Origin of the sequence: Herbidospora mongoliensis, from assembly GCF_001570545.1 — a bacterium.
In the GTDB taxonomy this organism is placed as follows: domain Bacteria; phylum Actinomycetota; class Actinomycetes; order Streptosporangiales; family Streptosporangiaceae; genus Herbidospora; species Herbidospora mongoliensis.
In genome coordinates, this window is record NZ_BBXD01000027.1 from 1 (window position 1) to 57,671 (window position 57,671).

The 57,671-nt window shown below is 69.1% G+C and carries 50 protein-coding genes and 4 pseudogenes (1 of these 54 running past the window's edge); 23 read left to right on the top strand and 31 right to left on the bottom strand.

From position 1 onward, the window contains the following. The 8 genes and pseudogenes from AW272_RS45420 to AW272_RS36875 all read right to left on the bottom strand — a co-directional run. Positions 1–530, bottom strand: a pseudogene (locus AW272_RS45420) (transposase); the annotation flags it as partial. Between the two features lie 431 nt (positions 531–961). Continuing rightward, entirely contained in the window at positions 962–1,180 is a 219-nt protein-coding gene (locus tag AW272_RS36850; RefSeq protein ID WP_066374956.1) for a hypothetical protein, read from the bottom strand. Between the two features lie 74 nt (positions 1,181–1,254). Continuing rightward, positions 1,255–1,506, bottom strand: coding sequence for a transposase (locus tag AW272_RS46195; RefSeq protein WP_369408825.1), 252 nt, complete (start codon positions 1,504–1,506; stop codon positions 1,255–1,257). 83 nt (positions 1,507–1,589) lie between these two features. Further along, on the bottom strand, positions 1,590–6,014 hold the full coding sequence (locus AW272_RS41440; RefSeq protein ID WP_157519192.1) for an nSTAND1 domain-containing NTPase: 4,425 nt from the start codon (positions 6,012–6,014) through the stop codon (positions 1,590–1,592). Between the two features lie 216 nt (positions 6,015–6,230). Then, positions 6,231–6,983, bottom strand: coding sequence for a DUF3375 family protein (locus AW272_RS36860; RefSeq protein ID WP_066374960.1), 753 nt, complete (start codon positions 6,981–6,983; stop codon positions 6,231–6,233). Further along, a pseudogene (locus tag AW272_RS36865) lies at positions 6,980–7,767 on the bottom strand (transposase family protein). Before AW272_RS36865 ends, AW272_RS36860 begins: the two are co-directional and overlap by 4 nt. 135 nt (positions 7,768–7,902) lie before the next feature. After that, on the bottom strand, positions 7,903–8,127 hold the full coding sequence (locus AW272_RS36870) for a hypothetical protein (protein WP_066374963.1): 225 nt from the start codon (positions 8,125–8,127) through the stop codon (positions 7,903–7,905). A 198-nt stretch (positions 8,128–8,325) separates the two neighbouring features. Next, positions 8,326–11,607 carry an AAA domain-containing protein gene (locus AW272_RS36875; protein ID WP_066374967.1) on the bottom strand — a complete coding sequence of 1,094 codons (3,282 nt, stop codon included), beginning with the start codon at positions 11,605–11,607 and terminating at the stop codon, positions 8,326–8,328. Positions 11,608–13,062: 1,455 nt separating this feature from the next. On the opposite strand from AW272_RS36875, the gene AW272_RS36880 reads away from it, so the two are divergent. Beyond that, positions 13,063–13,569 carry a hypothetical protein gene (locus tag AW272_RS36880; RefSeq protein WP_066374969.1) on the top strand — a complete coding sequence of 169 codons (507 nt, stop codon included), beginning with the start codon at positions 13,063–13,065 and terminating at the stop codon, positions 13,567–13,569. A 281-nt stretch (positions 13,570–13,850) separates the two neighbouring features. On the opposite strand, the gene AW272_RS36885 is transcribed toward AW272_RS36880, so the two are convergent. Together AW272_RS36885 and AW272_RS42850 are read right to left on the bottom strand one after the other, a co-directional pair. Next, positions 13,851–14,801: a quinone oxidoreductase family protein gene (locus tag AW272_RS36885; RefSeq protein ID WP_066374971.1), complete on the bottom strand. Its 951-nt coding sequence runs from the start codon at positions 14,799–14,801 to the stop codon at positions 13,851–13,853. After that, a complete protein-coding gene (locus AW272_RS42850) occupies positions 14,798–14,995 on the bottom strand; it encodes a hypothetical protein (RefSeq protein ID WP_157519194.1) in 198 nt (65 codons plus the stop codon). The genes AW272_RS36885 and AW272_RS42850 overlap by 4 nt, the downstream gene beginning before the upstream one ends. Before the next feature lie 78 nt (positions 14,996–15,073). On the opposite strand from AW272_RS42850, the gene AW272_RS36890 reads away from it, so the two are divergent. Next, entirely contained in the window at positions 15,074–15,712 is a 639-nt protein-coding gene (locus tag AW272_RS36890; RefSeq protein ID WP_066374973.1) for a TetR/AcrR family transcriptional regulator C-terminal domain-containing protein, read from the top strand. Here the strand turns inward: AW272_RS36890 and AW272_RS36895 are convergent. Both AW272_RS36895 and AW272_RS36900 read right to left on the bottom strand, forming a co-directional pair. Next, positions 15,687–16,367, bottom strand: a complete 681-nt coding sequence (locus tag AW272_RS36895) for a response regulator (protein WP_066374975.1) — start codon at positions 16,365–16,367, stop codon at positions 15,687–15,689. The two genes, AW272_RS36890 and AW272_RS36895, sit on opposite strands and share 26 nt — an antisense overlap. Continuing rightward, complete coding sequence (locus tag AW272_RS36900; protein ID WP_066374977.1) at positions 16,364–17,491, bottom strand: sensor histidine kinase; 1,128 nt, start codon at positions 17,489–17,491, stop codon at positions 16,364–16,366. Before AW272_RS36900 ends, AW272_RS36895 begins: the two co-directional genes overlap by 4 nt. Positions 17,492–17,923: 432 nt before the next feature. Here AW272_RS36900 and AW272_RS36905 point away from each other — a divergent pair, with 432 nt between their 5' ends. The 3 genes from AW272_RS36905 to AW272_RS36915 are packed head-to-tail and all read left to right on the top strand — an operon-like array spanning position 17,924 to position 21,142. Continuing rightward, complete coding sequence (locus AW272_RS36905) at positions 17,924–19,132, top strand: FAD-dependent oxidoreductase (RefSeq protein ID WP_066374979.1); 1,209 nt, start codon at positions 17,924–17,926, stop codon at positions 19,130–19,132. After that, positions 19,129–20,388, top strand: coding sequence for a cytochrome ubiquinol oxidase subunit I (locus AW272_RS36910; protein WP_275527345.1), 1,260 nt, complete (start codon positions 19,129–19,131; stop codon positions 20,386–20,388). The genes AW272_RS36905 and AW272_RS36910 overlap by 4 nt, the downstream gene beginning before the upstream one ends. Before the next feature lie 10 nt (positions 20,389–20,398). Next, a complete protein-coding gene (locus AW272_RS36915) occupies positions 20,399–21,142 on the top strand; it encodes a cytochrome d ubiquinol oxidase subunit II (RefSeq protein WP_066375180.1) in 744 nt (247 codons plus the stop codon). Positions 21,143–21,173: 31 nt separating this feature from the next. Here the strand turns inward: AW272_RS36915 and AW272_RS46200 are convergent. Beyond that, positions 21,174–21,263, bottom strand: a pseudogene (locus AW272_RS46200) (hypothetical protein); the annotation flags it as partial. A gap of 91 nt (positions 21,264–21,354) precedes the next feature. Beyond that, a pseudogene (locus AW272_RS46205) lies at positions 21,355–21,570 on the bottom strand (hypothetical protein); the annotation flags it as partial. A gap of 224 nt (positions 21,571–21,794) precedes the next feature. Here AW272_RS46205 and AW272_RS36925 point away from each other — a divergent pair. Both AW272_RS36925 and AW272_RS36930 read left to right on the top strand, forming a co-directional pair. Next, the gene (locus tag AW272_RS36925; RefSeq protein ID WP_169807709.1) at positions 21,795–22,616 is read left to right on the top strand and encodes an FHA domain-containing protein; all 822 of its coding nucleotides are present in this window, start codon (positions 21,795–21,797) and stop codon (positions 22,614–22,616) included. Next, entirely contained in the window at positions 22,613–22,984 is a 372-nt protein-coding gene (locus AW272_RS36930) for a hypothetical protein (protein WP_066374987.1), read from the top strand. The genes AW272_RS36925 and AW272_RS36930 overlap by 4 nt, the downstream gene beginning before the upstream one ends. Here AW272_RS36930 and AW272_RS36935 read toward each other — a convergent pair. Continuing rightward, a complete protein-coding gene (locus AW272_RS36935; RefSeq protein WP_066374988.1) occupies positions 22,962–23,870 on the bottom strand; it encodes a LysR family transcriptional regulator in 909 nt (302 codons plus the stop codon). The two genes, AW272_RS36930 and AW272_RS36935, sit on opposite strands and share 23 nt — an antisense overlap. A gap of 224 nt (positions 23,871–24,094) precedes the next feature. On the opposite strand from AW272_RS36935, the gene AW272_RS36940 reads away from it, so the two are divergent. After that, positions 24,095–25,528 (top strand): hypothetical protein, encoded by a 1,434-nt coding sequence (locus AW272_RS36940; protein WP_066374989.1) that lies wholly within the window; start codon positions 24,095–24,097, stop codon positions 25,526–25,528. Further along, entirely contained in the window at positions 25,434–26,696 is a 1,263-nt protein-coding gene (locus AW272_RS36945; protein ID WP_066374990.1) for a DEAD/DEAH box helicase, read from the top strand. The genes AW272_RS36940 and AW272_RS36945 overlap by 95 nt, the downstream gene beginning before the upstream one ends. A 1-nt stretch (position 26,697) precedes the next feature. On the opposite strand, the gene AW272_RS36950 is transcribed toward AW272_RS36945, so the two are convergent. Then, complete coding sequence (locus tag AW272_RS36950; RefSeq protein WP_066374994.1) at positions 26,698–27,381, bottom strand: TetR/AcrR family transcriptional regulator; 684 nt, start codon at positions 27,379–27,381, stop codon at positions 26,698–26,700. Between the two features lie 36 nt (positions 27,382–27,417). Here AW272_RS36950 and AW272_RS36955 point away from each other — a divergent pair, with 36 nt between their 5' ends. The 3 genes from AW272_RS36955 to AW272_RS36965 all read left to right on the top strand — a co-directional run bounded on the left by AW272_RS36955 (position 27,418) and on the right by AW272_RS36965 (position 30,963). Next, complete coding sequence (locus tag AW272_RS36955; RefSeq protein ID WP_066374997.1) at positions 27,418–28,521, top strand: FAD-dependent oxidoreductase; 1,104 nt, start codon at positions 27,418–27,420, stop codon at positions 28,519–28,521. Positions 28,522–28,694: 173 nt separating this feature from the next. Continuing rightward, positions 28,695–29,165 (top strand): hypothetical protein, encoded by a 471-nt coding sequence (locus tag AW272_RS36960; RefSeq protein WP_157519198.1) that lies wholly within the window; start codon positions 28,695–28,697, stop codon positions 29,163–29,165. A 13-nt stretch (positions 29,166–29,178) separates the two neighbouring features. Next, positions 29,179–30,963 carry a hypothetical protein gene (locus tag AW272_RS36965; RefSeq protein WP_066375001.1) on the top strand — a complete coding sequence of 595 codons (1,785 nt, stop codon included), beginning with the start codon at positions 29,179–29,181 and terminating at the stop codon, positions 30,961–30,963. Here the strand turns inward: AW272_RS36965 and AW272_RS36970 are convergent. The 3 genes from AW272_RS36970 to AW272_RS36980 are packed head-to-tail and all read right to left on the bottom strand — an operon-like array spanning position 30,960 to position 33,295. Then, positions 30,960–31,799, bottom strand: coding sequence for a PHP domain-containing protein (locus tag AW272_RS36970; protein ID WP_066375004.1), 840 nt, complete (start codon positions 31,797–31,799; stop codon positions 30,960–30,962). The genes AW272_RS36965 and AW272_RS36970 overlap by 4 nt on opposite strands. 4 nt (positions 31,800–31,803) lie before the next feature. Then, positions 31,804–32,160, bottom strand: a complete 357-nt coding sequence (locus AW272_RS36975) for an Lsr2 dimerization domain-containing protein (RefSeq protein WP_066375006.1) — start codon at positions 32,158–32,160, stop codon at positions 31,804–31,806. Positions 32,161–32,203: 43 nt separating this feature from the next. Further along, positions 32,204–33,295, bottom strand: a complete 1,092-nt coding sequence (locus AW272_RS36980; protein WP_066375009.1) for an MBL fold metallo-hydrolase — start codon at positions 33,293–33,295, stop codon at positions 32,204–32,206. Positions 33,296–33,375: 80 nt separating this feature from the next. Between AW272_RS36980 and AW272_RS36985 the strand changes: the two genes are divergently transcribed. Further along, complete coding sequence (locus AW272_RS36985) at positions 33,376–33,873, top strand: hypothetical protein (RefSeq protein ID WP_066375015.1); 498 nt, start codon at positions 33,376–33,378, stop codon at positions 33,871–33,873. A gap of 10 nt (positions 33,874–33,883) precedes the next feature. Next, the gene (locus AW272_RS36990) at positions 33,884–34,324 is read left to right on the top strand and encodes a type II toxin-antitoxin system PemK/MazF family toxin (RefSeq protein WP_066375186.1); all 441 of its coding nucleotides are present in this window, start codon (positions 33,884–33,886) and stop codon (positions 34,322–34,324) included. Here the strand turns inward: AW272_RS36990 and AW272_RS36995 are convergent, their stop codons facing one another. After that, positions 34,325–35,029: a CHAP domain-containing protein gene (locus AW272_RS36995; RefSeq protein WP_066375016.1), complete on the bottom strand. Its 705-nt coding sequence runs from the start codon at positions 35,027–35,029 to the stop codon at positions 34,325–34,327. Between the two features lie 157 nt (positions 35,030–35,186). Between AW272_RS36995 and AW272_RS44610 the strand changes: the two genes are divergently transcribed. Further along, entirely contained in the window at positions 35,187–35,897 is a 711-nt protein-coding gene (locus tag AW272_RS44610; protein WP_083959091.1) for a DUF3152 domain-containing protein, read from the top strand. Further along, positions 35,882–37,117: an SGNH/GDSL hydrolase family protein gene (locus AW272_RS37005; protein ID WP_245657908.1), complete on the top strand. Its 1,236-nt coding sequence runs from the start codon at positions 35,882–35,884 to the stop codon at positions 37,115–37,117. The genes AW272_RS44610 and AW272_RS37005 overlap by 16 nt, the downstream gene beginning before the upstream one ends. Here AW272_RS37005 and AW272_RS37010 read toward each other — a convergent pair. Further along, entirely contained in the window at positions 37,114–38,139 is a 1,026-nt protein-coding gene (locus tag AW272_RS37010) for a LacI family DNA-binding transcriptional regulator (protein WP_066375194.1), read from the bottom strand. The genes AW272_RS37005 and AW272_RS37010 overlap by 4 nt on opposite strands. A 30-nt stretch (positions 38,140–38,169) precedes the next feature. After that, entirely contained in the window at positions 38,170–39,369 is a 1,200-nt protein-coding gene (locus AW272_RS37015; protein WP_066375018.1) for a PucR family transcriptional regulator, read from the bottom strand. A gap of 188 nt (positions 39,370–39,557) precedes the next feature. Here AW272_RS37015 and AW272_RS37020 point away from each other — a divergent pair, with 188 nt between their 5' ends. From AW272_RS37020 to AW272_RS37040, 5 genes are read left to right on the top strand one after another with little or no spacing between them, the layout of a single operon-like run. Further along, the gene (locus AW272_RS37020) at positions 39,558–40,328 is read left to right on the top strand and encodes an ABC transporter ATP-binding protein (RefSeq protein WP_066375020.1); all 771 of its coding nucleotides are present in this window, start codon (positions 39,558–39,560) and stop codon (positions 40,326–40,328) included. Position 40,329: 1 nt separating this feature from the next. Next, positions 40,330–41,124, top strand: a complete 795-nt coding sequence (locus tag AW272_RS37025; protein WP_066375022.1) for an ABC transporter ATP-binding protein — start codon at positions 40,330–40,332, stop codon at positions 41,122–41,124. After that, positions 41,121–42,011: a branched-chain amino acid ABC transporter permease gene (locus AW272_RS37030; protein WP_066375028.1), complete on the top strand. Its 891-nt coding sequence runs from the start codon at positions 41,121–41,123 to the stop codon at positions 42,009–42,011. Before AW272_RS37025 ends, AW272_RS37030 begins: the two co-directional genes overlap by 4 nt. Beyond that, positions 42,004–43,101 (top strand): branched-chain amino acid ABC transporter permease, encoded by a 1,098-nt coding sequence (locus AW272_RS37035; protein ID WP_066375031.1) that lies wholly within the window; start codon positions 42,004–42,006, stop codon positions 43,099–43,101. Before AW272_RS37030 ends, AW272_RS37035 begins: the two co-directional genes overlap by 8 nt. After that, positions 43,091–44,362, top strand: a complete 1,272-nt coding sequence (locus AW272_RS37040; protein ID WP_066375032.1) for an ABC transporter substrate-binding protein — start codon at positions 43,091–43,093, stop codon at positions 44,360–44,362. The genes AW272_RS37035 and AW272_RS37040 overlap by 11 nt, the downstream gene beginning before the upstream one ends. A gap of 48 nt (positions 44,363–44,410) precedes the next feature. On the opposite strand, the gene AW272_RS37045 is transcribed toward AW272_RS37040, so the two are convergent. From AW272_RS37045 to AW272_RS37070, 6 genes are all read right to left on the bottom strand, one after another. Next, the gene (locus tag AW272_RS37045) at positions 44,411–47,320 is read right to left on the bottom strand and encodes a tetratricopeptide repeat protein (protein ID WP_157519200.1); all 2,910 of its coding nucleotides are present in this window, start codon (positions 47,318–47,320) and stop codon (positions 44,411–44,413) included. 91 nt (positions 47,321–47,411) lie between these two features. Further along, entirely contained in the window at positions 47,412–47,735 is a 324-nt protein-coding gene (locus AW272_RS37050; protein WP_066375035.1) for a hypothetical protein, read from the bottom strand. A 74-nt stretch (positions 47,736–47,809) separates the two neighbouring features. After that, on the bottom strand, positions 47,810–48,472 hold the full coding sequence (locus AW272_RS41445; protein ID WP_083959093.1) for an ABC transporter permease subunit: 663 nt from the start codon (positions 48,470–48,472) through the stop codon (positions 47,810–47,812). After that, complete coding sequence (locus AW272_RS37060) at positions 48,469–49,281, bottom strand: branched-chain amino acid ABC transporter permease (RefSeq protein ID WP_066375040.1); 813 nt, start codon at positions 49,279–49,281, stop codon at positions 48,469–48,471. The genes AW272_RS41445 and AW272_RS37060 overlap by 4 nt, the downstream gene beginning before the upstream one ends. After that, on the bottom strand, positions 49,278–49,931 hold the full coding sequence (locus AW272_RS37065; protein WP_066375043.1) for an ABC transporter ATP-binding protein: 654 nt from the start codon (positions 49,929–49,931) through the stop codon (positions 49,278–49,280). Before AW272_RS37065 ends, AW272_RS37060 begins: the two co-directional genes overlap by 4 nt. Continuing rightward, a complete protein-coding gene (locus tag AW272_RS37070; RefSeq protein ID WP_066375202.1) occupies positions 49,928–50,671 on the bottom strand; it encodes an ABC transporter ATP-binding protein in 744 nt (247 codons plus the stop codon). The genes AW272_RS37065 and AW272_RS37070 overlap by 4 nt, the downstream gene beginning before the upstream one ends. Positions 50,672–50,889: 218 nt before the next feature. On the opposite strand from AW272_RS37070, the gene AW272_RS37075 reads away from it, so the two are divergent. Next, the gene (locus AW272_RS37075) at positions 50,890–53,634 is read left to right on the top strand and encodes an AAA family ATPase (protein WP_066375205.1); all 2,745 of its coding nucleotides are present in this window, start codon (positions 50,890–50,892) and stop codon (positions 53,632–53,634) included. A 234-nt stretch (positions 53,635–53,868) separates the two neighbouring features. Here the strand turns inward: AW272_RS37075 and AW272_RS37080 are convergent, their stop codons facing one another. The 3 genes from AW272_RS37080 to AW272_RS37090 form a co-directional block, all read right to left on the bottom strand. Further along, on the bottom strand, positions 53,869–55,020 hold the full coding sequence (locus AW272_RS37080; RefSeq protein WP_157519202.1) for an acyl-CoA synthetase family protein: 1,152 nt from the start codon (positions 55,018–55,020) through the stop codon (positions 53,869–53,871). Positions 55,021–55,218: 198 nt separating this feature from the next. Further along, the gene (locus AW272_RS37085; RefSeq protein ID WP_066375048.1) at positions 55,219–55,965 is read right to left on the bottom strand and encodes an IclR family transcriptional regulator; all 747 of its coding nucleotides are present in this window, start codon (positions 55,963–55,965) and stop codon (positions 55,219–55,221) included. 107 nt (positions 55,966–56,072) lie between these two features. Continuing rightward, a complete protein-coding gene (locus tag AW272_RS37090) occupies positions 56,073–56,672 on the bottom strand; it encodes a ScbR family autoregulator-binding transcription factor (RefSeq protein WP_066375050.1) in 600 nt (199 codons plus the stop codon). A gap of 265 nt (positions 56,673–56,937) precedes the next feature. On the opposite strand from AW272_RS37090, the gene AW272_RS37095 reads away from it, so the two are divergent. Beyond that, positions 56,938–57,671, top strand: partial view of a family 2B encapsulin nanocompartment shell protein gene (locus AW272_RS37095; RefSeq protein WP_245657910.1) — the 5' portion only. The gene runs 643 nt beyond the window's last position; only the first 734 of its 1,377 coding nucleotides appear in the window; it begins with the start codon at positions 56,938–56,940; the stop codon falls past the right edge of the window.

Below are 57,671 nucleotides of genomic sequence, written 5' to 3' on the forward strand. Positions count from 1 at the left end.
CGGCGACCCGTAAGTGCCGTCCTCGGCCTTATGGATCTCACTGATCCGCGCTGCGAGCGCGTCGTCGGCCCGGCGGCGGGCCACCCGGGCCGGGGCGGCCTTCAGCCACCGGTAGAACGAGGAGCGGGCCACGTCCAGCACCCGGCACAGCCGCTTCACGCCGAAGGCGTGCTTGTGATCGTCGACGAACTCGAAGCGGCTCACCAGTTCGTCTCGCCCGCGAAAAACTTGGCCGCCTTGCGCAGGATGTCCCGTTCCAGCTCCAGCTCCTCGATCCGGGCTTTGAGCTGCCTGTTCTCCTCTTCCAACACGTCGGGTGAGGCTACCTGGCCGCCTGCGGCCGGCTTCCCGGTCCCGCGCCGCTTGGGACCCGCGGTGCCGTTGCGCTGGGCGGCCAGCACCCACTCCCGCAGCGTCGCCCGGTTGATCCCCAAGTCCTCAGCGACCTGCTTGTAGGTCTTGGACGGGTCAGACAGATACAAGGCCACAGCGTCGGCCTTGAACTCCTCCGGGTAGTTCTTCAGGGCCATCAGTGACATCTCTTCCCCTGGACCTCAAGATCCAGTCTCCAAGGTGTCCACACTCAGGGGTGAGGCCCCCCCTACTTGTCGCGGGACGGCCAGCGCGGCTGGGGTAGGTCCACGCACGTTTGATCAGACGGCGATGCCAGGCCAACAAGGTGCCGGGGGTGACCAGCCGATGAGCTCGCAGCACCGTGGGTAGGAAGCGGGCCAACGCCGACAGGAGCGCCCGATCGGCCCAGTCCGGCTTCGGCCGGGCGACCTGACGCATCAACACCGCCACCTCATGCCGGAGCAGCATGATCTCAACATCCTTGGACGCCTGAGCACGGCCGAGGAGCACCAGCCAGCCGGACACCCGAATCAGGATCAGATACAGCAGACGAACAGACACAAACCGCGATCTTGCACGCATCCCCTCCACCGGTCAAAGCCGCAGATCAAGCACCCCGCGATGAATTCTGAAGCGATACAGGCCAGAAAGGCTCGGTCCTCGGGGGCGAGCTCACCCTGGCGTCGGCACCGAGTTGCCGTTCCAGGACGGTGATCTGGTGGCGCAGGGCGAGAATCTCCACGTCCTTGTCCCGATCACCCATCGGCAACAACCGCAGCGCGGCGAAGGCATTCGTGACCGCAAGGTAGGCCAGGCGAAGGAGCACGGCAGCTCAGAATGCCACACTCGGCCCCTCCATGGTGGCCGAAGGTCCCGCCACGCCACGCGAAGCCTGAAGGGCTATGAACTGGACGGATGGCAGTATCGGCAGGCGCAAGGTCGTGCGGGAGATAGTCCCCATTGAACGCCGGTTCGTCCCTGGTAGCGGATGGCGTTCACGATCTCCCGCAACTCGTAGTTGCCCTGGTGGCCACTGACGGAGGGGTGCGCGGCCTTCCACGCCGTGACCACGGGCTCGATCAACGCCCACTGCGCGTCGGACAAGTCGCTGAGGTACGGCTTGCGCTCGGTCACCCGGCCATCCCAGCACATCCGAACCCACCGACCGGCGGTAACGCTACAAATCCATACGATCACACTGCGACATCACGGACACAGGCTCGCGGACCGCACTCTCAGCAGGTCGGCGGCGGATCCCGATTTTCGGGCACATATTCTTTCCACTGCGCCAGTGAAAGTGAATGACCAGCTATGGCACATGCCGTGGCCACCAGCTTGTCCGGCTCCGACACATCCCATCGTCGCACAGAGCTTTGATCGAGGCCTATCAGTGTGGAGTTGTCCAGGAAGGCAACCCCGTATGTGTTCCCCGAATGGTCGGACATGGGAAGTCCCAATTGTTGTCCGGTGGAAAAGTCCCACAAGCGGATAGTAGCATCGTTGCTTGCGCTGACGATACGCGTGCCATCAGGGCTGACACTGACCGAATTTATCCAGCTCGTGTGGCCCGACAAGGGAGAACCCAATTGGCGCCCAGTGATGACGTCCCAGAGCCGAATTTTTCCGTCTTCGCCCCCTGTCACCAGAGTCCGGCCGTCTGGACTGAACGCAACCGCTTCGACGTCGCCTGCGAAACCCGTCAATGGACCGGTGATTTCCCGTTGATTTCGCACGCTCCAGAGCCGAACGGTTCCATCGTCCGCGGCAGTGACTAGAACTTCACCATCCGGGCTGAAAACCACCGTGTGGACCTGCTCGGCCCGAGCATGTACAAGAGCGTTGCCGATCGGACGGCGAGTCCTCGGATCCCAGAGATGAGCAGCGTTGCTCTGGTCGCTGGCAGCGAGGACACTGCCGTCCGAACTGAAGGCAAGCGATGTGACCGCGCCGGCGCCATAATTTCCGGAACGTTCGAGAGGGCTGCCCAGGGGCCTCCGCGTGGCAATGTCCCAGAGCCGGATGTTGGTGGCGTCGTCTCCGGTCGCCAAGATGGTGTTGTCCGGACTGAAGGCCACGGCGCCGATGCCGTAGTTGTCCTTCGACCTTGGATCATCCGGATTCATAGGGACCACGAAAGATTTGCCGATCGTCTCGCCGGAATCAATGCCGTAGATTTGCGCGGTATTTTCGAGATAACCAATAACGAAACGGCGGCGATCGAGACTAAAATCAAGGGACCAGTTAGTGTGATTTTGAGTGCTAATAACGGGGGAGCTCATCTGGCGATGAACTCGCGTGTCCCAGGAGCGGACGCTGCCGTCGAAACCACTACTTGTGAGCATCCCTTCGGTCGCATCCCATCGAAGCGCGCCGACATTTGTGGTATGACCGATTAATGGCTCGCCGAGTTGTTCCTGACTATGCGTGTCCCAAAGGCGAATTTTTTCGCCGTACGTGGCCGCCAGAATTTCTCCATCAGGGCTGAAGGCCATCGGAGGGTAGGTTTTATCGATGGCTTCACCGATGGGAGTCCCCTTGTAGGCGTCATAGAGTTGCAGTCCTATACCGGCTTCACCGGCGATTGTGCCCCCGTCCGGACTGAACTCGATGGCGCCGGTCGCGCCGGGAAGCGGGCGGGTGACGGGTTTTTTCGTGACAACGTTCCAGATCCGGACCCCAGCACCGTCACCGATCGCCACATTCTCGCCCGCTGGACTGAAGGTAACGGTCTCAGAACCCGCGACGTCGTCGATATGTTCTTTACCTAGAGTCGCGATGTGCTCGTAGGTTCGGGTGTTCCAAAGTTGGACTATTGCGTTGTCGGCAATTGTCGCCAGGACACTGCCATCGGCATTGAAGGCGGCGTCAGTGACCATATGATCATCATCGAGGAGGCCAAGGGCGGATCCAATCGGGCGGTGACTCGCCACATCCCACAACTGAATGGAATCTTCGCCATCACTGATGGCGATGGTCCGGCCGTCATGGCTGAACTCGACCGTGCTGGCGCCGAAGCTCTCAGAGTTCAATCCTAGAATCGGCGGGTAGTCGAGGGTGCGTACACGACCGAAGAACGGGTCGCCCAGCCGATGCCGGGTCTTCAAGTCCCATACGATGACGGGATTACCGAAGGATTTGCTCGCGAAGCCGAAGCCGAAGCCGACGACGTGATCGTCCGTGCTCAAGGGGACAGTGGCAAGGTATCGGCCGTCCGGGCTGAAAGTGACCCCATTCGCGTCGCTGCCGTCGAGAACTATGCCGCGATCTGGCCGGGTAAGAAGGCCGCGCAGGTTCGCATTGGCTTCATTCGTGGGCGCTATACGCCATGCCGCGACCGCAAGGAGAGCGGACGTGGGGGGATCGGTGACCAATATTTGGCTCTTCGCGGCCAGTTGACGTGAAAGCACCAAATCACGTTGAATAGTGGCCGTCTGCTGGGCTCTCACGGCGATGACCGCAGTTGTGGTCACAAGAATCAGCGAGATGATCAGTACGGCGAGCGCGGATCGGCGACGTCGTGTCGCCCTGATTTCTGTGCGTTTACCGGCGTCGAGAAATTCGTCGACCGGTGCGGGTGGCGCCGAATATCTTGCCGCATCCGTCTTCCACGTGTGCCGATTCGATAATGCCGCGCGGAGACGATCGCCCCGATACAGAAACGAGGAGGCCCGAGCCTGCGTGATCCACTCCTCCGCATCGCGCATGATTTGACCCCTGGCGACGTGCTGACCGAGGTCTGCTTCGAGCCAATTGTTCAGCCGGGGCCATACGCTCAAGAGGATGTCGTGAGCAATCTGGACGTGATCGGCGTCGACGATGATGAGGCGTCTTTTCGCGAATTTGTCGATAATTCGGTCGACCGCTTCGCCTTCCCCTAGGGCGCGCAAGAAATCTCGAGTACTCGGTCGTCGCGTGAGCTGGCCACTGGATGTAACTGCGGACAGCTGCTGAAATACCCGGCGAGCAAGATCTTGATGGTCGGGCGGCAGATCCGCATATGCTCCTTCCGCGTTCGTGGCCAGGGCTCGAGTCACACCGCCGGTCTTGGCCAGGCCTCGACTCGTCAGGTGGATTCCTTCGCGGTGCTCCCAGATGGTCAGCATGGTCTGGGAAACCAGCGGCAGGCTCCCGGCGTCGAAAGCTCCTGACGAGCCGCGTAGCTCGGAAAGAATGGCGTCAACCAGACCAGGTTCGACCTGTAGACCGGCAGAGTCGGCCGGCCCGGTGATGGCGCGTCGAAGGTCGGTTGCGGAAATGGGGCCAACGACGAATGCGCCTTTTTGGAGCGCTTCGGCCAACGGGTTGTACTCCGCGCATCGGTCAATGTAGTCACCGCGTACGCACAGAACGATCAAGGCCGCCGGTAGATTGTCGACTCCTGACGGTTTGGTGGCCGCAGCGTGCAACGCTGAGATCATGCAGGCTCGCTGAAGGTCGTCTACGCCACTATCGAATATCTGTTCAAACTGATCGATTACTAGCAAGAGCCGGGCTGAAGATGAGGAAGCGAGGCCGTGTCGGCGCATGTGCTCGTCCACGGCCTGCCGCACCAACAAATGCGCGTCGTCCGGCCGGCGTGCGAGGACACCCAGGACCGAGGACGCGTCCAGTTGGGCAAGCCCGGCGAGCAGAGTCGCCAGCTGTTCCAGTGAGGTGGCGCTCGGCGCGTTGATAACGTGTCGCGGCCAGTGCCTGGCTGACTCGGACAACTCGCCACGCGCCACTGCGGCGAAGAGACCTGCTTGAATGAGTGATGACTTGCCCGACCCTGAGGGCCCGGTCACCAGTAAAATGCCGCTATTTGATGGCTGCTGCGCGATGGCGCTCAGGAGTTGTGCGGCAAGATTTTCTCGCCCATAGAAGATTTTGGAGTCGATCTCTCGGAAGGGTAGGAGTCCGCGATAGGGCGGCTCCTGCCAGCGGACATCGGCCGGACCGGCGGCCGTCGCGGATCGAGTACGCTGCTCGATCGTCGCCACGTGCTCAAGGATCAACCGAATGTCGGTGGCCTGTCGATATCCCAATCCCACGGCCACTTGCAGTTCCGCACTTTGCTGGCGGAGTTGACTGCTCTGCCCGTCAAGGCTCTCCTGCAGGCGCCCGAGCTGAACTCTCAGATCCGGGATGACGTAGCTGAACTCGTCATACTGTTCGCCCAGTATAGCCAAACCCGTGATCAGCCATCGTTGAATTTCATGGTCACCTGATCGCACGGCCGCTTCCGTGGCGACTGCGGTTGCTTCGATCGAGCGCAGGGTTGCGGCAAGGTCCGCACGAAGTTGATCGGACGTGGCTCCACCGGCTTCGAGCGCTTTCTTGATCTGGAACTCCAACTCCTGCCGAACGTCATCACGGTGGGGGTCGGGTTGCCGACGTAACTTATTGATCCCTGCCTTGAGGATGTCGGTCAATACATTGCCACCGACCGCCGTCATGGCACCAAGGCTGGTGACAAGTAATCCGCTATCGGTCATGAGCAGTGGAGTGAATGCCCCGGCCGCCAAAGCCGCAAGCAGGGCGGTTGGAGCGGCTTGATGCGCCAGTGCACCGCTGGTCCGTGCAAGGTGGCCGATATGGTCGCGTACGCCTCGACGCATGCGTCGGCGTTGTTCGTCTTCGGCGGGTCCGCTCACATTCCCAGTATCCCGCTTGAGTTCCACGACGGACAGATTCAAGTATGTCGATTCGGCATGTGATGTGGGCAACTTTTAATCCGTAGGTTCAGGGTTCGAATCCCTGGCGCCCCACCCATCTGACCTGCGACTTTACCTGTTCCGGTAGTCGCCAGATCACGGCGTGAGTCACTGTGGGACACATGTGAGTCACGTCCCCGTCTGATTCGTGACGGTACGGGCCGTTTTGCCGGGCGGCGGACATCACCAGCTGCGCAGTATTCCGGGCACCGTCGTGATACAGCTACGACAGGACCGAGGTGTAGATATTCTGTTCTGCACGTCGAGTTCGGCGGCGAGGAGCGTGGAGAGCATGCTGTCGAGTTCCTCGCGCTGCGCGGCGGTCATGTGCTCATGTGCGAACTCCTGGTCGAGGATCTGGTCGATGTCAGCGCGGATCTGGTCGGACTGCCGGGAGGACAACAATCGGGAGAATCCGAGGTAGGCCGCACCCTGGCTGGTCCGCGACAGCAGATCGTTCTCCCGGAGGTACTCCTCAACGAGATCCGCTTTGGGCGGCCCATTGACCATGGCCCGCCGCGCGATCTCCTGGTGGCGCCCCTCGACCATGGTGCGCAGCTGCTGGAAATCGGCGGGCAGCGACCGTGTCATACCGAGAATCTCGCGCAGCTGCTGCCTCATCTCCTCCAACGTTGCCAGCCGAACCCGGCCGGAGGCGATGTCGTCCCGCTTCTTGCGCAGTTCGATGATCCGCTGATCGATACGGCGAACCTGGACGCCTCGATCCGGATTGGTCATATCGGCCAGGAGCCGTACCGCATGGGAGATGGAGTCCAGGCGGGCACTGCTGACGTTCGTCTGCCCTTCGATGAGCTCGCGGACGAACCGTAGGGCACGCAGGGAGTGGGGTGACAGGCGATATCTCAGCCGTCCGTTAAGCGTTTCCGTCTCCAGCCAGCGTTTCTCGACCCAGTCGCGACAGTGAGCCTTTTTCATCCTCGGGCCACTCGGTGGTTTTGAAGGACCGCGATCGCCTTGACCAGGTGACCGGCTTTGGACGGACTGCACCGTAACCGTTGCAGGATCCGCCAGCTCTTGAGCTGGGCGTTCGCGCGTTCGCGCGTTCTCCGGGTCCGCGTAGCCGGGCGTGGGACCGGTTGGCCGCCTTCTGAGGTTCGGGCTTGTCCTTGCCCTTGTACGGGGTGATCACCACCGCCGCTTCCTTGTGAATGCCCTGGTAGGCCTTGTCTGCCAGGGTGAGGATCCCGGCTGCTCGCAGGTGGCGGGGGATGCCCCAGATCCGGGCGGCGGTCAGGTCGTGCGTCTTGCCCGGCAGCGCTCCCGACGTCCACACCACTCCGCCGTCGGGACCGGCGATGACCTGGATGTTCATCCCGTGCATGCGGTGTTTGGCCGAATAGTACGGCCGGTCGGCCCGCACGCGGTCGGTGCGGATGAGGGTGCCGTCCAGGACCAGGTGCCGTAGCCCGTCCTTGCCGGCCTTGCGTAGTGCCGCGGCCAGTGTCGGGGAGCGGGCCGACAGCAGTTTCACGGTCTCTTGCACATACCGCCAGGCGGTCGCCGCCGACACATCGAAACCGGCTCCGAGCTGGGCGAACGTCTCACCCTTACGCAGATGGACCAAAACCAGGAGCGCTTGGCGGCCGGGGTTGAGCGCCCGCCACACCGACCTGATCGCCTTACGGTGCCGGCGGATGATCCCGGCCACGTAGTTCAGCGTTGAACGCGACAAATCGACGGAAGCGCGATAGAACAACACTCGAAGCTCCTGGTAGTGACGGTTTTGGTTGTGGTGATCAACCCGTCTACCAGGGGCTTCACTACGTTATGAGGCAAACTTCGACACCGCGATCATGCCGTGACCAGCTCACCCGCCACAGGGGATGAAAAAGGCTCAGTGCACGGCCGGTGTCACCTCACCTTGCCACTCGGGAGTCTGTTCGCGGGCCTCTGCGACCCGCTCATGGAACCATTCGGCGGAAACCGACCCGTCAGCGTGTTCGAGGTGCTCGGCGAACAGCGGCAGCACCCAGTCTCGCGAGTACGCCTTGAGCAGCGTCAGGGTCGGATTCGATTCCAGTGCCGCTCGGATCCGTTCGCTTGTGATCTCCATGAACATCCCAATACGTTGCCCGATCATTCCGACATCGCCGAGTTTGCCAAACCCCACTGACAAAAAGCACTCGTCTACAGAGCAAGGGTGGAGAGTTCGCAAGTTAAGGCACGGGCAAACACAACAATCCCGACCATCCGGCAACGGGTACACAAATGAGTATTTATTACATTTCGCCCTATTTGCAAAGGCTGGGCCGCTCTGTCATACCTGATGGCGGCTGAACACGACGTCGCTCGTCCAGGCCTGATTGCCCCGGCGAGCTGGGCACTCCCTGTTGTGGCAGTGCCAGAACCATCGTCCGTCCCTCCGCCGCCTCAGGTCGACCTCATCTCGTTGACATCCGGCGCAGCGGGGCGGACGGCTGAAGTCTTCGGCGTGCTCGTGCTCGAGGATCTTGCGCGCGAAATGTCCCCCGCGAACGGTCAGCACGATTTCGCGCGTCCAGTTCTGCGAAAGCATATTGAGACTGCCCAGCAGCACCGTCTGCTCGTCGATCACGGCGATCTTCTGGTGCATGACGTTGACCCGGACGATCGCAGGAACGATCGCCTGGAGTTCGGCCAGGTAGGCGATGTAGTTCTCCTTCCCCTGGAGGTTGTCACCGGGATCCCGGACGAAAACCGTCACCCGTACCCCTCGACCGACCGCATCTCTCAGGGCGGGCAGCAGGGAGCGGACCCGGGTGGCGACCCACGGGGCCCACAGCCAGATCGATGACCTGGCCTCCGCCAGGCGGGCGGCGAACGTCTCGTAGAAGGAGAGTTCGTCGTGGACGTCGGTGATCTCCACATGGCGGGCGAGCGTCTCGGCCAGACGGGCGCCGAACGGGCCCAGCGCCTCGGTGACCGCCGTCGGCGGAGCGATCAGCGCGGTCGCCCTGACGAGCCGGACCTTCCCGTCGTGATGGAGCCGGGCCAGCTGACCGAACGCGGTCATGGACGGCGCTCCGAGGATGCGTTCACCGCTGCCCACGACGTACAGCCGAGTCTGGACGCGGGTGACCGCGACGTTGAACAGACGCCCACCTTTCCGCTGCCACCCGGTCGCACCGGACGCCAGGGAAGCCTCGGCCATCCACATGCGGTCGCCGTATTGTGCCTCCACGGTGTCGAAGATGACGATGGGGAACTCTCTGCCCTGGAAACGGTGGGCGGTGCCGACCTCCGCCAGCCGGCCGTCCGGCTGTTCGATGTCGCGAAGCGCTTCGAGGGTCGCCGCCGCCTGATCGCTGTAGGGAGTGACCACCCCGGCGATCTCGCCGTTGTCGTTGTGGAGGTCGAGCAGGGCCCGGGAGAGCAGGGTCCCGGCGGGCCACCATCCGCTGCTCCGCCCGGTGCGTTGCACGCGGGCGAGTTCGTGCAGCCCATCGGTGTCGATGATGACGATCTCCGGATCGTCGGTGGCACGCGGCCGGGCGGTGCCGCCCGCTTTGAGAACTCCCTTGTACGCGATCCGGTTCGCCAGCTCCATGATCTGTGGCCCGAACCGGTGTTGTGTGTCCATCACCAGGCAGCCCGGATGGCCCATGGCCTCTTCGGGGGTGGTGATGCCGCAGTGCCGGAAGACGTCGGGATGAAGCCAGCGCCGGATGTCCTGACGGCCGCTGTCCTCGATCACCTTGTTCTGCACCGCTTCAAGCTGCAGGAAGTCGCCCAGCAGCACGGCGCACGCCGACGCCTTGGACGTGGCCAGCAGCACCTCCGGCAGGGTCGCGGCGCCCGCCTCGTCGATCAGGACCACGTCGTAGGGCCCTTCGGCCACCGCTTTGGTTATGCGGAACCGGGCCAGCGTGGTGGCCACCAGCCGCGCGCCCTTGATGATCTCCCCTTGGGCGTCACGCTCCAGCGCCTCGTACTCGTTCTGCACCGCCTCGTAGCGCTTCTTTAACGGATCGAGGCGGGGCGCGTCTCGCTCGACCCTGCGGCGTACTTCTTCCGCCTCGTCATGCAGCTTGGGCCAGCGACGGCGGTCGCATTCGGCCACGAGCTTCGCCGCGGCCTCGGACGCCGCGAGCTCCCGGCGTGCTGCCGCCAGCCGCTCCGCCGTAGCCCGCTGAGCCGAGCGGAGCTCGTCGAGGCTCCTGCGCGCGTCATCGGCTTCGACGTCGCGGGCGCGGATCTCGTCGAGTTCGAACCCCGCTCGCGCGATCAGGTCCCTGGTCGACGCGTCGGCGTCGCGCCGGACCCGATCGGCCGTGGCCCGTGCCGCCACGGCCCGCGAACGGAGTCCGGCAGCCTCCGCCCTGGCTTCGGCGATCCGCCGCTCAAGCTCCCCGAACGCCCGGCGATCCCACAACCGAGGCCTGCCGGACGGCCCCACCAGCAGGGCGGCCTCGTCTTCCAGCCGCCCGCAACCGGCCTCGGACCGCAGCGCCCGCGCCTCCGCCTGGGTCGCGGCACTCGCGACCTCGCCCGCCCCGCGCTCCTTCTCCTCGATCCGCCGCCACAGCCGCCGGGCCTCCTCCGTCTCCGCCACACGCCTGCCAGCGGCATCGATCCGCCGCTGCGCCCCGATACGCGCGACGGCCCCCGCGTCAAAGGCCTGTTCGCACTCCGCCACCGTGGCGGCGAGCGGCGCGCAGGCGAATTCCGGCCGCCGCAGCCGCGACCGGGCGCCCGCATAGGCCGCCGGGTCGAAGCCGTCGAGCAGCCCCCGCAGCTGACTCGACCGCTCCTCGTCGCGGAGCACTTCTTTGAGCTGGACGGCCAGGTCACGACGCTTCTTCTCCACTTTCGCCAGCCGAGCGCGGACGATGAGGGGAAGGCAGACCTCAGGATCGTCGGCGACCTGCCGGAGCTGCGGCGGCCCCACCCTGACGATCCGCCCCGCAGCGGGACGATGCCGCTTGAGGACTCCCAGCAGCGCGTTGTCCACCGCGATGTTGGTGGCCGACACCAGGAGAACCCTCTTCCCCTGGGTGATCAGGTCGCCGATGGCCTCCTGGAGGAGCCGGGTCTTCCCCGTCCCGGGCGGACCCCAGACCAGCCACACCCCCGTGCCGAGACAGGCGCGATACGCCTGCGCCTGAGCGGGCAGCAGCCCGGCCGGTGCCGGTCCGCGCGCCGGCGTCCCCCCGATCTCGCGGAGGGCCAGCAGATTGGCGAGCCCGGCGTCGCCGATCCCGGCGACACCGTCACGCAGCGCCTTGACCAGGAATCCCGGTAGCCTGCGGAACGACCAGAGGTAGGGATCCGGCGGCGCCGCGAACTCCGCCACGCGAACCCGCAGAAGCTGCTCCTCGACGACCGCCTCCATGACCCGAAACCCGGCCTGCGCACTCGTCTCCTCCGGGCCGGCCAGACGTAACCCGTCGAGCTGCTCGGGCCCCACGTCCAGCCCTCGGACATCGACGACGAAGACGCCCGGCTCTGCGGTCGCCCGCGCCGCACCGATGCGCCGCCACCTGTCCGCCCGCCGGGCGCCGCCACCCTCGGCCCTGACCCACTCGTCCAGCGCGGTGATCATCTCGTCACGCCAGCCCAATAGCCCTCCAACATTGGTACTCGACGTGCACCCAATAGATGACCTTAAACTTTTTCGGGCTACTCGGCAGCCACCGTCCCCTTACTTCGAATAGTCCTCCCCTTAAGACTGGGGAACGGGTAGCAGCGGTCATCGTGGCTGCTCGGGGTTTGCCGTGAGGACAGAGAGCCGGACGGCCATGCGCCTACGAAAAGACCGAGTCAAAAGAAAATCAAGATCGTCGATGCTGATCAGCGCCTCAACAAGCAGCGTGACATCAGCGCTGGCGCGATCGCAGAGACTTGCTGATCCTCGAACTTCAGCATGTAGGCGCAACCCGCTCGATTTCAAGGCGCGGACGCAAACCCAGCGCAGGCTCCTGCGAGCAGAGCAGAGACGACGGAGGAGATGCGCCTCTACATCGAACTACTTCCTGACCAATATGCGTCCGTCGTCCGCAGAATGATGGGGCTACCGCTGAGCAAAAGCGCTCGTGAAGTGCACAACCGACTTGCCCGAGATGATGCCGCACGCGGCGATTACCACCTTGGCGCAATGGCTCCGATCTATGCCGAACTGACTAGCGGTAGTTCGTTGAATCAAGGTGGTTGGTAGAGGCGTAACCCATGGCCTGCGTGAACGGCGTCGATGAGCGCTTGCAGATCAGCGGGCGGGGGCGCTTTGGACCATGCCCGCGACCAGCGTGTGAGCGCTGTGCCTACCGAAAATTCCATCCGCGCGGTTCAAGCGGCATGTGGATACCATCCGCGCCCGGAGCCCGCTCGGCCTTTTCGGCAGAGCAAGCCAGTGCAAAGATCAGGGTCGAAGTCGCGTCCTTGTGGTTCGGTAAAGCCCGACCGGGTAGTTCACGGTTGCTCGGCGGTTGCTCATTGGTACGCGACACGGGGCGGCATTGCGCACTACCAGCGGGGACTTTGACAGCGGCAAATCCGGGCGGTCCAATAGAAATGGATAGCCTGCGGCATTGGCTGATACTAAGTCCGTATACTTTTAATCCGTAGGTTCAGGGTTCGAATCCCTGACGCCCACCCCTTCGAACCGGCTCGTGGTCGACCCCCTTTCGGGACAGCTATCACGGGCCGTTTCTCATTCATACGAGGAGCCCCCGCTGCGAATGGGCCCTCCTCGACCATTCTCAACGCTTCCGCTCTTCGGCCTCAGCGAGAGGACGCGCTAGTCGGGACCAGCTCCGTTTACCCCGGCACCGGCATCCCGAGCGGCAAGATCCAACAGGCTACGTTGCAGGCGTCTCGCCCTCAACGATCCCCGTGGTCGCAGTACGTGCTTGATTGAAGACAATGGTCCCGGCTGATTGTCGTTCGGAGGCAAGTAGGGCGGACGCCGCAGCGGCCCGGTCGTTGTGTCAGAGATGGTTGCAGGCCACATCGATGAGGCCCTGAGCTCGCTGGGTCGAATTGCGTTGACCTGCCGACAGAAATTCGACATATTGGCGCAATGTTCTCATTACGTCCTCTCGCGGGAGCGATCCTCACATCCGTTCTTCTGACCGGTTACGCCGCCGCCCCGGCCGCCGCCTCCGTCCAGGAATCCGCGGTCTCCCAGACCTCGTCTGCGGCGCGGCCGGGCAACGGCAAGATCCTTTATGACCGCATCAGCGGCGGGGAGGGCATTCTGAAGATCAAGAATGGCACCGGCAAGGACGGTGTCGTCACTCTTGTCCGGGGCAAGTCCAAGGCGTTCAGCCTCTATGTCCGCGCGAGGTCGACCGCGAGCTTCAAAAGGGTCGACGACGGTACCTACACCGTCTACTTCACCACCGGATACAGGTTCAGCACCTCGAAGCGCAAATTCACCAAGAGCGCCGTCTACCAGCGCTTCAACGACCGGCTGAAGTTCAAAACGACCTCGACCCAATCGACCGGCTGGACGCTCACCCTCAACCCCGTCAAGGGCGGCAACGCCCGGACGAGCGGCGTCAACCCGAAGGATTTCCCGGCGTGATCCAGGGCTGAGCGGCGGAGGCGAAGCCGCCCATGACCTCCGCCGAACCGGGCGCGTCCCCGAGCTGTGATCGCCCGGCTCGCTTCGAACGCCCGACCCGGCCCGGTCCGGCAGCTCGAGCGCCATCTCGCTGAGCGATCATCCGGAACCCGGATGTCGGCCTCCGCACCCGTCCGAGAAACGGCGTTCCACACAAACGCAGGCACCGCCGCTCGAGACGGTGCCGTCGACGTCGTGGACCGGGGACGGCGACAGAACGCTGTCTCTTGGGCGCGGGACGGTCATGGCATCACGACGAGTCGCCTGCCTTTGAGGTCGGTGCGCTGCCAGGCGGTCTCGATGTCGCTCAGTGGGACCTTCTCCACGTCGAAGGTGAGTTCGCCTGAGCGCGTCCAGGTCACGATCTGCTGGTACACCTCGGCCATGGTCTGCGGGTCGAGGCCCTTGGCGGCGCCGTAGATCTCCACGCCGGAGGTGCGCAGGCTCGACGCGGCGAGGGCGATCTCGGCGTCTGCCGACTCCCCGATCTGGACCACTCGGGTCGGCTTGCCGAACGCGAACGACCGCGGCACGAGCGCGCGCAGAAAAATCTCGCTGGGCCTTCCCCACAGGTAGTCCACGACGACGTCGTAGCCGTCTCCCCGGGCGTCGAGGTAGGCCTGCGCCAGCGCTTCGTCGGAGACCGCGGTGTTGATCACCGTGTCGGCCCCGAGGGCCCGCAACCGGTCGTCGTCGCGGCCGGTGGCGACGACGCGGCCGGCGCCCAGCAGCCGGGCTACCTTGACCGCGAGCCGGCCGGCGACACCGGTGGCGCCCTGGACCAGCACCGTCTCCCCAGGCACGAACCCTGCGGCCGTTTTCATCGACATCGCGGTGACGGCCGAGGCCATCACGCTCGCCACGGCCGGGTCGATGCCGTCGGGGATCGGCGCGTAGGAGCCCTGGGGGACCACGGACTTCTCGGCGAGCGCGCCGTAGGGCAGACGGATGTTGCCGAAACCGACGAGTGTGCCGTCCGGGAGGGCGCCGATGCCGTCGAAGGCGGGGATCGCCGGGAACCTGCCGGTGTACTTCTCGCTGGCGTAGTGGGTGCCGGCCGCGATCGCCTTGTCGACGTTCTCGACGGCGACCGCCTTGACGTCGATGATCACCTCGCCGTCGCCGGCCACCGGATCGGGGAAGTCCTCATAGCGCGGGATGCCGCCGGGCTCGTGGAGCACCGCCGCCTTCATACCGGGTCCTGACCGAACAGGCGGGCGATCCGCGTCTGCCACGCCACCAGGACACGAGGCGGACGGTGATGTGTGTGCGAGTGCCGCCACCCATGGCCGTGGTGCCCGGTCGGGCGCTCGGCGTGCGGGGGGATTCCCGGGATGTGGTGGGTCGCCCGGTGCAGCAGGTCGGGGAGCGAGCGTCGGTGTCTCATCGTGTCTCCTCTGCGCGTGCGTCTCTATCACTGATAGAGACTCTATCACCGATAGGGTGCGGACGGGAGGTGCCGGAATTGGCTCTGGACAAACAGCGGATCGTCACCGAGGCCGTCGCGCTACTGGACGCCGAGGGTCTCGACGGCGTGACCACGCGCAAACTCGCCGCCCGGCTCGGCGTGCAGTCGCCGACCCTTTACTGGCACATCCCGAACAAGGCGGCGCTGGTCACCGCGATCGCGGAGGCGATTCTCGAGCAGCAGTTCCCCGAGATGGACTCACCCGCGCCGGAGGAGCCCTGGCACGACTGGCTGATCGGCCTGGCCGAGCGGCTGCGGCGCGCGCTGCTGGCCCACCCGGACGGAGCCCGGATCATCTCGGCCTCCCAGCTGTCGCTGAAGATGGCCGGCATCTCAGAACTGGCGATGAGCACACTGGTCGGGCGGGGCATTCCGCTGCGGCGGGCTCGCCTGATCGTGCTGACGGTGTTGCGGTTCACCGTCGGTTTCGTCCTGGAGGAACAGACCGGTCCCCCGGACGCGGACGCTCTGAAGGGCTTCGACATGGCCGCGTACGCCGCGGCCTACCCCACCGTGATCGCGGGCGTGGCGGAGTACTTCCAGCCTGGCCACACCGTCGACGACCTGTTCCGCGACTGTCTGGAGCAGATCATCCACGGTCCTGCGGCGGTCACTCGTCCTGCCGGTGAGGGGTGACCAGGTGTGTCTCGTAGGCGGTGATCACGAGCTGGGCGCGGTCGCGGCAGTGGAGTTTTCCCATGATGCGGGAGACGTGCTTCTTGGCGGTGAGCGGGCTGAGGTCGAGTGCGGCGCCGATCTCGTGGTTGGTCAGGCCCTGGGCGACCAGCGTGAGCACCTCCTTCTCCCGATCGGACAGCACGGCCAGGGCCCGATGCGACGGGTGATCACTGCCGCGGGGTGAGGGTTGGGACAGGGCCCGCGCTATCAGTGTCCTGGTGGGGCCGGGAGACAGCAGGGCGTCCCCGGCGGCGACCGTGCGGATCGCGGCGAGCAGTTCGGCCGGGTGGGTGTCCTTGACGACGAAGCCGGACGCGCCGGCCCGCAACGCCTCCACGAGGTTGTCGTCGGTGTCATAGGTGGTGAGGATGAGCACCTTCAGGTGGGAGAGGGCGGCGTCGGAGGTGATGGCGCGGGTGGCCTCGATGCCGTTCAGGTCGGGCATCCTGATGTCCATGACGACGAGGTCGGCGGGGGTGATCCGGGCGAGGTCGACGGCCTGCCTGCCGGTGGCCGCCTGCCCGGCCACTTCCATGTCGGGTGCCGTGCCGATGAGCATGGCGAACGCGCCGCGGACCAGATGCTGATCGTCGGCGAGCAGTACGCGGATCATGGGGCCTTCTCTGCGGGGAAACGGGCGTGGACGCGGAATCCGCCTTCCGGGCGGGGTCCGGCGGTGAGCGTGCCGCCCACGCTGCGGGCTCGTTCGGTCATTCCGACGAGGCCGAGCCGGGAGCCGCTGGTGTCGCCGGCGGCCCGGCCGTCGTCGGTGACGTCGAGTTCGACCGTGTCGGGTTCGCGGCCGGTGACGCGGATGGTGGCGCGGGCGGCGGGCCCGCCGTGGCGGGTGGTGTTGGTGAGGGCTTCCTGGACGATCCGGTAGATCGCGGCCTGCAGGGAGGGGCGCAGGCGAATCTCGTCCACATCGAGAACGAGGTCGGCCCCTGATCGGGCCGCCAGCGCGGGCAGGGCCGACAGGTCGGGGACCGGCTCGGCGCGGTCCGGGCCGTCGGAGTCGCGCAGGAACTCCAGGGCCGCCCGGACATCCGAGCGGGCGGTGCGGCAGCTCTCCGCGATGTCGTCGAGGGCGGCGGCCAAGGCCCGGCGATCCATGCGCGCCGGGTCGACGTTCAGCACGTGGGCGGCCACCGACGCCTGCACCCCGATCAGGGTGATCGAGTGCGACAGGATGTCGTGCAGGTCACGCGCGATGCGCAGTCGTTCCTCGGCGACGCGACGGGCGGCGACCTCTTCCCTGGTGCGCTCGGCGCGGTCGGCCCGCTCGCGATGGGCTCGCATGAACACACCGGTCGCGACGACGAAGGCGATCCAGCCGGAGACGCGCAGGGTCTCCAGGGCGTCGCCGGAGCCCGCGATCCAGTCGGCGGCCACGGTGCCGGCGATCACGATCGTGCCCACGGTCCAGGCCCGGAGCGGCGGGGCGGTGGTGGCGAAACCGTACAGAACCAGCATGGCGGCCAGGGTCGGGGCGATGTGGTTGTAGCCGAGCGCGTGGTACGGGCCGATGAAGACCACCAGGATCACCACGGCGGCGGTGGGATGGAGCCGGCGGAGCGCGACGGAGGCCTGGCCGCACATCATGAGCACCCAGCCGAGGGTGTCGGGTGGTCTCCCGTTGTCGCCGAGCCGGGTCAGCAGCACCGACAGGGCCATGAGGGCCAGGGCGAGCGGGATGTCGGTGCGCAGGATTCGGCCCGCTGTCATGCCGGTGTGCACGTGGTGTCCTCGGTGGTCTGTCAGGCGTCTCGTCCATCCATGCTCGCGGTTCGGCGAACTCATCGGATCGCGCCGGCGGTGGATTTCCGCGTACTCCCGCAGAGGACATGGTCACGGGAAACACCCCCACGGGAGTAGCCGGACTGCTGGAAAGACACATTTCCTGCTTTCGAATGAATTCGCGGTACTCCCCGCTGGCCCGGCTCCGAGGCAGGGATCCGGGAGGAGCAACCCGCGTACCCCCAGTGGAGTATTTTCGCACTTCGCGACGGCGCCTGAACGCCGTACCGGCGCATGTCGCCACCTCTTCCGCGCACCCGATTCACCATTCATCGGGAAAACGCAAATTTGCGACTCCGCATAAAAACAGTTCACGATGCGGACGAGTTCGCGTTTACAGGACGGACTCAGGAGAGGAAACGGGGATTCCCCATGAAGGTGTTGATCATCGGTGCCGGGCTGGGCGGGTTGTGCCTCGCTCAGGGGCTACGTGGAAGCGGCATCGACGTCGAGGTCTTCGAACGCCGCCACGACCGCACCGTGGACCTCCAGGGTTACGGCATCCACCTCAACGAGGCGGGGTGCGCGGCCCTGCGAGCCTCGCTCCCGGCAGCGGTATGGGCCCTGATCGACGAGCGGGCCGGCCAGGCGGGGGCCACCTCGGGTTTCTACGATCAGCGACTGCGCCGGCTCACCCGGATCGGGAACGGCGCGCAGGGCCGGCGCCGCTCCGTCGGCCGATCGGTTCTGCGTGACCTGCTGCTCACGGGCCTGGCCGACGACACGGTGCGGTGGGGGAAGGAGTTCCTCCGCTACGAGGAGCTCCCCAATGGGCAGGTCAGGGCGCATTTCGCCGACGGCGGCCATGCCGACGGCGACCTGCTGGTCGGGGCCGATGCGAGCAACTCGCGGGTCCGCGCCCAGCGTCTGCCACAGCTGCGGCGCGAGGACCTCGGCGTGATCAGCATCGCCGGTCGAACCGCGATGACGGACGAGGCGACGGCGGGACTCCCCCGTGCCATCCTCGACGGCACCCCCAACAGCGTCGTGCCCGCGGGTCCGGGGTGGATGTTCGTCTGCACCTGGTCCGGCGGCCCGGCCGACGGTCCCTACGTCGTCTGGGCCTACATCGGCAGCCGTGCCGGGTTCCCCGACGGTGTCGAGGAGCGTTCCGGTACGGAGTTGCGGGACCTCGTCCTGTCCAGGATCGCCACCTGGTCACCGGCGCTGACCACCCTGGTCCGGCACGGTGACCCCGGCTCGGTGGCGCCCGTGGTGCTCAGGTCGATGCCGCGACTCGAGTCGTGGCCGAGCGGCAATGTCACCCTGCTCGGCGACGCGGCCCACAACATGACGCCGATGGCCGGCATGGGGGCCAACACGGCCCTGCGTGACGCGGCCGCGCTGCGCCGGATTCTCCTGGACGTCCACGCCGGACATCGCGCACTCCTGGCGGCCGTCTCCTCGTACGAGGAGGAAATGCGGGGCTGGGCCAACGCCGCGCTGGCCGCCTCCCGCCGCAACGCCGAGTCGGCCGGGACGACCAACCGGCTCGCCCGCGGGACCTTCCGTGTCCTGCTGCGGGTCGCCGACCGAGTCCCCGCGGTGAAGAAGGCCGTGTTCGAGCGGCCCTCCAGTTGAGCCCCGCCACGTCGATGGACACCGCCACTTTGGATCTCGCCCGGCTGGAATTCGCCGTCACGGCGAGCATCCACTTCCTGTTCGTCGCCTTCACCCTGGGCGTGGCCACACTGGTGGCCCTGGTACAGACCCGCGCCACCGTCACGGGCTCACCGCTCCACTGGCGGATGACGCGCTACTGGGGTCAGCTGTACGTGATCAACTACGCCGTCGGCATCGTCACGGGCCTGGTCATGGAGCTGCAACTGGGCCTGAACTGGTCAGGGCTGGGCCACTTCTCCGGGAACGTCTTCGGATCGCTGCTGGCGATGGAGACGCTCACCGCGTTCTTCCTGGAGTCGACGTTCCTCGGCTTGTGGATCTTCGGGTGGGGCCGGATGAACCGGTGGCTGCACCTGGGCCTGATCTGGGGCATCGTGCTGACCGCCTACGCCTCGGCGTTCTGGATCATGTTGTCCAACGGGTTCCTGCAGAACCCCGTGGGCTCCCGCGTCGTCGACGGCGTCCTGCGGCTGACCGACGCGAGCGCGGTCTTCACCAACGCCAGCGCCCTGGTCGCGCTGGGGCACCTGATGGGCGGCGCGCTCCTGACCGGCGGGCTGGTCTTCGCCGGCGTGAGCGCCTGGCAGCTACGGGGCGCCCGCCACGGCGACGAGGTCGTCTACGCGACGTCCCTGAAGTGGGGGCTGCGGGTCGCGCTGCCGGCTCTGCCGGTGACGGCGTGGATGGGTGTGACGCACTTCGACGTCCTGGAAGCCACCCAGCCGATGAAGTCGGCGCTGCTGGGCGACAGTGCCGAACAGGCTCTTCTTCAGGGTCAGCTGGCCGCCCAATATGGTCCGGACCAGTACGTCCCCTCCTCGATCGGGACGATCGCCGCCTATCTGATGATGTTCTGCTGGGTGCTGATGCTGCTGGTCACGCTGGTGGGGCTGGCCGGCCGCCGCGTCCGGCTGCGGCTGCTCACCCTCGCGCTGCCGCTCCCGTTCATCGCCCTGCTGGCGGGGTGGGTGTTCCGTGAGACGGGCCGCCAGCCATGGGTGGTGTACGGCCTGCTCAAGACCGGAGATGCCCTGTCACCGATGTCACCCCTCGCGCTGCGGACCTCACTGGTGGTCTTCACGGGGCTGTTCGTCTTCCTGGGCGTCGTCAACTACTGGCTGCTGGCCCGGTTCGCCCGCCGGGGGCCCGACGGTTCGGCGCTGGGAGTCACCTCCGCCGATCCCGCCGCCTCGATCCCGCATCCGACCTTCTAAGGACATGACCATGGAAGTCGTCGCCGTCGCCGTGCTCGCGTTCTTCGCCCTCGGCTACCTGATCCTCGGCGGGGCCGACATCGGCACCGGCATGATGCTTCCCTACCTGGGCCGCACCGACCAGGAACGCCGCCTGGTCCTGACCGGGATCGCTCCGTTCTTCCTGGCCAACGAGGTGTGGCTGGTGGCGACGATCGGTCTGCTGGCGGGCGCGTTCCCCGAGTTGGAGGCGGTGGTCGTCCACGATCTGTATGTGCCCTTCACCCTCCTGCTCTTCGGGTGGGTCGTGCGGGACATGGGGTTGTGGCTCCGCGGCCGGGTCGATCGCCGCGCCTGGCGGGCCGTCGCCGACGTGGCCGTCTTCACGGCGAGCTGGTGCATGGCCCTGGGCTGGGGCGCGCTGATCGGGGCCGTTCTCGGCGGGCCGTCCCTGATCGGCATGGCCGCGGCCGCCGTGCTGTTCGGCCTGCACGGGCTCGCCTTCTCCGCGCTGCGCCTGACCGGCGTGCTGCGCCGCCGGGCCGAGCTCGGCCTGCCGGGCGCGGCGGCGCGGTTCCTGCTCACCTCGGCCGCGGTGGCCGTCATCGGGATCTTGGCGGGAGCGCGTCTGGAACCGGCGGGTATGGCGGCGGATCGGGCGTCGCTGGCGTTCCTCCTGCCGCCGACGCTGGCGGTGCTTCCGGTGTTGATGGCGGCGCAGGCGTGGATGTGGTGGATGTTCCGGCACCGGGTGACCCGGCCGTCGTACCTGTGACCAGACACGCGGTCGTGCCGTCACCGAGGCGGCCGCTGGTGTTGTCGCCCCAGGCGTACACCCGGCGCTCGACGATGGCGTAGCCGGGCTTCTCCCCGGCGTTCACCTGGGTCCGCGCCATCGACGCCGGGCACCCTCTTGTTCACCACCCCGGGCAGGTCGCCCCACAGGAAGACCGAGCCGGTGGAGTCGACGCCGCCGCTGAAGGTGCTCCCGGTGACGATCTGCCTGATCGTCTCCTCGCCGGGCAGGCCGCCCACCAGCAAGGGAAAGCGCCGGTCCACCGTGCCGCCGTCACCGATCTGGCCCTCGGCGTTGAGGCCCCAGCACCAGAACTCGACCGCCGTCACCTGCGCGCCGACCTCGCCGGACGCCAGGGCCGTTCCCGCCATCGCGGCGGTCAGCGCGAGCGTCACCGCGACGGCCATCAGTCGTGATCTCGTCGTCGTCTCCGTTCAGGTTCTCCCTGTACGGCGTTCCTCACCGGTCCAGCCGCGGGAACGGAATGTCACGCGGCCCGCTTTTATCCGGCAGTTGTCAAGACCCGGTTCCGCATTGGAACGAGGGGTGTCACGCCCCCGTCGGCGCGCGTAGAAAAGAGCCACACTTTCGAAAAAAACCATATTCTCCATCGGTTCTGAGGAGACGTGGCATGCGGCCATCGGATGCACCACGGCTAGTCGTCATCCACCCGCCGGAATTGGCGGGAAAGGTGCTCCGGCTGGGCCGTGACCGCCAGTCACTGGGTCGCGGAAAGGCCGCCGACCTGCAACTCAATGATCCTCACCTCAGCTCTTTCCACGCCGTGCTGAGCCATGCGACCGGCCAGACGAGCGTCGAGGATCTGGGGTCGCGAAACGGAACGATGGTGAACGGTGAACGGGTGCAGCGGCCGAAGGTCCTGCGCGACGGAGACGTGCTCCAGTTCGGCATCGTCCGAGCCCGATATGAGGAGCCCGAAGCGACCATTGTCGTGCCGTCCGCCCGTCCCGCCGAACAGGGGCCGGTCCGTTTCGACGTCGAGCGGCAGTCCGGTGATCAGATAAACAATGTGGGCCGCGACCAGTACCACTACGTCCAGAAGCGGGACAGTTTCCTGCGGGAGGTCGCGGCGGCTCGAACCCGATCTCTGCGAATGATCTGGTCGAGCCTGGCGCTGATATTCGGCGGCCTCATCGTCTACCTCTGGGGAGGTCACCTCGCCAGCGAGAGCGCCCTCACCGGGTTCTCCGGAACCATGGAAGATGTGCGATCCGGCCGAATGCCGTCCTACGACGACTTACTCAGGGAGCAGGCTTCCGCGTCTTTCGTCATGGAAATCGGACTGATCATCGGAGTGATCGGCGTCATGCTCCTGATCGTCGCGTCGATCATGCACATCATCGCCGCGGCCTGCGGCAAGAAAGTGGACAGCGACCCGCGGCACTCCTGGAACACACCCGTCGAGCGCGGACGGGTCGGAGGACACAATTGACTTTCAACATCGGCAACCAGCACGCCGCCAACATCAACAACGTGGGCGGTGACCAGACCATTCACGGCGGGCAGCGGGGCACCGTCCACGCGGGGGAACCCAATGACTGGGCCCAGTCACTCGTCACCCGGCTCCGCGCCCTCGGCCTTCAGGATGAAGCGGCCGAGGCGGAGCTGATCAGGGCCGAACTGGCTCGCTCGCAGCCCGACCGCGAGGCCGTCGCCACCCGCCTGGAGCGGTTGACCGGGGCTCTGACCTCGGCGGGAGCGATCGCCCAGGCGGGTCAGTCCCTGCACGGACCCCTGTCGGCCCTGGCCGGATGGCTGGGAGCGCTCGGGGCGCCGGTCATGCAGGCTCTCTCGGGCTGAGAGATCGGAAGGCTTCCAAGAGGGCGTTGACGACGCCCTGCCGGTCGGTGCGCCGACGGGCGATGTGGAAGGCCACGGGGGCGGCGCCGGTCAGTTTCACGGCACGGAAGGCGGAGCCCAGGAGCGGTTCCACCCCTGTGACGGTCGCGATCACGGCCGCACCGTCGGCGGCCTGGCGCAGCACTCCGGTGAAGCTACCGGCGTGCGTCTCGACCAGGCGCGCCTGGCGGCGCGGCCGTATGTCCCCGAGCCAGAACTGGCTCATCCACTCCTCCGGGCAGACCGGGTTGTACAGGATCGGCTGCTCGCTGAAGTCCTCCACTTTCATCGTCTCGGCGTCGGCGAGGGCATGCCGGGCGGCGACCACGCCGACCCTCGGGCTGGCGAGGGACAGGGGGAAGGAGTCCACGACGGGATGCCGCACGGGCGCGAAGGTCCAGAGGAGATCGACCTGGTGGTCGGGCAGACAGCGGGTGAGGGAGGGAAAGGCGATGTCCTGGCGAACCAGCCGCGTCTCGGGGAAGCTGCGGCGGACCTCCCGCGCGATGCCGCCCATGTCGATCTGCCCGAGGATCGCCCCCGTACCGGCGGGGACACCGAGCCGCACCGTGCACCGTGCGGACGCGGCCCTGGCGTTCTCACGAGCAGCGCCGGCCTGAGCGATCAGAGGTTTGGCGTCGGCCGCGAACCGCCGGCCTTCTGGGGTCACGGCGAGCACGCCGGCGGGGTTCCGCTCGATGAGGACGACTCCGAGTTGTCGTTCCAGACGTTGGATGCGCTTGCTCAACGCCGATGAGGTCAGGTGCAGCCGCAGTGCCGCACGCCCGTAATGCCTTTCCTCTGTGAGCACCAGGAAGTCGGCGACCAACCCGAGGTCCAAATCCATACGCACCCCTGCGTTCCGGATGAGCCAAGCGACCGATCCGATGCCGTAGGGACATCAATCAATGATCACCGTTCCCAAGTCAAGACCTGATTCCTTATCGGAACGAAGAGATGTCATATCCCGCGGATATGTATCGAACAAAACCACAAGTACGGCAATCCGTAACTCCTGCGGCGTGGAATGCGATTGATTGGTTCCTCTGCGAAAGGTAAATCCGCTGTGGTGTGATCACTGAGCGCCATCCGCTCCAGCGGCGCCGCATCGGCCCGGGACTGGTGTGGCGGCACATCGTCTTCGGCGGCGTCTTCCCCGTGGATCGGATCCGCGACCTGCTGGAGGCCACGTTCGGCAGGGACCCGGAGAGTTTCGACGGCAGATCGCTCGGATCCAGCGCCCTGTTCGCCGTCGTCGTGACCGGGGACGGCCGACCGCTGATGCGCACCCTGGAACTCTCCAGCGCGGCCTGGGCCGCCGGCCGCACACTCGACCCCGGCCCCGAGTCACCGAAATGGCTGCGCGACTACGCCGGCACGTTCGGTGCCACCCGCCTGGCCGCGGCGGAAGTCATCGAAGCCGATGAGGACGACCAGGAGGCCGAGAGGCTGAAGAAGCAGGACATCCTGGTAGGGAGCCCGGTGGATGGGGCAACCTTCGACGACCTCATCCGCGTGATCACCCAGCGTTTGGGCGTCACCGCGGCTCTCGGCCCGCAGGGGCTGCTGGTCAAGAGTGTCCAGACCTCTAAAACACGGCAGTACGCCGAGGACGGCACGGACTTTCTCAACAGTTTCATCGTGTCGGACCTGGAACGCGTCGCGGACGCGGTCCGGGACGGCCAGACCGGAGCCGCTCTGAACGCCTACCTCGCCGACCGTGAAGGCGAGCGAATCGACCTACGCACCCGTCCGCACGTCGTCTACGACCAGGTGGCTCCGGACCGGGTCCCGCCGGGCCGCTGGCCGACCGCGCCGAACAGACCACTCGCCCTCAGCCAGCAGTTCGCGGTCGACGCGATCATGGCGGAGCTGGCTCCGGCTTCCGGCCTGTTCGCGGTCAACGGCCCTCCGGGCACCGGCAAGACCACGATGCTGCGCGACCTCGTCGCCGCCAACGTCGTGGAGCGGGCCATCAGGTTGTCGAAACTGCCGACCACGTCGGCCGCGTTCACCGGGCGGCACGTCTGGAAGACCGGAACGCGCACACGCGTCATCGGCAAGTGGCGCGAGGACCTCACCGGTTTCGAGATGGTCGTCACCTCGGCCAACAACGGCGCGGTCGCCAACGTGACCACCGAGATTCCCGGCCGCGACGCCCTCGATCCCCCGTGGCGGGACAGTGCGTCGAGAAGCTGCCGCGAACGGCGAGGCGGAGCGGCGCGGGGCCGCGCGCTACGCGCACAGTCTGACCCAGCCCACGCTGGTGACCGCGATTTTCACCCTCGGCCGGGCCTCGCGCGAGTGGGCCGCCAGGGACAAGTCGCTCGCGACGGATCAGTGGACCGCGATCCAGGCACTGGATCGGGCCGATCAGCGGGTACGCGACCTCGACACGTCCGTCTCCGGCATGACCGAGCGGCTCACGGCGGCACGTACGCGCCTGGCGGCCACTCATCGGGAGATCCTCGAACTTCGCGCCCGCATCGCCCTCCACCGAGCTGAACTGGGGGACTTCTTCCCGGACGACCGATGGTGGGCCGACGCGGAGGGCAGGGAGCTGAAGACGCTGTGGACGGACCCGGTCTGGAACGCCGCCCGCAGCGACCTGTTCGTCGAGGCCCTCCACCTGCATCAGGCGTTCCTGCGGGCCGAGACCAAGACCATGCGCGACAGCCTGCAGGCCGCCGTGGACATCCTCACCGGTGAAGTGCCGGAAAGCGCGTCCGAGGCGGCCGTGCGGGACGCCTGGCGAGCGCTGTTCTTCGTCGTGCCGGTCGTCTCCACCACCTTCGCGTCCTTTGAACGGATGTTCGCCCACCTCACCCAGGACGCCCTGGGCTGGCTGTTCATCGACGAGGCGGGCCAGGCCGCGCCGCAACTCGCCGCCGGGGCTATCTGGCGGTCCCGTCGCGTCGTCGCGGTCGGCGATCCGCTGCAACTCGAACCGATCGTGACGTTGCCCTTCACCGCCCAGCAGGCGCTGCGCCGGACGTTCGGCGTGCCCGATGAGAAGTGGCTGCCCGCGCGCACATCGGTCCAGCAGCTGGCCGACTTCTCCAACAGCTACGGAACCCACCTGCCGGGCGAGAACGGCCCGGTCTGGGTTGGCGCGCCGCTGCGGGTTCACCGCCGCTGCGACCAGCCCATGTTCGCCGTCTCCAACGACATCGCCTACGACGGGCTGATGGTGTACGGCAAGCCGACGCTGCCACCTGGACCGCTGCCGGAGAGCATGTGGCTGGACGTCTCCGACACCAGTGGCGCGGAAGGGCACTGGATCCCGGCCGAAGGCGCCGTCCTGCAACGGATCCTGACCCGTCTCGCGACCGAGGGCGTGGATCCGAAGGACGTCTTCGTCATCAGCCCGTTCCGGGCGGTGGTCGGCAGGGTGAGGTCGCTGCTGACGCGGTTCCCCGGCATCCAGGCGGGCACCGTCCACACCGCCCAGGGCAAGGAGGCCGACGTCGTCGTCCTCATTCTCGGCGGCGACCCTGCCCGCCCCGGCGCCAAACAGTGGGCGGCCCAGAGTCCCAACCTGCTCAACGTCGCGATCAGCCGGGCCAAACGCCGCCTGTACGTCATCGGAGACCACACCGCGTGGTCGCAGCAGCGTTACTTCTCCGTCCTGGCGCGGGAACTTCCCCGTCGAACCCTGCCTCCGCCAAGATGATCTAGGTCGTGAGTTTGGTGGCCACGGCGTCGAGGACCCAGTCCAGGCCGGTCGTGAAGGACGTCTCCGCGTCGACCTCCGTGCCGTCGTGCACGACCTTGGCCAGGGTCGGAAAGCGGCCCGTGGCCAGCATCCTCACCACGTGCGGGCCGTGGGCGCGTTGCCAGTCGCGGTCGGAAAGGCCGGTGGCGCGCTCGGCGCGCAGGTTCGCGATCTCGCGTCTGATCGCGCCGGTGGAGTAGGCGGCGACGGTCTCCACGGCGCGCATGACGGTGTCGAGGTCGGCGAGGCCGTCGAGGGCGGCCAGTGTGGTCTCGGCCACGGCCAGGGCGTTCGGGCCCAGGGCCGGGCGGCCGCCGAGGAGGTCGGCCAGCCATTCGTGGCGGAGGGTGGCCTGTCTGGTGCGGTGGGCGTGGCCGCGCAGCGCCTCCCGCCAGTCAGCCGGCCGCTCCTCCGGGAGGATCTCGGCGTGGACCTCGTCGACCATGAGGTCGAACAGTTCCTCCTTGGTGGCGATGTATCCGTACAGCCGCATCGGGCCGGCGTTCAGCCGGGCGGCGACCTTGCGCAGTGACACCGCCTCCAGGCCGCCCTCGTCGGCCAGCGCGACGGCGGCGGCGACGATTCGCTCCCGGTCGAGCGGGGCGGGGCGAGCCGACGGTTCCGGGCGGTCCCACACGGTCATGGGTTACATCGTAGTGTTGCGATACAGTGTATCGCCATGAGACATCGTATCGCCGTGGTGGGGGGCGGTCCCGCCGGTCTCACCTTCGCCCGGGTCCTGCACCGGCACGGTCACCCCGTCACCGTGCTCGAACGCGATCCCGGCCCCAACGCCCGGCCCCCGGGTGGCACACTGGACCTGCACGAAGGGCTGGGGCAGCTCGCGCTGGACAAGGCGGGGCTGCTGGCGGAGTTCCAGGCACTGTCCCGTCCCGAGGGGCAGGCCATGCGCATCCTCGACGTGGACGGGACCGTCCTCCGCGACTGGCGACCCCGGCCGGATGACCTCGCCAACCCCGAGATCGACCGGGGACAGCTCCGCGACCTGCTGCTCGGGCCCCTCGACGTCCAGTGGGGGCGGATGGTGACGGAGGTGACGCCGGGGGACGGCGCACTGGTCCGTTTCGCGGACGGGCGGCAGGAGGCGTTCGACCTCGTGGTCGGCGCGGACGGCGCCTGGTCCCGGGTCCGCCCCGCGGTCTCGGCCGCGACGCCGCGCTACACCGGCGTCACCATGGTCGAGACCTCCCTGGACGACGTCGACACCCGCCACCCCGCCCTCGCCCGGCTGATCGGTGACGGTTCCGTGGCCGTCTACGGAATGAACCGCAACCTCGTGGCCCAGCGCAACAGCGGCGGCCACGTCAAGGTGTACGCCCAGTTCCGCGCGCCGCTGGACCGGCACCCGGACGCCGGGGCCGTGCGGTCGAACCTGCTGGCCCTGTTCGACGGCTGGGCCCCGCCCGTCCTCGACCTCCTGCGCCACGGCGTCGCTTTCATCCACCGTCCCCTGCATGTCCTGCCCGTGGGCCACACCTGGGCCCACGTGCCCGGGGTGACGCTCATGGGCGACGCCGCCCACCTGATGCCGCCGCTGGGGGCGGGGGCGAACCTCGCGATGCTCGAAGGCGCGGAACTCGCCGAGTCCGTCGCGACGGCCTCCGGCCCTGGGGATCTGGACGAGGTCGCCCGCGCCTTCGAGGAACAGATGTGGGCGCGGGCCCGCCGGTGGGCGGAGATCACGACGGCCGGCCTGGAACGCCTCGTGAGCCCGAACCCCGCCCAGGCGCTCGCCCTCTTCGACGACGTTCAGCCGTCCTGACCCTGCCGAATTCCTTCGCAGAGACGTCCGGAAAATGGGATTTAGCTAATTTATATTCCAATTTCCACCGAATTGACGGTACCGGTAGATCGGTCTTAGTTTGGCCATCCTTGCGCGCCCCTGGATCGGTCCGGTGATGGCTCATGAATATTCCGCGCTGGAGCTCCAGATTTATGGCGGCTCTCGTTTGCGCCCTGACATTGGCCCTGGTCGGCGGCGAGTCAGCGGAAATCATCAGGTCACCGCAGCCGGTGGCACGGGTGGCACCCCAGGGGATCACACTGCAGCGCGGAAACGTCCAACCACAAGAAATCACCCGAATTCCGGTGTTCTCGGCGCCCGCCTTCATCGCCGACCCGGATCAGACCGGATATGACCCGGTCGAAGGGTTCTCCCCCGACGCCCGGCGCATCCTCGACGTGCTCGCCCTCCAGATCAGCCTGGAGAAATACCGCACCGCCGAAAACCGGTTCCCCGCTTCACTGGACGACCTGTTTCCCCGCTTCGCCCCGCTCCGGGAGGGCGCCCCGCAGACCAGGCCGCCGAGCGGCAGCCACTACACGCCGGCAGGTGACGGGAAGAGTTACCGGCTGGCCACGACACTCTCCACGGGGCGCGAGTTCATCCGTACGGCAGCGAGTTAGAGGAGTCGTACCGATGAGCCTCAAATGGGGAAACGCCGTCCTGTCCGCCCTGATCCTCCTCCCGCTGCTCACTCCCCCGGCAGCGGAACGCCCCTACCTCAAGGTCATGGCCGACCTCTCGCTCGCGTCAGGAGCCGCCGAGGCCGAGGTGACCCTGATCGAGGGTTCGCAGTCCCAGGCGCGCGTCGTGGTGGTCAACACGCATGATTTCTGGACCAACGTGGTGGTCCAGGCCCCCAGCGGCACCGGCCGGCTCACTCCCGCCGACCCGCTCGACGACCCGGGCGGCCTGTACGCCCAGATCGGCGCGATCGGCCCCGGCGGAAAGGCGGTCTGGACCTGGGAGGTGGACGCGACCAGGCAGCCCGTGTCCCAGTCGATCGTCATCACCCCCGCTCTGCGCGGCACCCAGAACGTCGCGGGCATCCTGAACCTGCTCACGATCGCCTCCAGCATCCTGGGCGGTATCGCGCAGGCGCGTTCGGCGAGCGCGATCCAGCGGGCCGCCGCGGTCGCGGCCACCAGCGTGGACTTCATGGAGGCCGTCCGCGCCCTCTACGACGGCGATCTGGAGGCGTTCGGCCGTCACTTCTACCTCCTGCTGGCCGACGAGCAGCAGCGCGCGGTGCTCATGGAGGCCCTCGCCCTGCTGGGGGTGCCGGTGAGCGAGGAGGTGGCGGCCCGGCTGGTGCCGGTGATCTCATCGTTGATCGGCATCGCGGGACTGTCCGTCATGGCGGCCGAGATGGCGACGGCGCTCTTCTCCGGCTCGGCGCAGGGCGTGGTGACGTTCAACGCGACCGTCGAACATCCCGTCGCCGGCGTGGACTTCCGCAACCGGGAGTACACCCTTCCCTGCGGCGGAATCTCGCCCGAACCGCTCAAGGTCACCATGCGCGACGGCAGGGCGCGGCATCCGGGCGACCGGCGCTACTCCCACGGCTACGCCCTCGCGGTCGAGGCCGTGGCGGTCGGCGACCTGACCGGAGACGGGAGACCGGAGGCCGCCGTGCTCTTCGCCTGCTCCGGCGAGCCGAGCAACTTCTCCGTGGAGGACGTCCTCGTCTTCACCGAGGGCCCACGTCAGATGGCCCGCCTGCCCGCCCTTGAGCCGCTGCCCACCGGGCTCGGCCTCGGCCCGCGGTACGACAGCGCGACGTTCGCCGTCGAAGACGGCCTGCTGAAGACCGGTGTGCGCTACTACTCGGAGACCGATTCCCACGCGAGCGGACCCTCCGTTCCGCACACGCTCTCCTGGCGATGGGACGGCAAGTGGTTCGCCCCCCGGCTGCCCTTCGCCGACCACTGCGTGCCCGGCCCGCGATCGGTCACTCCGGGGCCGGTCTGTGTCGAGGCCCCCGCCGGGTGGCAGATCATCCCGGACATCGGGGACGGCGTGGTCAACGTGCGGTCCTGTGAGGACGGGGCCTACTGCCACGGTTTCATGGTCTACGCCGATCGTGCCTATGACCAGGTGCTGGCCGGTGGTGACGTGTCCAGCCCGTTCCGCCGGGACGGTGACGACGGATGGTGGACCGGCAGCGGCCCACCGGTCTGTTTCGGCCACGGCGACCCGGCCCTGATCGTCGACACGAGGCTCAGCCGTTCCGCCACCGGGCGGGTGGGCGACCGAACCGCCGTGTACCGCGAGTGGACCGTCAGATGCGACGACGGCGACACTCAGTTCGTCCGCGCCTGGATCCTGCCCGATGCGAAGGTCATGATCCTGGACGGCCCGGGGCCCGCGGTGTTCCGGTCCTCCGTCGACCGGATGATCGCCCGCGCGAGCTTCTCCTAGTGTCGGCCGGCGTACGGGACGGCTTCGAGCAGCGCCTCGTAAGCCTCGGGGGCGGTGGTCTCGCAGCCCAGCCGGTGACCCGTCAGCTCGCCGTGGTCGTCACTCGACCCCGTCACGATCAGCCCGAGGTCCTTGGCCAGGCCGCGCAACTCCTCACGCGCCATCGTGGTGTGGTCGCGGTGGTCGACCTCGACCCCGGCCAGACCGGCGGCGGCCATGTCGGCGATCCACTCGTCGGGCACCACCCGGCCACGTTTGGCCGAACGGGGGTGGGCCAGCACCGCCACGCCTCCGGCGGCGCGGGTCAGTTCGACGGCGCGTACGGGATCGAGGGCGTATCGAGCCACGTGGGCCCGGCCCCCGGAGCCGATCCACCGGTTGGAGAAGGCCTCTTCGAAGTCGGCCACGGCGCCCACGGCCATCATCGCCCGTGCCACGTGGGGGCGGCCGATCACTCCCCCGCCCGCGATCTCCTCGACCATCGCCATCGTGATGGGGACGCCGAGACCGATCAGCCGGGCCACCATCTCGGCGGCCCGGCCGTCTCTGGCCTCGCGGATCAGCGCCGTCTCCCGGGCCAGGCCCGGGTGGTCGGGGTCGAACAGGTAGGCGAGCATGTGGATGCTCATCCCGTCGCGGCGGCACGACAGCTCCATGCCGGGCACCAGGGTCAGCCCGTCGGGCAGGTTCGCCAGCGCCTCGGCGTGGCCCCCCACGCCGTCGTGGTCGGTGAGGGCCAGCACGTCGAGACCGGCCTCCCGGGCGCGCCACACCACCTCGGCGGGGCGCTCGGTCCCGTCGGAGGCGCTGCTGTGGCTGTGGAGATCGATCCGCACCCGATCAGGATTCCACGGGCTCCGCCTGCGCCGCCACGAAGGCGTCGATCACGTCTTCCGGCAGTTTGCCGCGCGCCGGCACCTCGAGCCCCTGGGCCTTGGCCCAGTCGCGGACGTCGGTGTTGGTGAACCCCTGGAGCTTGCTGGGCTCGGCGGGCTTGCGGCCCCGCCCCGCCTGCTTGACCTCACGCCCCTTGTCGATGGCCAGCTCGATCAGGCCGACGGCCTCGGCCAGACGGGCGTTGTTGGCCTCCGACAGGTCGATCGCGAACAGTTTGTCGAGCAGGCGGAACTCCCGCCGCGAGACGTCCACCCCTTCGGACGCGTCGAGATCATCGATCAGGACGACCTTCTCGGCCACGTGGCAACTCCCCCGGTCTTCACGATTTACGGAAGCCGACAGCCTATTCGATCTGCTGCCACCACCCGTCCACAAGCGGCGGCTCCGCCACCGCGAACCGCTCTCCGGGCTTCGGTACGGCCAGGTGCACGCCCCTGCCCTTCGCCTCCCGCCACAGGCGGTCGACCGGCTCGCCCCACGAGTGGAAGGCCAGCGAGAAGGTGCACCAGTGGACCGGCACCAGCAGCCCGGCGTTCAGGTCGATGTGGGCCCGGACCGCGTCCTCGGGCGTCATGTGGATGTCGGGCCAGCGCTCGCTGTAGGCGCCGATCTGGATCAGCGCCACGTCGAAGGGGCCGTGCCGCCGGCCGATCTCGGCGTACCCCTCGAAGTAGCCGGAGTCGCCGGTGTAGAAGACCTTGCGGCGCTCCCCGGCCACCACCCACGAACCCCACAGGGTCGTGTTGCGGGTGAAGGCGCGGCCGGAGAAGTGCCGCGCCTCGGTGACCGTCAGCTCCAGGCCCCGGATGGTGACGCTCTCGTTCCAGTCGAGTTCGACGATGCGCGACTCCGGCACGCCCCACCGCTCCAGGTGGGCGCCCACCCCGAGCGGGACGACGAACGGGGCGTCCTGGAACCCGATGAGGGCCTGGACCGTCCGCATGTCGAGATGGTCGTAGTGGTCGTGGGAGATCACGATCGCGTCGAGCCGGGGCAGCATGTCGAGCGGCACCGGGGGTCTGTGGTTGCGCCGGGGTCCGGCGAACGGCACCGGCGAGCATCGGTCGCTCCAGACCGGGTCGAACATGACCCGGCGGCCCTCGATCTCGGCCAGCACGGACGCGTGGCCGTACCAGACGATGTCGAGGTCACTGATGGGGTCGGGGTCGGGGGTGACCACGGGGATCTCGCCGCGCGGGCGGCGCTGCTCGCGGCCGAAGAGGAGGTCGCGGAGGATTTTGCCGCTCTCCTCGCGCGGGGTGATGACGGCGGGCGTCGTGTTGGCGAACGCGGTGCCGTGGAACTGGGGGGAACGGCGGACCCGATCAGCGCGCACGCCCGTAGGGTTCGCGCCCATCGCCTCGGGGATGTCGCGCAGTCTCCACGCGACACCAGCGGCGAGTGCCCCCGCGACAAGCCATCCGGTTTTTCGCATACGAGGAATGGTGTCACAACACGTTCACGTGCTGGTCAGGAGGCAGCGTGTCGGAACGGGAGTGGCTACAGTGCGAAGGGATGAATCAGGAAAAAGCGCAGCACATCATGTCGCGCACGCCTCTGGCCTGTTCCTGCGGGGTCGATCTCCCCGACCAGGTGACCGCCGAGCTGCACGCCTCAGAAGCCAATCTGTGTACGGCCTGCTTCGGCACCATGGAGGAAGAGCCGTTCCCCGGCTGGAAACGCCGCTGTCTGGCCTGCGCCGGAACCGGCAGGCGCGGCCCGCAGCTCGTGTGGGAGCTGGCCCACGTCGAGGCCGAGACGGTCATCCCCGTCCGGGTGGTCCTGGCGCTGCTGCCGGGACGCCCCTTCCGCCTGTCCGAACTCGCCGACCTGGTGCGCGAACGCCTGAGTCTCGCGCCGGGCCAGCTGCCGGTCGGCCCCCGGGTGCGGGACGTCCTGCTGCAACTCCAGCAGGAGGGCGAGGTCGCCCTGATCTCGGCGCCCGAGCAGCTCATGGACGAAGAGGGAGCCGTCCTCTACGAGGATCCGTACTGGGTGCGTACCGTCCGATAAGGTGCGTAACGTGCGTGATCATGGAGAGGACCCGCGTCCGTCGCGGGGTGCCGTCCGCGAGGTCCACCGGATCGACCGGGCCGCGTTCATGGAGTACTCGCCCGACCTCGACGGCCTCGCCGACCCCGGCGAGGTCATCTGGACCTGGGTCCCCTACGAGGAGGACCCGTCCCGGGGCAAGGACCGCCCGCTGCTGGTCGTCGGCCGCCACGGACGCCGCCTGCTCGGCATGATGCTCTCCAGCAGGGGCGGCGACGACCCCCGCGAGTGGCTGTCCCTGGGCGCCGGCGCCTGGGACGGCGAGGCGCGGCCGTCCTACCTCCGGCTCGACCGCGTCTTCGAGATGGACGAGGACGACATCCGCCGCGAGGGCGCGATCCTCGACCCCCGCGCGTTCGCGCGGGTGGCGGCGATGCTGAAGAAGACGTGGACCTGGGCGGCCGACGGCTGATCAGTCGTCGAAGTCGAAGTCGGAGCGGCGGGCGCGCTTGCGGTGCCGGCCTTCGGAGAAGGCGATCTTCTTCACGTGGAAGCCGCCGAAGATCAGGCTCACCCCCACCGCCACGACGAGCACCCCGGTCGCCATCGCCGCGACCGGGTCGATCCCGCCCGCGTGGCTCGTGGTGGCGCTGACCGCGTCGGGCCGTAACGCGAGCGTCACGTCGGCCGGTTCCACGGTCAGGTCAGGCTTGACCAGCCGGGGTAAGCCGTAGCCGACCACCTTGCTCTCGTCGCGGACCTTCCGCTTGAGCCACACCTTGTCGACGTTCGCCTCGATCGTGTGGATCTTGCCGCCGTTGACGCTCTCGACGATGCCCACGTGATCGATGCCCTTGATGTCGTCGCCACCCGCCCAGTCGAAGAAGACCAGGGCTCCCGGCTCGGGGGTCTCCGTCCATGCCTGGCGCTGTTCGAACCAGCGCGCGTGCGACGGCGTCCAGGCGAAGGCTCCGACGTAGTCGGTGACTCCGGCCTTGTCCGCGGCCCAGGCGATGAACATGTCACACCAGGCGGCGTTGCGGTACTGCGGATCCTTGACGGTCTCGGCGTACCACGCGCCGTATTTGGTGTGCTGTCCGGGCTTCTCCCGGTATCCGAGCTCTCGGGTGACGACGGCTAAAAGGTCATTGGTGATCGTCTCAGGGGAACGTTCCACCCGTTCTGTCCTCCATGCCGCCCGATAGTGGGGACTCTAGTTCGCGAAATCGGACTACGCCCACGATTCACCGGAAAGCGCCAGCAATACCCCCCAACCGTAACTGCGAGGATGATCTCCTCCCGTATGATCACCTTCTGTTCGTTTTGGGAGGGTCGTGAACCACCGTGTCCTGCTCGCGGCGGCCGGGATCGCCGTAGTGGGAGCGGTGACCTGGGGCTTCACGCTGCCGTCCGAGGAGATCCCGACAACGGTGGCCCAGGTCGGGACCGTGCCAGCGCCCCCGCCCGTCCGGGCGTCACCGAGGCCCACACTCCCTTACATCCCGCCACCCGCGCCGAAGCCGAAGAAGATCAAGGTGCCCGAGAGGGGCTCCGGGAAGTTCCGCACGGCCGGCGGCGAGGCGGAGCCCCGCGAGGGCAAGGGGCCGGTGATCAAGTACATGGTGGAGGTCGAGAAGGGCCTTCCCTTCGATGTGGACGAGTTCGCGACGTCCGTCCACGACATCCTGAACGACCCCCGGGGCTGGGGGCGGTTCGAGCGGGTGTCCAAGGGTTCGGTGCAGCTCCGGGTGACGCTGTCCAGTCCCGGCACGACCAACCGCGAGTGCCTCCCGCTGCGCACCTTCGGCCAGCTGTCCTGCTGGAACGGCCGCCGCGCGGTGATCAACGCGAGGCGATGGGCGTTCGGCGCCGACACGTACAAGGACCTGGACCTCTACCGGCAGTACGTGATCAGCCACGAGGTCGGCCACGGCCTCGGGCACGGCCACCGCGACTGCCCGTCCAAGGGCAAGCCGGCGCCGGTGATGGTCCAGCAGACGATCTCGCTGCGCGGCTGCAAGGCCAACCCGTGGCCCAAGCCCTGAATCTTTCGCCGCCGGCGCTCGCCGTCGCCCTGCTCGGTGTGTCGCCCGCGCTCGGATCGGGCGAGGTCGGCTGGGTGCACACGTGGACGGCGATGCCGCAGCTCACCGAGCCGCACAACCTGCCGCCCGCGCCGTTCACGCAGGACAACCTGGTCATGGACGACACGACCCTGCGGCAGACCGTGCGGGTCACCGCGGGCGGGCGGCAGCTCCGGCTGCGGTTCTCCAACGCGTTCGGCGGCGCGGCGCTGCCCATCACCAAGGTCGCCGTCGCGCTGCCGGCGGGCGGTCAGGCGGGGGCCGCCTCGATCAGGCCGGGGTCGTCGCGGCCGGTGACCTTCCAGGGGCGGGAGTCCGTCTCCGTGCCGGTCGGCGCCCTCGCGGTCTCCGACCCGCTGAACTTCCCGGTCGCCGCGGGGACCAACCTCACGGTCACCGTGTACCTGGCCCAGGGGCAGGCCTCGAACAACGTGACGTCGCATCCGGGGTCGCGGACGACATCGCATCTGCTCGCCGGTGACCACGTCGCCGACACCGACCTGCCGGGAGCGACGCCGACCGACCACTGGTATCTCCTCAGCGGCGTCGAGACCACCTCCGGCGCGAAGGCGGTCGTCCTGCTCGGCGACTCGCTGACCGACGGCCGGGGCTCGACCACGAACGGGAACGACCGCTGGCCCGACCTGCTGGCCGACCGGCTGCGCGGCGTCGCGGTGCTGAACCAGGCGGCGGGCGGCAACCGGGTGCTCAACGACGGGCTCGGCCCCAACGCGCTGGCCCGGCTCGACCGCGACGTGCTGGCCACCACCGGCGTCGAGTGGCTGCTGGTCTTCGAGGGCGTCAACGACATCGGCACCGCCGAGGCGGGCGAGGCCGCCCAGAACCAGGTCGCCGCCGACCTGATCGCCGCCTACGAGCAGATCATCGTGCGGGCGCGGGCCCAGGACATCCGCGTGTACGGAGCCACGATCACCCCCTTCGGCGCGAACACCCCCTACGACGACCCGGCGGGGTTGCGGGAGGCGACCCGGCAGAAGGTGAACCGCTGGATCAGGATCAGCGGCAGGTTCGACACCGTCGTCGACTTCGACGAGGTGACCCGCGACCCGGCGGAACCGCGCCGGCTGCTGCCCGCCTACGACACCGGCGACCACCTGCACCTCAACCCGGCGGGCTACCGGGCCATCGCCGATTCCGTCCCCGCGGGGCTGTTCCGCTAGGTCGTCTCGCGGACCACGAGCTCGGGCTCGAAGATGATCGACTTGGGGCGCCGGGCCGGGTCTTCGATCTGGGCCAGCAGCAGCTTGGACATCTCGGCCGACATGTCCTCGACGGGGTGCCTTATGGTCGTCAGCGGCGGACGGCAGGCCAGCGCGGCCGTGCTGTCGTCGAAGCCGACGACCTTGAGATCGGCCGGGATCCGCAGGCCGCGCGCGGCGGCGACCTCCAGCGCTCCCTGCGCCATCAGGTCGTTGGCGACGAACAGGCCGTCGATGTTCGGGTGGTCGTCGAGCAGCCGGGCCATGGCCTGCTGGCCGCTCTCCTTGGTGAAGTTGCCGGGCACGCTGGGCACGTAGGCGTGGCCGTGGCGGGCCATCGCCTCGCGGAAGCCCGACTGGCGCTCCATCGAGGCGAGCACGTCGAGCGGCCCGGAGATGGTCGCGACCCGTTCGCAGCCGCGCGCGACCAGGTGGTCTGCGGCCATCCGCGCGCCGGCGCCGTGGGCGAGGTCGACGTACGAGATGGGAATCGGGTGGTCGGGGCGGGCGAACAGGACGACGGGGGTGCCCGACTCGGCCAGCATCGCCGGGAGGGGGTCGTCGGCGTGGGTGGTGACCAGGATCGCGCCGTCGACGTGTCCTTCGCGGACGTAGTCGACGACCTGGGCCCGCGCGTCGGCGGCCTCGGCCAGCATCAGCACCAGGTGCACGCCGAGCGGGCGCAGGTGCCCGCTGATGCCCTCGACGACGCGGCCGAAGAAGGGGTCGGTGAAGACGCGGGCGAAGAACTGGCCCGCTCCGGAGACGACCAGAGCGATCGAACCGGTCTTGCCGGTGACCAGCTGCCGGGCGGCCCGGTTGGGGACGTAGCCCACTTCGGCGATGGCCCGGCGGACCGCTTCCTGGATCGACGGATCGACGTTGCGGATGCCGTTGATCACGCGGGATACCGTCGCCCGGGAGACCCCGGCGGCCCGTGCCACGTCCTCCAGCGTGGGTGAGGCCACCCGATCTTCCCTCATGACCGCCACTTTAGCGGAGAGCGCTCTCCATCAGAGAGGTAAGAGACGGACCGCGTCCAAGGCGAGAGTGAGGTCGACGATGTCCCGGGGACGGGAGAGAGAACGCCCGGTGAGCTGCTCGATGCGGCGGATCCGGTTGATGATCGTGTTGCGGTGGCAGTAGAGCCGCCCGGCCGCGCGGGCCGCCGAACCCTCGCACTGCAGCCAGGTCTCCAGGGTCATCAGGAGAACCTCTTTGTCGGCGCCCTCCAGCGCGAGCAGGGGCCCCAGCACTCCCCCGACGAGATGGCCCGAGATCTCGGGCTGGCAGATGACCAGCACGGCGGGGAGCCGCTGGTCGAGGCGGGCGATCTCGGGGCCGCTGTCGACGCAGGTGCGCATCGCGAGTTCGGCCAGGCGGTGGGCGTCGCCCAGGTCGACCAAGCTCTCCACGACCGGGCTCACCCCGGCCACCCCGCTGACGACCAGGCGCAGGCCCTCGGTCAGATCGTCGAGTGACGCGTCGCCCAGGGCGACGACGGCGACCTCGTGGCCGGTGCGCATCCGCCACATCAGCCGCATCTGGCCGATCTTCTCCGGCAGGCGGGTGCTCTCGTGGTCGTGGCGGATCGGGAAACGCACCGTCACCACCGCGAAGCGGGCCCGCTCGGGCAGGTCGAGCGCGGCCGACGCGCCGTGCACCACGCCGGCGTCGGCGGTGCCGTCGAGGAGCGCGTCGAGCAGGGCGTTCAGGCGTTCGTGGTTGCGACCGAGGAGTTCCTGTTCCCTGCGCCGGTAGGTGTTGCCGGCCACCAGGGCCTGCCGGTCGATGGCGTGCCAGACGATGGTGGCCACCCTGACCAGCACGCCGATGCGCTCCGGCTGCTCCCTCTCCACGTAGTCGACCAGCGCCGACCACATCACCTGCGCGGCCAGCCGGTACATGCGCATCAGGGAGTCGACCGGCAGCCCCTGCTCGGCCCGGCGGCGGGCCATCGACTCGGTGAACGGAAGATCGCGGCGTTCGCGCCGGTCCTGCATCATCGTGGTGATGCCGATGCGGAGCCCCTCCCGGGTGCTCTGCCAGTGGTCGTCGGCGGGCACGAACGTGCAGTAGGCCTCGTCACCGCCGCGCACCCGCGTCACCAGCTCGTCGGTCAGCTCCGGGAGCCGGGCCAGCAGGGCCCCGGCCGCGTCGCGCAGCAGCTCACGGACTTCCGCGTCGTGCTGGGACCGCGTGAGGGAGCGCATCTCCCCAACCTGCCATCCCCCTCGTTCCGGAACAAGGTTCGGTTTCGTTTCGTGACACGCCGTTGTGCGGTTGCACAACGGGGTCGCGTCATGAGTGGGCAGGGGTCGCGACTTCACCGGGGCATCTGGACGACGGTGCACGCGCGGGGTTTGGTGTGCACCACCGATGCTCTTGGAGGAAATGCGTCATGGCCGATCTCGCTGTCAGCGATCTGGTGGTGGGCTACGGGCCGGTGCGAGCGCTGCGCGGGGTGTCCATGCGGGTCCCGTCCGGGTCGATCGTGGCCGTGCTCGGCGCGAACGGCGCGGGCAAGTCGACCCTGCTCCGGGCGATCTCCGGCACGCTCCGGTTCCACCGGGGCAGCTGCCAGGGCAGCGTGACCCTGGGGGACCAGCGGCTGACCGGCCTGGACGCCGCCACAGTGGTGGGCCGCGGGGTCGTCCAGGTGCCCGAGGGGCGGCGGGTGTTCGCCCGGATGACGGTCGAGGACAACCTGCGCGCGGGTGGCCTGGGACGGCCGCGCCGGGAGTACGCGAAGGCGCATGACCAGGTCGTCGAGCTGTTTCCCGTGTTGAAAGAGCGCTCGAGACAGCGGGCCGGGCTCCTGTCCGGCGGGGAGCAGCAGATGCTCGCCATCGGGCGGGCGCTGATGGCCGGGCCGACGACGCTGCTGCTCGACGAACCCACCCTGGGGCTGGCGCCGCTGATGGCGGCCCGCATCACCGAAACGATCAAGGAGATCAACAGTTTGGGCACCTCGGTCCTGCTCGTGGAGCAGAACGTGGCGATGGCCCTGTCGCTGGCGTCGCACGCGTACGTCCTGGAGGTCGGCGAGGTGGCCTTGCAAGGGACCTCCGCCGAACTGCGGACCAGCGACGAGGTGCGCCGCCGCTACCTCGGCATCGCCGACGCCGTGGAGGGCGCGCTGGAGACACGCACGCTGTCGAGGTGGTCGTAGTATGACTACTGCATACCAACCGGACGGTATGGAACCGCTCGAAGTGCGCGACGTGACCGTCCGGTTCGCCGGGCTCACCGCGCTCGACAACGTGAGTTTCACCGTGGCGCCGGGGACCGTGCACGCCGTCATCGGGCCCAACGGGGCCGGGAAGTCGACCTGCTTCAACGTGCTGTCGGGGGTCTACAAGGCGACGTCCGGGAGTGTGCGGTTCGGCGGAGCCGAGCTCACCGCGTTGCGGCCGCACCGGATCGCGGCGCTGGGCGTCGCCCGCACCTTCCAGAACATCGCGCTGTCCCCCCGGGCGCCGGTGCTGGAGAACCTCCTGCTGGGCCGGCACCGGCTGACGTCGTCGGGGTTCGTGTCGGCGGGGCTGCGCCTGCCCAACGCCCGGCGTGAGCAGCGGCGGCACTTCCAGCGCGTGGCCGAGATCGCCGAGTTCGTCGGGCTGACCGGCAAGCTCGCGTTCCCGGTGGGGCTGCTTCCCTACGGCGTACAGAAACGGGTGGAACTGGCCCGTGCGCTCTGCATGGAACCCAGGCTGCTGCTCCTGGACGAACCGGTGGCCGGGATGAACAGCGGCGAGCGCCAGGAGATGGCCGAGCTCATCCTGTCGGTGCGCGACAGCCTCGGCATCTCGATCGTGCTGGTCGAGCACGACATGGGCATGGTCATGCGGCTGGCCGACCGGGTCACCGTCCTCGACTTCGGCCGGCGCATCGCCGACGGAACCCCTGCCGAGGTGCAGGCCGACCCCGCCGTCATCGGCGCCTACCTCGGGACGGAGGGCACGTGACCACATTCGTGGAGCTGCTCGTCAACGGACTCTCCATCGGAGCCGTGTACGCGCTCATCGCGCTCGGCTTCGTGATCATCTTCAAGGCGACCGAGGTCGTGAACTTCGCCCACGCGTCGCTGCTGCTGGCGGGCGGCTACCTGGTGGCGCGGCTGTGGCCCCTCATCGGGTTCTGGGCGGCGTTGCTGGCCGGGATCCTCGCCGCCGCACTGGTGGCCGCCGCGATCGAGTTCCTGGTGATCCGCCGGGCGAATGTGGCCTCGCACAGTGTGCTCGCGATCGTGACGATCGGCGTGGACATCGTGCTCACGACCGAACTCACCCGGCAGATCGGCACCGACGTGCTGGCCATGGGCGACCCGTGGGGCAGCCAGGTGATGCGGTTCGGCGGCGTGACGATCGCCGAGACCCGGATCGTGGCGCTGGTGACGGCGGCCCTGCTGATCACGGCGTTCCTGCTGGCGTTCAAGTACACCGGCTGGGGCGTCGCGATGCGCGCCGCCGCGGAAGACGCCGAGACGGCCTCGCTGATGGGCATCCGGCTCGGCCGCGTGTCGATGAGCGCCTGGGCCGTCGCGGGCGCGCTCGCGGCGGTGGCCGCGCTGTTCCTGTGCGTCTTTCCCACGCCCGGCCTCGACCGGAGCACGTCGCTGGTCGCTTTGAAGGCCTTTCCGGCGGCGATCCTCGGCGGCCTCGACTCGACCACGGGAGCGCTGGTCGGCGGCCTGATCATCGGCGTGACCGAGTCGATGATGAGCGGCTACCAGAACGACATGGCGTTCCTCGGCCGCGGCATCGGCGACGTGGCGCCGTTCCTGGTGATGCTCGTGATCCTGCTCATCCGGCCCGCCGGGCTGTTCGGGACCAAGGAGCTGGCCCGTGTATAGGTATCTCGCCTGGACCGGCGTCGTGGTCGTCCTCGCCCTGGTGCCGTTCTACCTCGACGGCTTCTGGCTGCAGACCGGGTTGTTCGCGATGTCGGCCGCGATCGGCGCGATCGGCATCAACCTGCTCACCGGCGCGACGGGGCAGCTGTCGATGGGTCACGCGTTCTTCCTCGCAGTCGGGGCCTATTCGTACGTGTTCTTCTCCGCCGAGCCGACCGCCAAGCTGAGCGGGCTGGGCCTGCCGACCGGGGTGGCCGTCGTCCTGGCGGTGCTGACGGCCGGGATCGCCGGCGGGCTGTTCAGCCCGATCGCGGGCCGGCTCAAGGGCGCCTACCTGGGCATCGCCACCTTCGCGCTGATCTTCGGGGGCCAGCACGTCCTGTTCAACGCCGAGCATCTGACCGGCGGCTTCAACGGCCGCGCGGTACCGGAGCTCAACCTGTTCGGCTTCTCCTTCGGCGACACCCCGTCGCTGATCGTCCTTCAGGTCCCGTTCGGGACGCTGGAACGGCTCTGGTTCCTGGGCCTGGTTCTGGTGGCGCTGTCGATGGTCTTCGCCCAGGGCGTGCTGAAGGGCCGTCCCGGCCGGGCCATGAACACCATCCGCGACCACGAGATCGCGGCCGGCGTGATGGGTGTCCCGGTGGCGCGTTACCGGGCCGGGGTCTTCGTCCTGTCCAGCATGTACGGGGGTCTCGCCGGCGTCCTGCTGGCACTGGTCTTCCAACGGACGGTGCCGGAGTACTTCGGCGTCCTGCTGTCCCTCGACTACCTGGCCATGATCGTCATCGGCGGCCTGGGCTCGGTCGGCGGCGCCGTCGTCGGCGCCCTGTTCGTCTCCCTCCTGCCGCAACTGCTCACCAAGTACAGCGACGCGATCCCGCTGGTGGCCGTCCCGGGGACGCCGGGGGGCGTCTCCCCTGCCGAGGCCGCCCGCATCTTGTACGGCGCGGCCGTCGTCACGGTCGTGCTCTTCCTGCCGGGCGGCCTTCTCGGGCTCTTCCGCAAGATCCGCCTGAGACCGCCGCGCCTGCGGCTGCCCCTCTCCACTCCCTCCCCCTCAGAATCCAGGAGTCCGCATGTCCCGTAACAGGAAGGCCGCGATCGTCCTCGCGGCCCTGGCGCTGGCCGCGTCGGCCTGCGCCAGCGACAAGGCCACCGGCGGGGCGGCCCCGGCCACCGCGACGGGCGGCGACGGCGTCAAGACCGGCGCCGGCGTGACCGACAAGGCCATCACCCTGTCGCTGCTCACCGACCTCACCGGCCCCTACGCGCCGCTCGGCAAGAGCGTCACCCAGGCCCAGCAGCTGTACTTCGACCAGCTCAACGCCGCCGGCGGCATCTGCGGCCGGACGATCGAGACGGTGGTCCGCGACCACGGCTACGACGTCCAGAAGGCGATGACCGCCTATGCCGAGGTCGCGCCGCGCACGGCCGCGATCCCGCAGTTCATCGGGTCGCCGATGGTGAAGGCCCTGAAGGAGAAGATCACCGCCGACAAGATCCTGACGATTCCCAACGCGTGGGCCACCGGCCTGCTCGGCAGCGACGCGATCCAGGTGACGGGGACGACCTACGACGTCGACATGATCAACGGCGTCGACTTCCTGATGAAGGAGAAGGGCATCAAGGCGGGCGACAAGATCGGGCACCTGTACTTCGAGGGCGACTATGGCGAGAGCGCACTCAACGGGTCGAAGTTCGCCGCCGAGAAGTTCGGCCTGACCCTGGTCGAGCAGAAGATCAAGGCGACCGACCAGGACATGACAGCGCAGGCGACCGCCTTCAAGAAGGCCGGGGTGAACGCCATCCTGGTGTCGGTCGGGCCGCGTCAGGCCGCCTCGCTCGTCGGCGTGTCGCTGGCCTCCGGGCTCGACGTGCCGTTCATGGGGAGCAACTCGGCCTACAGCCCGCTGCTGCTCGACACCCCCGCCGCGCCCGCGCTGCTCAAGGACTACTACGTGGTGACGGCCGGGGCGCCCATCTCGGCGCCGCTGCCCGCCTACGAGAAGCTCATCAAGGACTACCAGGCGAAGTTCCCCGGTGAGCTGCTGGACAGCGGTGTCGCGTCCGGATACACGCAGGCCGTCATCGTCGGCGACGCCCTCAAGGCCGCCTGCGCGGCCAAGGACCTCTCGCGGGAGGGCATCATCAAGGCCCACCGGTCGCAGAGCGCCTGGGAGGGCGGCTTCGGCGGGACGCCGATGGACTTCACCGTGTACGACAAGCCGGCGTCGCTGTCGTCGTACATCGCCAAGCCGGACAAGGACGCGATCGGCGGCGCCGTGATCTTCAAGGAGCACGCGATCTCGGACCTGGCCAAGACCTACCAGGTCCCGCCGCCCGCCTAAGAGGGCCTCACGGACTCGGCCGGGTGGAGCGCATCTCCACCCGGCCGATCAGCTCCCGGTCCACTCCGCGCGGTCCATCACGTAGTCGCGAACCACGGTCGGGAGCGGCGCTCCGGTGCGTTCCCGCCACCGCGTCTCCAGCCGGTCGACGCCGACCTCCGCCGGGTCGTGCCCGGCGAGCCCGACGCATCGCAGCGCCCACTCGGCGGCGCGCTCGAGCGCGCCCTGTTCCCCGGCGACCCTGACCAGCTGGAGATACGTCGCCGCCATCATGCGCGGGTCGCCGAGCGCCCCGTTGACCTCCAGCGACGTGCGGTACCACGTCTCGGCCTCGGCCAGCCGTCCCTGCTCATGGGCCACCCGGCCGAGGCCGTGGCGGCTGCTCGCCATGACCGGGCGGTAGTCGAGGGCCTCGCCGCCGGTCAGGGACGTGCGGTACCACTCGTCCGCCTCGTCCCACTCCTCCCGTTCCTCGGCCACCCGCCCGAGCTGGTGCTGGATCGCGACCAGCGACGCGCTGAGGGGCCGCTGCGGGAGGGCGCGGAGCAGGTCGAGGTAGGCGCTCCCGGCCTCGGCGAGGCGGCCGGCCGCGAGGTGGCGTTCCGCGTCGCCGGCGACCAGGGAGAACCACAGTTCACCTGCGGGGCCGTCGACGGCGGGGGCGATCCCGCCGGCGAACTCCAGGGTGCGGCGGGCGCGGGCGGTCCATTCGCGTCCCTCCTCGTCCAGGTCGCGGGACCAGCGTTCGGTGAGGACGGTGGCGATCGTCTGGGCGCTGCGCCACTGGCGAGAGTCCAGGGCGGCGCCGAACATGCCGGCGAGAGTGTCGTACTGGACGTGCAGCACCCGGGAGGCGATCTCGGCCTCGCCTTCGGTCAGCTGCCGGTGGAGCCTGGTGGCGAATCCGGCGGTGGCCTCCAGGAGGGCGAACCTGGTCACGGCGTACTGCCGGTCGAAGTCGCGCGGGTCCACCGACCGCCAGCTGTCGGTCAGGTGGGCGCGCAGGGCCGGGTGGACGGCGTACATCCCGAGGGCCATGGCCAGGGCCGTGCCGGTGCTCAGCCCCGGGCCCGTGTCGGTGTCGACGTGGACGCGGGTGAGGAGGCCGGTCGCGACGGCGCGGTCCAGGACCGCGCGCCAGGCGGGCGCGTCGAGGCCGAGGAAGGCGCCGGGGGCCGACCAGAAGTGCGACATCATGCCGAGGACGTCGGCGATCACGATCCCCGGGAACAGCGAGGCGGCGCCCAGCCTGCGCCGGTCGTCGGCCGGCAGGTGGGCCAGGGCGTAGCGGACGCCGGCCTCCAGCGGGGTCCTGGCGTCGTCGCGGAGGGCGGCCAGCAGTTCCTCGGGCTCGGTGGTCTCCAGGCCGGGCAGGATCAGCCGCATGCCGAGAGGGTGGCCCCCCAATGCCGCCATCAGGTCGGAGAACAGCCACCGCTGACGCCGGGGCAGGGCCGCCGGGCGTGACCTCAGCAGGTGGTCGGCGTATCTGTTCGCGTCTTCGGGGGCAAGGCCGGTGACCTCGACGCGGGGCAGGCCGCCGATCTGGGGCGTGCGGCCGGTGAGCAGGACCGCGCTGCGCCTCGACGCGGCCACCTCGGTCGCGAAGTCGGCGAACTCGGGCGTCTCGACGTCGTCGAGGACCAGGAGCAGCCGCCGTTCGGCTAGGAGCCGGCGCACCATCTCGCGACGCCGGACGCGGTCGGCGCGTCTGAACGCGGCGCCGAGGAACCGCAGGCCGACGGCGGCGACGACCTCGTCGGGGCCGGTTCCCGGCCGCACCGGGTGCCAGACCACGCCGTCGTCGTCGGCTCCGCCGGTGTCGCGCCACCATCGGGCGAACGCCTGGGCCAGCTCGGTCTTCCCGATCCCCGCGGGGCCGTGCAGGCGGGCCGCCCTCTTGTGGTGGACGACGTCCTCGAGTTCGTAGAAGAGGGCGTCGCGGCCGACGAACGTCTCCTTCGCCGGGGCGAACCCGCCGGGGGCGTCGAGGAGGTCGGGGAACCGCATGTCGCGCCGGAGGTGGTGGACGGGGATCACCCAGTCGCTCAGCGGCAGCGGGCCTCGGGGGCTGGTGCGGTCGGGGCGTTCGGCCAGCCGGGCGCGTCCCGCGGTGACGGCGGCGGTGACGGTGTCACCGGCGAGCAGGCTCGCGTACAGGCCGGTCAGGAAGTCGGCCGCCGCGATCGCGTCGATGCGGTGGGGCAGGGCGACCACCGACGCGGCGGCGCCCGCCAGGGTGACGGCGGTCTCGGGCGGGCAGGCGTTGACGATCACCACCGGCACGTCCTTCAGCGCCCCGGCCACGTCGTCGGCCGGTTCCGGCAGGCCTCCGCCGTCGAAGTGGACGACCTGGAAGGGCTCCCCCTCGTCGAGCACCTCGCGGAGCCGCGCCACCGTGGGCGGCCGCAGAACGACGAGGTCGACCGCGCCGCCCAGGCGCTCCAGGAGTGGACGGGCGATCAACGGGTGGTCCCCCCGGGAAAGCACCGTCAGCACCCGCAACCGGTGTCCGGGACCGGACGCGGGCTCGCCGGGGTCGTTCTCGAGGTCGGTTCCCGGCCCGCCCCGGACCACCGCCACCCCGTCGAGGGCCAGGAAGCGCGCCCGGCCGGGATCGCGCAGCGACTCCCACGGCAGGCCGAGATGCTCGGCCGAGGCCGATCGGATCACCAGCTCGACGGAACCGGCACGCGCCGCCTCATAGGCCGCCCGCCGGTCGGCCGGGCCGAAGACGGCCTCGAAGAGCGCCTCTCCCCATGCGGCCAGCCGGGCGGATTCGGCGATGCCCCGGCTGGAGTCGACGCCGTAGGGGGCGCGCAGATAGTCCTCCAGGTACCACCGGAGGTCGGGCGGGTCGGGAGGGCAGGCGAAATCGGCGGGGTCGCCGACCTCAGGCCACCCCGAAAGCGTCGTCCGCCCGACCTCGTCGATGTCGAGCAGCAACCGTTCAACCACCGCGTCTCCCCCGGATATCCGCTGATCACCACATGATCATCAAATATCAGGGCGGAAGCTCGATGGTCATCGGACAGGCGGGCAACGGAGATCAGTTCGCGAACTTCCGGGCGATGTCCCGGGCCCGGTCAGCGGCTTGGTCGGCCTCGTCGGCGCTGATGACCGATCCGGTCATCCGGCCGAGGCGCCGCACCTGGTCGGCGTAGGCGAGGTGTTCCCTGGCCGCGTGCTCCCGGCAGGCCAGACAGGTCACGCTCTCCGGACGGACCGACGTCAGCGCGTAGGGCACCTGGATTCCGCACCCGGTCGTCACGACGGTCGGCTCGTCGGGCACCAGACCGGTCGACGACACCAGCAGGTTGCGGTAGGCCGCACCCGCCTGCAGGACCTTCCGGTCGACGTGAACATGACTCATCAATGCCAGATTAAACCGCTTCCCACCGCGAGTCCGCGAACCGGAACACCCGCAGGTCGTCCACGGGATAGGGATCATCGGGCGCGGTCGAGAGGCTGATGCCGGGGAGCAGGGTGCCGATCTCGACGCCGCGCAGGTCCCTGGCCGCCGCCATCAGGCCCTCGCGCGACGGGCACTTCATCCGGTCCATCGTCGTGGCGAACGCGGCGGCGGACGTCCACCCGAACATGACCTGGGAACTCGAAGGGTCGGCGTCGGGGACGTACCGGCCGACCGCGCTCAGGTAGGTCTTCACCGCGGGATCGGAGCCCCATCCGGCCGGGTCCTTGTAGAAGTTGGGCTCGCGGGTCGGCCGGTCGCTGGCGGCGGACCGCCGGCCATCCGAAGGCGTGCCCGAGCCCGTAGGCGACCAGCCCGGCCGCCGGGAGCGTCACCGGGTAGGGCACGTCGAGCGAGAGCAGGATCGCCGCCACGTAGGCGCCGATCCCGAGGAACGCGCCGTGGCCCAGCGAGATCTGGCCGCCGTGCCCGGTCACGAGGTCGAGCCCGAGCAGCGCCACGACGTAGACCAGCACCAGCGTCACCTGGTAGAGCGGGAAGGGCGGCACCACGAACGGCACCGACGCGGCGGCGAGCACGGCCACGGCGAGCGATGCCCGGGGGTAGGGCCAGGCCCGGCGCCGGTCGCCCGCGTACTCCCCGACGGCCGGGCGGCGGTGCCCGGTGACGGTACTCAAGCCCGTACCCGCGACTGCCCGCGGACGCGGATCGCCGGGACCAGCAGCATGATCACGAGCGGCACCACGACCCGCAGGTCGGCCCACAGGTAGGTGCCGGCCAGCGTCTCGGCGACCCCGATCAGCAACCCGCCAGCGACGGCCCCGGCGGGGTTCACGAACCCGCCGACGGCGGCGGCGGCCAGCGCGGACACCAGGACGCCGCCCATCATCCCGGGCTCCAGGAAGACGACGGGCGCGATCAGCACGCCGGACACGGCCCCCGCCGCGGCGGCCAGGCCCCAGCCGAGGGCGTGCACCCGGCCGACCCTGATCCCCGACAGCCGGGCCGCCCTCGGGTCGGCGGCGACCGCCCGGAGCGTGAGCCCGGCCCCGCTGTGCCGGATGACGACGTAGAGCAGCGCGAGCACCCCCGCCACCACGCCCAGCGGGCCGGCGACCCCGAGAGGGCCGCCGGGGAAGGGGTTGGGGAAGGTGCGCAGGGCCGAGGACCAGATCTGGGCGGCCAGGGCGTGGACGAAGACGTACAGACCGATGGTCATGATCAGAGCCGCGTCCTCCGCCTGCCGCATGACGAGCCGCTGCGCCAGCGCGCCCGCGCCGAACGCGACCGCGATGGTCAGCGGGAGCGCCACCCAGTAGGACAGTCCGGCGTCGACGAGCTGCCACGCCACATAGGCCGACACCATCGCGAGCTCGCCCTGGGCGAAGTTGACGACGCCGGTGAAGCGGTAGACGAGCACCAGGGCCAGCGCCAGCGCGGCGTAGACGGCGCCGGTCCCTAAGCCGTGGAAGACCTGACCGATCACGCGACCAGCCGCCCGGCGTCGAGGGTGTGCACCCGGTGCGCGACCTGGGCGGCGGCGCGGGCGTTCTGCTCGGCGACGACGATCGTGCCGCCCTCGCGCCCGGCGATGGCCGCGAGGGTCTGGAACAGCCTCGCGGTCAGCCCTGGCGACAGCCCCCGCGACGGCTCGTCCAGCAGCAGCACCCTGGGGCGGCCCATGAGCGCCCTGCCGATGGCGAGCATGCCCTGCTCGCCGCCGCTGAGAGTGCCGGCGGGCTGGCGGAGGTGGGCCTGGAGGACCGGGAAGTAGGTGAACACGCGCGCCAGATCGTCGTCGACCCCCCGGCGTGGCCACGGCCGCGCGAACGCCCCCACCCGCAGGTTCTCCTCGACGGTCAGCGGACCGAACACGCCGCGCTCCTCGGTCACGTGCCCGAGCCCCCGCCGCACGATCTCCTCGGGCGCGAGCCCGAGCACCGGCACCCCGCCGACCTTCACCGCGCCCCTGGTCGTCACCAGCCCCGACAGAGCCCTGAGCAGGGTCGTCTTCCCGGCCCCGTTGGGCCCGAGGACGACCACGATCTCCCGCTCCCCCGCCACGAGATCGACCCCGTGAAACACCCACGCGGCCCCGTACCCGGCCCGCAACCCCCCGACCTCAAGCCCGCTCATCGCGCCCCCAGACAGGCCGCGATCACGGCCGGATCCCGGCGCACCACGTACGTCGGGCCGTCGGCGATCTTGTGGCCCAGGTCCAGGCAGACGATCCGTTCGCACAGCCCCAGGACGAACTCCATGTGGTGCTCGACCACGATGACCGTCATGCCCGTCGTCCGGTGCAGGGCGCGGACCAGGGCCATGAGTGACAGCGCCTCCTCGGGGCTCAGCCCGCCGGCCGGTTCGTCGAGAAGCAGTAACCTCGGCTCGGCGGCCACCGCACGCGCGATCTCCACCCGTTTCAGCACCCCGAACGGCAGTCCCGCCGCCGGGTGGTCGCCCACGTCGAGCAGCCCGAACATGTCGAGCACGTCGTCGGCGCGCTCGCGCAGCCGCCGTTCCCAGTCCCAGGCGAACGCGGCCCGCCAGAACCCGGCCGCGCCGAACCGGTGGGCCCCGGTCATCACGTTCTCCCGTACCGACAACCGGGGGAAGACCGTCGGCTGCTGGAAGGTCCGGGCGATGCCGCACCCGGCCACCAGGTGGGGCGCCAGGGTCAGCACGTCCTGGCCGCCGACCCGGACAACCCCGTCGTCAGGGTCGCGGCGGCGGGTGACGCAGTCGAACAGCGTGCTCTTGCCGGCGCCGTTCGGGCCGATCAGGCCGACCAGTTCCCCCTGCCCGGCCACCAGGCCGACGGCGTCGAGTGCGGTGACGCCGCCGAATCGCACGGTCAGGCGTCCGATCTCCAGCATGTGCACCACCGCCCTTCTCCGAGGCAGATTCACCACGCGCCCCGACGGAACGGTGCATGAGTCTTTGCAGCGGTGACCCGGTCACGCATCGGTGAAATCACCAGTCTTGGCCCGTCATGGAGGGCCTCACCGCAGGTCGAGAGCATTGTCAGAACAAGTCATGACATTCCTTTCATGTGCCCCTTTCAGGGATGTCATGTGGCCGTAACACTGGGGTGGTGTCAGCAGCCCTCCCCGTCACATCCGCCTCCGGACTCCCGCCACTGCGGGGCCGCGACGCCGAACTGACCGCGCTGCGGGGGCTGCTCGCCGGGGCGCGGACCGGGTCGGGCGGCGCTCTCCTTCTCGCCGGCGCGGCGGGGACGGGGAAGTCGGCGCTGCTCGACCTCTGCGCCGCCGAGGCCGGTGACCTGCTGATACTCCGTGCCCGTGGGGTGGCCTGCGAGCGCGATCTCCCCTATGCCGGACTGCACGGGCTGCTGCGGCCCCTCATCGACCGGCTGGCGGCGCTGCCGAAAGCCCAGGGCGAGGCGCTCACCGAGGCCCTCGATCTGGGCGCGCCGACGGGGCGTCTGGTCGTCCCGGCGGCGGTGCTCACGCTGCTGTCGCTGGCGGCGGCCGACCGGCCGGTGGTCGCGATCGTGGACGACCTGCACCACCTCGACGCGCCCAGCCGCGAAGCGCTGCTGTTCACCGCCCGGCGCCTGGCCGGTGAACCGGTCGCGCTCCTGCTGGGCGCGCGGGCCGACGTCTGGGCCGGCGCGGTGCCCGTCAGGGCGCTGGAGTGCCTGGACGAGAAGGCCGCCCACGAGCTCACCGACGATCTGGTCGAAGGCGGCCTGCCCGACGAACTCCGGGCCGCGCTCGACCAGATCTCCCGGGGCAACCCGCTGGCGCTCACCGAACTCGCCCTCGCCCTCACGCCCGAGCAGCTCGCCGGGACGGCCGCCCCTCCGGCGACGCTGCCGCGCGAGGGGCGTCTGTGGCGGGCGTACACCGACCAGATCGGGGACCTGCCCGGCCCGACGCGGAACCTGCTCCTGCTGCTGGCCGCCGATCCCCGGGTCGACACGGCCACGCTGGTGCAGGCGTTCGACGGCGATCCGTTCACCGCGCTGGAGGCGGCCGAGCAGGCGGGGATCGTCGAGGTCACCGGGGAGCGGTTCAGGTTCCGCGATCCGGCGGCCGGGCCCGTCGTCTACCACAACGCGTCGCTGCTGGCCCGCCGTGCCGCCCACCGATCGCTCGCCGGAGCGCTGGCCCACCACCGGCTCCGGCGAGCCTGGCACCGGGCCGCCGCGCTCGACGGCCCGCCCGAGGAACTCGCGGACGAACTCGAGGCCGCCGCCACCGCGACCGGCGCGCCGTGCCCGTTCCCCGAGCTGTCGCTCGCCTACGAACGGGCCGCCGAACTGAGCACCCGCGGCGACACCAAGGCGACCCGGCTGGCCGCCGCCGCGCAGTACGCCCGCCTCGAAGGCCGCCCCCACCGCGCGCACGCCCTGCTCGACCGGCTCCGCAGCGGCACCATCTCGGCCGAGCTGCGCCAGCAGGCCGAGAGCATCCGGGCCCGCCTGGAGTTACGCGGCGGCGAGACCAGCTTCGCCCGCGACGAACTCCTCGCGGTCGCCGCCTCCCTGCTCGAACGCGACCGCACGATGGCGGTCCGGGCCTTGGTACGCGCCGCCGAGGCCAGCTATCTCGCCGGAGACCACCAGCGTTTCGTCGTCATCGCCCGCGACGCCCTGACGCTGCGCCGCGACGACGACCCGCCCGCGATCCGGCTGATGTTCGAATATCTGACCGGCATGGCCGAGTCGTTCCGCGGCCGCCACGCCGAAGCGGCGGGCCCGCTGCGCCGGGTCGTCGAACTGGCCCCCCTGGTCCACAGCCCGTCGGTACTGGTCTGGGCTGCCGTGTCGAGCCTGATGCTGGGCGACGACGTGCAGGCCTTCCGGCTCTCCACCCGGGCGGTCGAGACGGCCCGCGCGCTGGGTGCGGTGGCGACCGTGCCGCAGGTGCTGGAGTTCGCGATCAACAGCCAGTACTGGCTCGGCCGGTACGCCTCGGCCGCCGCCAACGCCTCGGAAGGGCTGCGGCTGGCACAGGAGACCGGCCAGCGCGGCAGCGCCGGACAGCACCTCGGCTGGCTGTCGATGATGGCCGCCGTGCAGGGCGACGAGGAGACCGTCCAGACGCGGGCCCGCGCCGCGATCGAACTCGCGGGCGCCCACGGGGTGAGCATCGCCGGGGCCCTGGGCAACTGGGCGCTGGCCCAGATCGACCTGGCCTCGGGCCGCCCGGCGGCCGCGGTGCAGCGGCTCCGGCCGACCGCACGGGCCGACGTGCGCAACACCCATCTGGTCGTCCAGGTCACCGCGACCCCCCACTTCGTCGAGGCCGCCGCCCGCACCGGCGAACGCCACCAGGCCGCCCGCGCCCTGCGCGTCTTCGAACGCTGGGCCGAGAGCACGGGGAGCCCCGACCGGCGGGCGCTCGCGGTCCGCTGCCGCGCCCTGCTCGCCCCTCCCGGGGAGGCCGACGAACTGTTCCGCACCGCTCTCGACCTGCACCATCAGGGCTTCTCCGAGTTCGAAACGGCAAGAACCGAGTTGTTGTACGGCTCCGCTCTGCGCCGCGACCGCCGTCCGGGCGCGGCGAGAGAGCACCTGTACAGCGCGCTCGACACGTTCGAGCGATACGGGGCACGGCTGTGGGTCGACCAGGCCCGGAGCGAGCTGCGCGCGGCCGGGGAGGCTGTTCGCACGACGCGGCCGAAGGCGGCCGAGGAGCTGACGGCGCAGCAGTTCCAGATCGCCCGCATGGTCGCCGACGGCGCGACGAACCGCGAGGTCGCGGCCCAGCTGTACTTGAGTCCCCGGACCGTGGAACACCATCTGCGGAACATCTTCGCGAAACTCGACATCCGATCGCGGGTCGACCTGGTCCGGCTGCTCACTTGAAAGCGGTCTTGGACGACTTGGGCCCGCCCGCCCGCGTAAAGGGCGGCCGAAGACCGAGGTGAAACTTGAGGCGACCGGCTCCGAGAGATCGGGAGGCTCTGCCTGCTCGCAGAGAAGAGACCCTCACCGGAACTGGATTCGCCTGCTCTCACCTGGAAGAGAACGGCCCGCGCGCGACGACCAGTCGAAAAGGAGCGGGTGGGTTCGCTCCTCCGTCGCGCGCGAGCCGTCCGGTCAGGCGCCCGGGTCCAGGACGACGGTGTCGAACAGGTCGACGTAGTCGTGGTCCCGGGCGAGATGGAGGTAGCCGTCGGCGTCCAGGTGGCCGCGTTCCCCGGTGCGCAGGACGCCGCGCAGGTCGTCGCCTCTGGCCAGGTCCGCGGCCGATCGGACGGAGCCCATGCCGACGGTGTCGCCCTCGTAGACGACCTCGCCGCCCGCGATGGACAGTTGCCCGCCGGGCAATGCCGGACCCACCGAGCCGGGGCGGGCGTGGCCGGGTGGGGTGGCGGCGATTCCGTACAGGAGGGAGGAGAAGCCCTCCGGCGGGGAGCCGCCGACCATGGTGAGGGTCCGCAGCGAGCGGTGCCGGACGGGCGCCCAGCCGAGCCGGTGGAGCAGCGCGAAGACGCGCGGCGAGGCGGCGAACGACCCGCACGCCCAGCGTTCGGCGGCGGCCCAGAACTCCGCGCCGGCGACCGAGCCCTCGGCGGCGACGACGGCCGCACCGGCCGCCAGGTTGGCGTTGAGCAGCGCCAGCCCCGCGCCGGTGAACAGGGGCGGGCTGGTCAGCGTGGCCTCGCCGGAGCGGAGGCGCAGCGCCCGCGCCACCGCCACGCCCTCGGCCTGCACGGCCCGGCGGGACAGCCGCATCCCGCCGGGCCCGTCCAGGAGCACGACCGCCAGGTCGGGGTGGACCGGGGCGCCGGGGTCCGTGCGCACCCATGCCCGGCCGGCGGCGCGGTATCCGGGTGGCGGTGCCCCCGGCGCCCCGAGCAGGACGGCCGGCGCGAACCTGGTCGCGAGTTCGCCCGCGCGGGATCGGACGAGCCGCGGGTCGACCGGCGCCACCGGCCGCCCCGAGCGCAGTGCGGCCAGGTAGGTGATGATCACCTCGGCCGTCGAGGGCGCGGCCAGCATCAGCAGCCCTTCGGGCAGCCGGGCCAGCCGCAGCGACGCCCGCTGGATGGCCCGCCGCAGCACCGGACCGTAGTAGATCTCGTCGGTGCGCGCGTCGATCACCCGGGTGTCCCGCGCGTCGAGCGCGGGGGTGTCCTGTCCGGGTTCACCCGATCGCGCGGATGCCCGGCCGCGTGGAGGATTCGGGGCGAGCCCGGACAGGAGCCGGGGGTGGGGAATCGCTGCGCAGATCCGCTGCGGAGGCATGGGGCGCTCCTCGATCTGAGGGGGGCGTGCTCTGGGACCGTGAGCGTAGGACGGCCGAATCCTGCGATGCCACGACTGGTTCCAAATATTGGAACAAATGGCATCTATGTCGATTCGGTCGGCGAGTTCGCCCCAGAAGGACCGACCATCCCGATGCCCGCCATCTCGATGACGAGGGCATCTCGACGAGGAGGGCGATCACCCTGCGAGCCGGGCCGCTCTCAGCGTCACCGCGAGCTCGTGGCCGGCCCGGCGGACCGCCGCCTCCGCCGACCCCGTCCGCAGCACCGCGACCGGGCCCGACACCCCCACCGCCACCGCGCCGAAGTTCGGCACGCCCAGCACCGGGACCGCGATCGCGCTCAGGCCCTGGACGTACTCCTCGACGCACCACGCCACCCCCTGCCGGCGGATCACCGCCAGCTGGCGTTCGAGCACGCCGGGGTCGGTGATGGTGCGGTCGGTGTGCCGGCGCAGCGGCGTCCGGAGGTCGGCGGGGCCGCCCTGGTAGGCCAGGAGGACCTTCCCGGACGCCGTGCAGTGGACCGGCGCGAGTTCGGCCGTCCGCCACAGCGCCTTGGAGTGGGTGCGCGGGTAGAGGGTCATCACGTACTCCACCTGGCGGTCGGTCAGGACCGCGATGGAGACGATCTGGCGGGTGTGCTCGTACAGCTCCAGCAGGTGGGGGGTGGCCATGCGGCGCAGCCACTGGAACTGCCTGACCCGTTCGGGCTGCGCGTAGGTCCGCAGCGTGGCGGCGACGCGATAGTCGGCTCCGGTACGGCCCACGAGATCGTCCGCCTCGAGGGCGGCGAGCAGCCGATGCACCGTCGACTTGGGCATCTGGACCTGGCGTGCCAGTGTGGTCAGGCTCACCGGCTCCGGCGACGTCGCCAGAGTGCGTAGGACGACCATGGCTTTCGCCAGCGTGCCGATCCGTTCCATGACGGCCCCTTCAGCGCGTGTTGACGTCCCCGAAAAAAACCGACCGGAATGTATTTTTATAGGGCGGACTCGGGGCGAACTGAAGGGGGGACAGCAGAACCTGTCTGTCAGGTGAGGGCGAGCGCCTCGGCCCGGCGGACCGTGGTCCGGGGCGACGGTTCGGCCTGGATGCCGAACAGCACGACGCGCCACATCTCGCGCAGCCGCTCCTCGGTGTCGGTGCGGCCCATGGTGTCGCTGACCTGGAAGACGCCGAAGAACGAGCTCACGACGACGCGCGCGGCCTCCTCGGCGGTGACGCCCTCGGCGAGCTCGCCGGCCCGCTCGGCCGCCTTGAAGACCTCGGTGAACGCGATCTCCCAGGCGCCGACGTTGCGGTCGAGGGCCAGGCGGGCGCCCGCGCGCATGACGGGCTCGTCGCGGAACGCCTTGGTGATCGCGAAGGTCAGCGCGACCACGACCACGACCGGGTCGGACTCCTCGGCGCAGAAGCGCTTGACGAGGGCGGGCCAGCGTTCGAGCTGGCGCTCGACGATCGCCTCGGCCACCGACTCCTTGTTCGGGTAGTGGAAGTAGATCGCTCCCTTGGTGACCCCCGCCCGCTCGTGGATCTCGGTCAGGCTGGTCCCGGCGTACCCGTTGGCCGCGAAGATCTCGGCGGCCGCGCGGAGCAGCCGTTCACGGGTCGCCAGTGCACGCTGCTGCACGGCCCTCGCCTCCTACGGGTCCCGACCCCACAGACGGAACCCTTTCAGAGGTTAACACGGGAAGAATCTACCAAATCGGGTAACGAACCCACTACGGATAATCACCTACCATTTCATTATTTTGTGGTCGAGTCATTCGAATGCAAACTCGTAATTGACACTCCGAAGATCGCCCCTGCATTATTGATCCGTTCGGCCAGCCCAATGAGGTTTCTCGCGCGGGCCCCCTGAATTGTTTTGCTTCGCCGCAGGAACAGGAGTCGAGTTGACCGTTGAGAACGAGCAATTGAGCCTGGGCACGGCGGCGGCCAGGAAACTGGCCACCACCACCAAAACCGTGCCCCAGATGCAGGGCATCAGCAGCCGCTGGCTGCTCAAGGTCCTGCCCTGGGTCCAGGTCTCGGGCGGCGCCTACCGCGTCAACCGCCGCCTGTCCTACGCCGTCGGAGACGGCCGGGTCACCTTCACCGTCCAGTCGGGCCAGGTCAGGGTCATCCCGGCCGAGCTCACCGAGCTTCCCCTGCTCCGTGGTTTCGACGACCCCGACACCCTGACCACCCTCTCCGAGCGCTTCACCCAGCGGGAGTTCTCGGCCGGCGACGTCCTGGTCGAGGCCGGCCAGCCCGCCGACCACGTGATCCTCGTCGCCCACGGCAAACTGACCAAGATCGGCACCGGCCCCTACGGCGACCAGGTCGCCCTGGGCCTGCTGGCCGACGGCGACCACATCGGCGACCACACCCTGCTGGCCCCCGGCACCTGGGACTTCACGGTCAAGGCCACCACGGCCGGCACCGTGCTGACCCTCCCCCGCAGCGAGTTCGAACGGCTCGTCGACCAGTCCGACGCGCTGCGCGCCCACGTCGAGTCCTACCAGGCCGACTCGGGCCGCCCGCAAGACGAATACGGCGAGCACGCCATCGAGCTCTCCTCCGGCCACCACGGCGAGACCGCGCTGCCGGGCACCTTCGTCGACTACGAGACTTCACCACGCGAATA

Excerpts from the sequence above, each read along its gene's own strand:
- AW272_RS37050 (WP_066375035.1), bottom strand. The coding sequence starts at position 47,735 with ATGAGTCATGTTCACGTCGACCGGAAGGTCCTGCAGGCGGGTGCGGCC.
- AW272_RS36945 (WP_066374990.1), top strand. The coding sequence starts at position 25,434 with ATGACCGAGCGGCTCACGGCGGCACGTACGCGCCTGGCGGCCACTCAT.
- AW272_RS36985 (WP_066375015.1), top strand. The coding sequence starts at position 33,376 with ATGAATCAGGAAAAAGCGCAGCACATCATGTCGCGCACGCCTCTGGCC.
- AW272_RS36965 (WP_066375001.1), top strand. The coding sequence starts at position 29,179 with ATGAGCCTCAAATGGGGAAACGCCGTCCTGTCCGCCCTGATCCTCCTC.
- AW272_RS36935 (WP_066374988.1), bottom strand. The coding sequence starts at position 23,870 with ATGGATTTGGACCTCGGGTTGGTCGCCGACTTCCTGGTGCTCACAGAG.
- AW272_RS37080 (WP_157519202.1), bottom strand. The coding sequence starts at position 55,020 with ATGCCTCCGCAGCGGATCTGCGCAGCGATTCCCCACCCCCGGCTCCTG.
- AW272_RS37015 (WP_066375018.1), bottom strand. The coding sequence starts at position 39,369 with ATGCGCTCCCTCACGCGGTCCCAGCACGACGCGGAAGTCCGTGAGCTG.
- AW272_RS37025 (WP_066375022.1), top strand. The coding sequence starts at position 40,330 with ATGACTACTGCATACCAACCGGACGGTATGGAACCGCTCGAAGTGCGC.
- AW272_RS36955 (WP_066374997.1), top strand. The coding sequence starts at position 27,418 with ATGAGACATCGTATCGCCGTGGTGGGGGGCGGTCCCGCCGGTCTCACC.
- AW272_RS36885 (WP_066374971.1), bottom strand. The coding sequence starts at position 14,801 with ATGAAGGCGGCGGTGCTCCACGAGCCCGGCGGCATCCCGCGCTATGAG.
- AW272_RS37040 (WP_066375032.1), top strand. The coding sequence starts at position 43,091 with ATGTCCCGTAACAGGAAGGCCGCGATCGTCCTCGCGGCCCTGGCGCTG.
- AW272_RS36880 (WP_066374969.1), top strand. The coding sequence starts at position 13,063 with ATGTTCTCATTACGTCCTCTCGCGGGAGCGATCCTCACATCCGTTCTT.
- AW272_RS36905 (WP_066374979.1), top strand. The coding sequence starts at position 17,924 with ATGAAGGTGTTGATCATCGGTGCCGGGCTGGGCGGGTTGTGCCTCGCT.
- AW272_RS37020 (WP_066375020.1), top strand. The coding sequence starts at position 39,558 with ATGGCCGATCTCGCTGTCAGCGATCTGGTGGTGGGCTACGGGCCGGTG.
- AW272_RS42850 (WP_157519194.1), bottom strand. The coding sequence starts at position 14,995 with ATGAGACACCGACGCTCGCTCCCCGACCTGCTGCACCGGGCGACCCAC.
- AW272_RS36915 (WP_066375180.1), top strand. The coding sequence starts at position 20,399 with ATGGAAGTCGTCGCCGTCGCCGTGCTCGCGTTCTTCGCCCTCGGCTAC.
- AW272_RS36870 (WP_066374963.1), bottom strand. The coding sequence starts at position 8,127 with ATGTTCATGGAGATCACAAGCGAACGGATCCGAGCGGCACTGGAATCG.
- AW272_RS36950 (WP_066374994.1), bottom strand. The coding sequence starts at position 27,381 with ATGACCGTGTGGGACCGCCCGGAACCGTCGGCTCGCCCCGCCCCGCTC.
- AW272_RS37065 (WP_066375043.1), bottom strand. The coding sequence starts at position 49,931 with ATGAGCGGGCTTGAGGTCGGGGGGTTGCGGGCCGGGTACGGGGCCGCG.
- AW272_RS36895 (WP_066374975.1), bottom strand. The coding sequence starts at position 16,367 with ATGATCCGCGTACTGCTCGCCGACGATCAGCATCTGGTCCGCGGCGCG.
- AW272_RS36980 (WP_066375009.1), bottom strand. The coding sequence starts at position 33,295 with ATGCGAAAAACCGGATGGCTTGTCGCGGGGGCACTCGCCGCTGGTGTC.
- AW272_RS37070 (WP_066375202.1), bottom strand. The coding sequence starts at position 50,671 with ATGCTGGAGATCGGACGCCTGACCGTGCGATTCGGCGGCGTCACCGCA.
- AW272_RS37010 (WP_066375194.1), bottom strand. The coding sequence starts at position 38,139 with ATGAGGGAAGATCGGGTGGCCTCACCCACGCTGGAGGACGTGGCACGG.
- AW272_RS36860 (WP_066374960.1), bottom strand. The coding sequence starts at position 6,983 with ATGAAAAAGGCTCACTGTCGCGACTGGGTCGAGAAACGCTGGCTGGAG.
- AW272_RS36960 (WP_157519198.1), top strand. The coding sequence starts at position 28,695 with ATGGCGGCTCTCGTTTGCGCCCTGACATTGGCCCTGGTCGGCGGCGAG.
- AW272_RS37085 (WP_066375048.1), bottom strand. The coding sequence starts at position 55,965 with ATGGAACGGATCGGCACGCTGGCGAAAGCCATGGTCGTCCTACGCACT.
- AW272_RS46195 (WP_369408825.1), bottom strand. The coding sequence starts at position 1,506 with ATGTGCTGGGATGGCCGGGTGACCGAGCGCAAGCCGTACCTCAGCGAC.
- AW272_RS36925 (WP_169807709.1), top strand. The coding sequence starts at position 21,795 with ATGCGGCCATCGGATGCACCACGGCTAGTCGTCATCCACCCGCCGGAA.